The 56203-nt window shown below is 63.8% G+C and carries 52 protein-coding genes and 1 pseudogene (1 of these 53 cut by a window edge); 16 read left to right on the top strand and 37 right to left on the bottom strand.

Annotated features, from left to right (window positions below):
- Positions 1-247, top strand: the end of a protein-coding gene (gene ahpC / locus GV819_RS16750) for an alkyl hydroperoxide reductase subunit C (RefSeq protein ID WP_011061677.1). The gene continues 317 nt to the left of window position 1, outside the view; only the last 247 of its 564 coding nucleotides appear in the window; its start codon lies beyond the left edge, outside the window; it ends in the stop codon at positions 245-247.
- A 124-nt stretch (positions 248-371) separates the two neighbouring features.
- On the top strand, positions 372-1937 hold the full coding sequence (gene ahpF, locus GV819_RS16745) for an alkyl hydroperoxide reductase subunit F (protein ID WP_161757168.1): 1566 nt from the start codon (positions 372-374) through the stop codon (positions 1935-1937).
- Between the two features lie 93 nt (positions 1938-2030).
- Here the strand turns inward: ahpF and gloA are convergent, their stop codons facing one another.
- Complete coding sequence (gene gloA, locus GV819_RS16740) at positions 2031-2552, bottom strand: lactoylglutathione lyase (protein WP_161757167.1); 522 nt, start codon at positions 2550-2552, stop codon at positions 2031-2033.
- Positions 2553-2751: 199 nt separating this feature from the next.
- Here gloA and GV819_RS16735 point away from each other — a divergent pair, with 199 nt between their 5' ends.
- On the top strand, positions 2752-3279 hold the full coding sequence (locus tag GV819_RS16735) for a DUF4946 domain-containing protein (protein WP_161757166.1): 528 nt from the start codon (positions 2752-2754) through the stop codon (positions 3277-3279).
- Positions 3280-3532: 253 nt separating this feature from the next.
- Here GV819_RS16735 and GV819_RS16730 read toward each other — a convergent pair whose 3' ends face one another.
- The 3 genes from GV819_RS16730 to GV819_RS16720 all read right to left on the bottom strand — a co-directional run bounded on the left by GV819_RS16730 (position 3533) and on the right by GV819_RS16720 (position 6655).
- Positions 3533-3898 carry a histone-like nucleoid-structuring protein, MvaT/MvaU family gene (locus tag GV819_RS16730; RefSeq protein ID WP_161757328.1) on the bottom strand — a complete coding sequence of 122 codons (366 nt, stop codon included), beginning with the start codon at positions 3896-3898 and terminating at the stop codon, positions 3533-3535.
- Between the two features lie 243 nt (positions 3899-4141).
- Positions 4142-5680 (bottom strand): EAL domain-containing protein, encoded by a 1539-nt coding sequence (locus GV819_RS16725; protein WP_161757165.1) that lies wholly within the window; start codon positions 5678-5680, stop codon positions 4142-4144.
- A gap of 81 nt (positions 5681-5761) precedes the next feature.
- The gene (locus GV819_RS16720; protein ID WP_161757164.1) at positions 5762-6655 is read right to left on the bottom strand and encodes a LysR family transcriptional regulator; all 894 of its coding nucleotides are present in this window, start codon (positions 6653-6655) and stop codon (positions 5762-5764) included.
- Between the two features lie 79 nt (positions 6656-6734).
- On the opposite strand from GV819_RS16720, the gene GV819_RS16715 reads away from it, so the two are divergent.
- The 3 genes from GV819_RS16715 to hpaR all read left to right on the top strand — a co-directional run bounded on the left by GV819_RS16715 (position 6735) and on the right by hpaR (position 9581).
- Positions 6735-7697, top strand: coding sequence for a DMT family transporter (locus GV819_RS16715; RefSeq protein ID WP_434738435.1), 963 nt, complete (start codon positions 6735-6737; stop codon positions 7695-7697).
- 255 nt (positions 7698-7952) lie between these two features.
- Positions 7953-9029, top strand: coding sequence for a 4-hydroxyphenylpyruvate dioxygenase (hppD, locus tag GV819_RS16710; protein WP_161757162.1), 1077 nt, complete (start codon positions 7953-7955; stop codon positions 9027-9029).
- A 129-nt stretch (positions 9030-9158) separates the two neighbouring features.
- Positions 9159-9581, top strand: a complete 423-nt coding sequence (gene hpaR / locus GV819_RS16705; RefSeq protein WP_161757161.1) for a homoprotocatechuate degradation operon regulator HpaR — start codon at positions 9159-9161, stop codon at positions 9579-9581.
- An 88-nt stretch (positions 9582-9669) separates the two neighbouring features.
- Here hpaR and rarD read toward each other — a convergent pair whose 3' ends face one another.
- From rarD to GV819_RS16690, 3 genes are all read right to left on the bottom strand, one after another.
- Positions 9670-10554, bottom strand: a complete 885-nt coding sequence (rarD, locus tag GV819_RS16700; RefSeq protein ID WP_161757160.1) for an EamA family transporter RarD — start codon at positions 10552-10554, stop codon at positions 9670-9672.
- Between the two features lie 204 nt (positions 10555-10758).
- Positions 10759-11772 carry an aldo/keto reductase gene (locus GV819_RS16695; protein WP_161757159.1) on the bottom strand — a complete coding sequence of 338 codons (1014 nt, stop codon included), beginning with the start codon at positions 11770-11772 and terminating at the stop codon, positions 10759-10761.
- Between the two features lie 201 nt (positions 11773-11973).
- Positions 11974-13284: an MFS transporter gene (locus GV819_RS16690; RefSeq protein WP_161757158.1), complete on the bottom strand. Its 1311-nt coding sequence runs from the start codon at positions 13282-13284 to the stop codon at positions 11974-11976.
- Between the two features lie 155 nt (positions 13285-13439).
- Between GV819_RS16690 and GV819_RS16685 the strand changes: the two genes are divergently transcribed.
- Together GV819_RS16685 and GV819_RS16680 are read left to right on the top strand one after the other, a co-directional pair.
- On the top strand, positions 13440-14576 hold the full coding sequence (locus GV819_RS16685; RefSeq protein ID WP_161757157.1) for a sugar diacid recognition domain-containing protein: 1137 nt from the start codon (positions 13440-13442) through the stop codon (positions 14574-14576).
- 177 nt (positions 14577-14753) lie between these two features.
- Positions 14754-15896, top strand: coding sequence for a glycerate kinase (locus GV819_RS16680; RefSeq protein WP_161757156.1), 1143 nt, complete (start codon positions 14754-14756; stop codon positions 15894-15896).
- Between the two features lie 85 nt (positions 15897-15981).
- On the opposite strand, the gene hpaI is transcribed toward GV819_RS16680, so the two are convergent.
- The 8 genes from hpaI to GV819_RS16640 all read right to left on the bottom strand — a co-directional run bounded on the left by hpaI (position 15982) and on the right by GV819_RS16640 (position 23418).
- Positions 15982-16782, bottom strand: a complete 801-nt coding sequence (gene hpaI, locus GV819_RS16675; RefSeq protein ID WP_161757155.1) for a 4-hydroxy-2-oxoheptanedioate aldolase — start codon at positions 16780-16782, stop codon at positions 15982-15984.
- A 10-nt stretch (positions 16783-16792) separates the two neighbouring features.
- A complete protein-coding gene (gene hpaH / locus GV819_RS16670) occupies positions 16793-17596 on the bottom strand; it encodes a 2-oxo-hept-4-ene-1,7-dioate hydratase (RefSeq protein WP_161757154.1) in 804 nt (267 codons plus the stop codon).
- A gap of 2 nt (positions 17597-17598) precedes the next feature.
- On the bottom strand, positions 17599-18906 hold the full coding sequence (locus GV819_RS16665) for an MFS transporter (RefSeq protein ID WP_161757153.1): 1308 nt from the start codon (positions 18904-18906) through the stop codon (positions 17599-17601).
- A 154-nt stretch (positions 18907-19060) separates the two neighbouring features.
- Positions 19061-19450: a 5-carboxymethyl-2-hydroxymuconate Delta-isomerase gene (locus GV819_RS16660; RefSeq protein ID WP_161757152.1), complete on the bottom strand. Its 390-nt coding sequence runs from the start codon at positions 19448-19450 to the stop codon at positions 19061-19063.
- 134 nt (positions 19451-19584) lie between these two features.
- On the bottom strand, positions 19585-20442 hold the full coding sequence (gene hpaD, locus GV819_RS16655) for a 3,4-dihydroxyphenylacetate 2,3-dioxygenase (protein WP_161757151.1): 858 nt from the start codon (positions 20440-20442) through the stop codon (positions 19585-19587).
- A 54-nt stretch (positions 20443-20496) separates the two neighbouring features.
- Positions 20497-21957 (bottom strand): 5-carboxymethyl-2-hydroxymuconate semialdehyde dehydrogenase, encoded by a 1461-nt coding sequence (gene hpaE, locus GV819_RS16650; protein WP_161757150.1) that lies wholly within the window; start codon positions 21955-21957, stop codon positions 20497-20499.
- A complete protein-coding gene (locus tag GV819_RS16645) occupies positions 21958-22749 on the bottom strand; it encodes a fumarylacetoacetate hydrolase family protein (RefSeq protein WP_161757149.1) in 792 nt (263 codons plus the stop codon). It lies immediately after the preceding gene.
- A gap of 9 nt (positions 22750-22758) precedes the next feature.
- A complete protein-coding gene (locus GV819_RS16640; RefSeq protein WP_161757148.1) occupies positions 22759-23418 on the bottom strand; it encodes a fumarylacetoacetate hydrolase family protein in 660 nt (219 codons plus the stop codon).
- Positions 23419-23615: 197 nt separating this feature from the next.
- Here GV819_RS16640 and hpaA point away from each other — a divergent pair, with 197 nt between their 5' ends.
- Both hpaA and GV819_RS16630 read left to right on the top strand, forming a co-directional pair.
- Positions 23616-24545: a 4-hydroxyphenylacetate catabolism regulatory protein HpaA gene (hpaA, locus tag GV819_RS16635; protein WP_161757147.1), complete on the top strand. Its 930-nt coding sequence runs from the start codon at positions 23616-23618 to the stop codon at positions 24543-24545.
- 114 nt (positions 24546-24659) lie between these two features.
- Positions 24660-25751, top strand: coding sequence for a DUF1176 domain-containing protein (locus tag GV819_RS16630; protein WP_161757146.1), 1092 nt, complete (start codon positions 24660-24662; stop codon positions 25749-25751).
- A 9-nt stretch (positions 25752-25760) separates the two neighbouring features.
- Here the strand turns inward: GV819_RS16630 and GV819_RS16625 are convergent, their stop codons facing one another.
- The 5 genes from GV819_RS16625 to GV819_RS16605 are packed head-to-tail and all read right to left on the bottom strand — an operon-like array spanning position 25761 to position 31725.
- On the bottom strand, positions 25761-27422 hold the full coding sequence (locus GV819_RS16625; RefSeq protein ID WP_161757145.1) for a GMC family oxidoreductase: 1662 nt from the start codon (positions 27420-27422) through the stop codon (positions 25761-25763).
- Positions 27423-27457: 35 nt separating this feature from the next.
- Positions 27458-28759: a carbohydrate porin gene (locus GV819_RS16620; RefSeq protein WP_161757144.1), complete on the bottom strand. Its 1302-nt coding sequence runs from the start codon at positions 28757-28759 to the stop codon at positions 27458-27460.
- Positions 28760-28810: 51 nt separating this feature from the next.
- Entirely contained in the window at positions 28811-29875 is a 1065-nt protein-coding gene (locus GV819_RS16615; RefSeq protein WP_161757143.1) for a 2,3-butanediol dehydrogenase, read from the bottom strand.
- Positions 29872-31158, bottom strand: a complete 1287-nt coding sequence (locus GV819_RS16610) for an MFS transporter (protein ID WP_161757142.1) — start codon at positions 31156-31158, stop codon at positions 29872-29874. Before GV819_RS16610 ends, GV819_RS16615 begins: the two co-directional genes overlap by 4 nt.
- Positions 31159-31191: 33 nt before the next feature.
- Complete coding sequence (locus tag GV819_RS16605) at positions 31192-31725, bottom strand: 2,4'-dihydroxyacetophenone dioxygenase family protein (RefSeq protein ID WP_161757141.1); 534 nt, start codon at positions 31723-31725, stop codon at positions 31192-31194.
- Positions 31726-32032: 307 nt separating this feature from the next.
- On the opposite strand from GV819_RS16605, the gene GV819_RS16600 reads away from it, so the two are divergent.
- Positions 32033-33001 (top strand): helix-turn-helix domain-containing protein, encoded by a 969-nt coding sequence (locus GV819_RS16600; protein ID WP_161757140.1) that lies wholly within the window; start codon positions 32033-32035, stop codon positions 32999-33001.
- A gap of 691 nt (positions 33002-33692) precedes the next feature.
- Here GV819_RS16600 and GV819_RS16595 read toward each other — a convergent pair.
- The 4 genes from GV819_RS16595 to GV819_RS16580 form a co-directional block, all read right to left on the bottom strand.
- On the bottom strand, positions 33693-34814 hold the full coding sequence (locus GV819_RS16595; protein WP_178126020.1) for a class II histone deacetylase: 1122 nt from the start codon (positions 34812-34814) through the stop codon (positions 33693-33695).
- A gap of 100 nt (positions 34815-34914) precedes the next feature.
- Complete coding sequence (locus GV819_RS16590) at positions 34915-36078, bottom strand: MFS transporter (RefSeq protein ID WP_161757138.1); 1164 nt, start codon at positions 36076-36078, stop codon at positions 34915-34917.
- 24 nt (positions 36079-36102) lie between these two features.
- Positions 36103-36975, bottom strand: coding sequence for a transporter (locus GV819_RS16585; RefSeq protein WP_161757137.1), 873 nt, complete (start codon positions 36973-36975; stop codon positions 36103-36105).
- A 136-nt stretch (positions 36976-37111) separates the two neighbouring features.
- Positions 37112-38089 (bottom strand): helix-turn-helix transcriptional regulator, encoded by a 978-nt coding sequence (locus tag GV819_RS16580; RefSeq protein WP_161757136.1) that lies wholly within the window; start codon positions 38087-38089, stop codon positions 37112-37114.
- Between the two features lie 213 nt (positions 38090-38302).
- Here GV819_RS16580 and GV819_RS16575 point away from each other — a divergent pair, with 213 nt between their 5' ends.
- Entirely contained in the window at positions 38303-39187 is an 885-nt protein-coding gene (locus tag GV819_RS16575) for an AraC family transcriptional regulator (RefSeq protein ID WP_161757135.1), read from the top strand.
- 50 nt (positions 39188-39237) lie between these two features.
- Positions 39238-39582 (top strand): VOC family protein, encoded by a 345-nt coding sequence (locus GV819_RS16570; RefSeq protein ID WP_161757134.1) that lies wholly within the window; start codon positions 39238-39240, stop codon positions 39580-39582.
- A gap of 56 nt (positions 39583-39638) precedes the next feature.
- Here GV819_RS16570 and GV819_RS16565 read toward each other — a convergent pair whose 3' ends face one another.
- From GV819_RS16565 to hpaB, 3 genes are all read right to left on the bottom strand, one after another.
- A complete protein-coding gene (locus GV819_RS16565) occupies positions 39639-40016 on the bottom strand; it encodes a methyltransferase (RefSeq protein ID WP_178126019.1) in 378 nt (125 codons plus the stop codon).
- Between the two features lie 386 nt (positions 40017-40402).
- A complete protein-coding gene (hpaC, locus tag GV819_RS16560; RefSeq protein WP_161757133.1) occupies positions 40403-40915 on the bottom strand; it encodes a 4-hydroxyphenylacetate 3-monooxygenase, reductase component in 513 nt (170 codons plus the stop codon).
- 346 nt (positions 40916-41261) lie between these two features.
- On the bottom strand, positions 41262-42824 hold the full coding sequence (gene hpaB, locus GV819_RS16555) for a 4-hydroxyphenylacetate 3-monooxygenase, oxygenase component (RefSeq protein ID WP_161757132.1): 1563 nt from the start codon (positions 42822-42824) through the stop codon (positions 41262-41264).
- A gap of 343 nt (positions 42825-43167) precedes the next feature.
- Here hpaB and GV819_RS33795 point away from each other — a divergent pair.
- The 3 genes and pseudogenes from GV819_RS33795 to GV819_RS16545 all read left to right on the top strand — a co-directional run.
- Positions 43168-43974, top strand: a pseudogene (locus GV819_RS33795) (MCP four helix bundle domain-containing protein); the annotation flags it as partial.
- The gene (locus GV819_RS33790) at positions 43969-44832 is read left to right on the top strand and encodes a methyl-accepting chemotaxis protein (RefSeq protein ID WP_372242140.1); all 864 of its coding nucleotides are present in this window, start codon (positions 43969-43971) and stop codon (positions 44830-44832) included. The pseudogene GV819_RS33795 and the gene GV819_RS33790, both read left to right, overlap by 6 nt.
- An 81-nt stretch (positions 44833-44913) precedes the next feature.
- Positions 44914-46086, top strand: a complete 1173-nt coding sequence (locus GV819_RS16545; protein WP_161757131.1) for a pyridoxal phosphate-dependent aminotransferase — start codon at positions 44914-44916, stop codon at positions 46084-46086.
- A gap of 95 nt (positions 46087-46181) precedes the next feature.
- On the opposite strand, the gene GV819_RS16540 is transcribed toward GV819_RS16545, so the two are convergent.
- From GV819_RS16540 to GV819_RS16495, 10 genes are all read right to left on the bottom strand, one after another.
- The gene (locus GV819_RS16540) at positions 46182-47165 is read right to left on the bottom strand and encodes an NAD(P)-dependent oxidoreductase (protein ID WP_161757130.1); all 984 of its coding nucleotides are present in this window, start codon (positions 47163-47165) and stop codon (positions 46182-46184) included.
- An 18-nt stretch (positions 47166-47183) separates the two neighbouring features.
- Positions 47184-48479 (bottom strand): MFS transporter, encoded by a 1296-nt coding sequence (locus tag GV819_RS16535; RefSeq protein WP_161757129.1) that lies wholly within the window; start codon positions 48477-48479, stop codon positions 47184-47186.
- A 446-nt stretch (positions 48480-48925) separates the two neighbouring features.
- Entirely contained in the window at positions 48926-49888 is a 963-nt protein-coding gene (locus GV819_RS16530; RefSeq protein ID WP_161757325.1) for a sugar kinase, read from the bottom strand.
- A complete protein-coding gene (locus GV819_RS16525; RefSeq protein WP_161757128.1) occupies positions 49888-50670 on the bottom strand; it encodes a sugar phosphate isomerase/epimerase family protein in 783 nt (260 codons plus the stop codon). Before GV819_RS16525 ends, GV819_RS16530 begins: the two co-directional genes overlap by 1 nt.
- 65 nt (positions 50671-50735) lie before the next feature.
- Positions 50736-51752: a LacI family DNA-binding transcriptional regulator gene (locus tag GV819_RS16520; RefSeq protein ID WP_161757127.1), complete on the bottom strand. Its 1017-nt coding sequence runs from the start codon at positions 51750-51752 to the stop codon at positions 50736-50738.
- A gap of 155 nt (positions 51753-51907) precedes the next feature.
- Complete coding sequence (locus GV819_RS16515; RefSeq protein WP_161757126.1) at positions 51908-52837, bottom strand: alpha/beta hydrolase; 930 nt, start codon at positions 52835-52837, stop codon at positions 51908-51910.
- A gap of 10 nt (positions 52838-52847) precedes the next feature.
- Positions 52848-53789, bottom strand: a complete 942-nt coding sequence (locus GV819_RS16510) for a choline ABC transporter substrate-binding protein (RefSeq protein WP_161757125.1) — start codon at positions 53787-53789, stop codon at positions 52848-52850.
- A 131-nt stretch (positions 53790-53920) separates the two neighbouring features.
- A complete protein-coding gene (locus GV819_RS16505; RefSeq protein ID WP_161757124.1) occupies positions 53921-54529 on the bottom strand; it encodes a LysE family translocator in 609 nt (202 codons plus the stop codon).
- Positions 54530-54579: 50 nt separating this feature from the next.
- Positions 54580-55419, bottom strand: a complete 840-nt coding sequence (locus GV819_RS16500; protein ID WP_161757123.1) for an AraC family transcriptional regulator — start codon at positions 55417-55419, stop codon at positions 54580-54582.
- Between the two features lie 78 nt (positions 55420-55497).
- A complete protein-coding gene (locus GV819_RS16495; RefSeq protein WP_161757122.1) occupies positions 55498-56139 on the bottom strand; it encodes a DUF1345 domain-containing protein in 642 nt (213 codons plus the stop codon).
- Positions 56140-56203: the final 64 nt, after the last annotated feature.

The following is a 56203-nucleotide window of genomic DNA, read 5'->3' as shown; positions in this document are numbered from 1 at the left end:
CAACTTCGACGTGCTGATCGAAGAAGCTGGCCTGGCTGACCGTGGCACGTTTGTGATCAACCCTGAAGGCCAGATCAAGATCGTTGAAATCAACGATGGCGGTGTAGGCCGTGACGCTTCCGAGCTGCTGCGCAAGATCAAGGCCGCTCAGTACGTCGCTGCTCACCCAGGCGAAGTCTGCCCAGCCAAGTGGAAAGAAGGCGAGGCCACCCTGGCTCCGTCCCTGGACCTGGTCGGCAAGATCTAAGTCCGTGAGTTATCCAAGGGCGGTCATCCGCACTTAAGTCAGCTGCACCGCCCTCAAATAACGCCCGGGCGAGATTCGCTCGGGCGTTGTTTTTTCTACCGAATCAAAACAGGAGATCGCCCGTATGTTGGACGCCAATCTTAAAGCTCAGTTGAAGTCATACCTGGAACGGGTCACCCAGCCGATCGAGATCGTCGCCTCTCTCGACGACGGTGCGAAATCCCAGGAAATGCTCGCGTTACTCAAAGATATCGTCAGCCTTTCCACACAGATTACCTTGCTCGACAACGGCACCGATGCGCGCAAGCCTTCGTTCTCGTTGAATCGCCCGGGCAGTGATATCAGCCTGCGTTTCGCTGGTATCCCCATGGGCCACGAATTTACCTCCTTGGTGCTGGCCCTGCTGCAAGTCGGCGGTCATCCATCCAAGGCCAGCGCTGAAGTGATCGAGCAGATCCGCTCGCTCAAGGGCGAGTTCAACTTCGAAACCTACTTCTCGTTGTCCTGCCAGAACTGCCCGGACGTGGTCCAGGCGCTGAACCTGATGGCAGTGCTCAACCCGAATATCCGCCACGTGGCCATCGACGGCGCGTTGTTCCAGGCCGAGGTCGACGAGCGCAAGGTCATGGCTGTGCCCAGCGTCTACCTCAACGGCGTGAACTTCGGTCAGGGGCGCATGGGCCTGGAAGAAATCCTGGCCAAGCTCGATACCGGTGCGACAGAGAAGCAGGCGCAGAAGCTCAATGCCAAACAGGCTTTTGACGTGTTGGTGGTCGGCGGTGGCCCTGCCGGCGCTTCGGCGGCCATCTATGCCGCGCGCAAGGGCATTCGCACCGGTGTTGCTGCCGAGCGCTTCGGCGGCCAGGTGCTGGACACCATGGCCATCGAGAACTTCGTTTCGGTACAAGAGACCGAGGGGCCGAAACTGGCTGCGGCGCTGGAAGCCCATGTCAAGCAGTACGACGTCGATATCATGAACCTGCAGCGCGCCAGTGCGCTGATACCGGCGAAGGAAGTCGGCGGGCTGCACGAGATCCGCTTCGAAAGCGGCGCCAGCCTCAAGGCCCGGTCGGTGATTCTGGCCACCGGTGCCCGCTGGCGTGAGATGGGCGTGCCGGGTGAGCAGGAATACAAGGCCAAGGGTGTGTGCTTCTGTCCGCACTGTGATGGTCCGCTGTTCAAGGGCAAGCGGGTGGCAGTGATTGGCGGCGGCAACTCCGGCGTCGAAGCGGCCATCGATCTGGCGGGTATCGTCAGCCATGTGACCTTGCTGGAGTTCGACAACAAGCTGCGCGCCGACGCTGTACTGCAACGCAAGTTGCACAGCCTGCCCAACGTCAAGGTGATTACCAGTGCCTTGACCAGCGAAGTGAAAGGCGATGGGCAGAAGGTCACTGGCCTGGTCTACAAGGACCGTGATTCAGGTGAGTTCCATACGGTCGACCTCGAAGGCATCTTCGTGCAGATCGGGCTGTTGCCCAACACCGACTGGCTCAAAGGTTCGGTCGAGCTGTCGCCTCGCGGCGAGATCATTGTCGATGCCCGTGGTGAGACTTCGTTGCCGGGTGTGTTCGCCGCCGGTGATGTCACCACCGTGCCATACAAGCAGATCGTGATTGCGGTAGGCGAGGGCGCCAAGGCTTCTCTCAGCGCCTTTGATCACTTGATCCGCACCTCCGCCCCGGCGTAATTTGCCTGGCGGAAAAACAAAACCCCATGAGCTTGGCTCATGGGGTTTTTTGTTGCCGCTCTTATAGGGACGGTCCCTACAGCAAGCCGGTTGTTACAGCGCAGTCGGCTGGATGATTTCAACCCAGTAGCCATCCGGGTCCTTGATGAAGGCCAGGCTCTTCATGCGACCATCGTTCAGGCGCTTCTGGAAGTCGCAGCCCAAGGCTTCGAAGCGTTCGCAGGCAGCAACGATATCCGGAACCGAGATGCAGATGTGACCGAAGCCACGCGGGTCGCTGTTGCCGTTGTGGTAGGCGAAGTCCGGGTCGTTCTCGGTGCCATGGTTATGGGTCAGTTCGAGAATGCCGGGGATCGATTTCATCCATTCGGTACGTGCTGCTGCATCTGCCGGGATCTGCGACTTATCCACTAGGGCCAGGAAGTACAGGCTGAACTCGGCTTCGGCGAAGTCGCGTTTTTCCACCAGGGAAAACCCCAGTACCCGGGTATAGAAATCCAGGGAGCGAGTGATGTCCTTGACGCGCAACATGGTGTGGTTGAACACGAAGCGGGCAGTGGCGGCGTCCGGTTGGGCGGTCACGCCAGGGAAAGTGTTGAGTTCGTTAAGGCTCATGGCCCCTCCAGAAAAAAGTGCCGCCAGGGCCGTTCGCAAGCACGAGCGGGCCCTTGGTCGGCAATGGTTCGGACATCCTTGGAATTGGCCAATGATACGCAAGTGGGCCGGATGGCGCCAAACCCAAAGCTCCTGATCTATTGCCCATTCCTGGCGCGGGGCTCAGACTTCAAGACCCGTTCCTTTAGTGTGCAGCAGTATGATCAAGTCGTTTAAAACCAGGGCCGCGGCCCTGATCCTGATGGCCTTGGCCGGTGTTGTGCAGGCCGATCCGCAAGTGACCTGGCCCGAGGGCTGGACAGTGGAGCCGGTGCCGCCCCAGGAGGCAGATCAGGCCGCCAAGGTTTCCCGGCAGCGCGCGGTAAAGAATGACGCTGCGGGTAATCCGCAGATGGTCATGGAATTGACCATGACCCAGGTCGATAGCGGGCATGTGGTCAATCTTCAGGGAGTGTTGCTGGAGATGCGCAAGTCAGTGCAGAAAGACTTTGCCCAAGGTGGCTATCAGAGTGTTTGTAACAAGATTCATGCTGCACAACTGAGTCGTCTCGAAGCTCTGGAGACCACTTGCACCATTACCCAGAATGGGCGACATGTGCTGTCGCAAACATTGGTAGCAGCTCTGGATGGGGATAAGGCTTATGTACTTTCATACGCAGGTCAGGCGGCCGCTTATGCGGACAGCAAGGATCAAGTACTCGCTGTACGAAATAGCCTTAAACTTTGAGGAAAATTCTGACGTGGTGGGTTTGCTTTCCGCGTATTTGCGGTTCGTTATCGAAAAGGCATTAGGTTCGAAGTTAGCCGAGAGAGCTGAGGTTATTGAAGTCGGGGCATGAGGCGTTGTTTCAACAGCGCTACGGTAGAGGAAGCATGCGATTTGCGCCGAATCTTGCCTTAGATTCAAGTCGTAATAAGAATATTCTTATCAATGTAAAAGGCCCTGCATATGCAGGGCCTTTTTCAGGTTGCGGCTTTGTTCAAGCGCGCAGCCAGGAATCCACAGTGGCGGCGCCGTACTGTTCTTTCCAGGCTTTCAGGCCGCGGTGATTGCCGCCTTTGGTTTCAATCAGTTCACCGGTGTGCGGGTTCTGATAGACCTTGACCACGCGCGCGCGGCGCTGTTTAGGTGCGTTGGCCTGTGGCAGGCCGGTTTTACCCAGGTTTGGATCAAGGATTGCAATGATGTCACGCAGGCTTTTGTCATAGGACTTCATCAGGGCCTGAAGTTTTTCTTCGAACTCGATTTCTTTCTTGAGTCCGGCGTCGTTCTTCAGGGATTCAAGCTGTGCGAGCTGTTCTTGAAGTGCTTTCTCTGCAGCACGAAATTCAGCAAGTCTGGACAATATCTTCACTCCAATAGTCTATTTTGGCTGATGCAAACCACAAACAAAGCTATAAGCCATGAGCCGGTTAAGGTTCGATTAAGTGGCCTACCTGTGAATCTTGTACAGGCATGAAAAATTGTAGTAGTTAATGCGCCAAGAGTAAATCAGGTTGTTCTTGTTTGAGCCAGTATTTGCCATTTGATGCACATGGATGCATGTCTCGAGTTGTGTCTCGAGCACTTTTTGTTCTGGTATGGCTATTTAATGGCGCGCTAGCGCCGCAACAAATTCCACGCTGGGCATAGGCCGTCCAAATAAATAACCCTGGAGGAAGTCAACACCTTGGGCCGCCAGGTAATCCCGCTGTTCGGGAGTTTCAATACCTTCGGCGACTATGCCCAGATCGAGTTTGGCCGAGAGTTCGATAATGCTGTCGAGTATATGCAGGGACAGTGCGTCGGCACCGATCATGGCAACGAAGCTCTGATCGATCTTCAAGTAGTCGACATTGAACTTGCGCAGGTAACCCAGGCTGGAGTGCCCGGTGCCAAAGTCATCCAGGGCGACCATCACCCCCATCTCGTGCAGGGCGGCAAACAGCTGCTGGGTGATTGCCGTGGGTTCGATCAGTTCGCGCTCGGTCAGCTCCAGCACCAGGATCACCTTGCCGGGCGGGAAGGCTGCGAGAAACTCTTGGCAATCCTCCAGCAACTGCAGGTCATGGCAGTGGCTGGCGGTGATATTGATGCCGATATGGAAGCCGTCGATGAAGTCCTTGGCGTGAGGGGCCAGCGCTTGCATGGTTTGCTGCATCAGTGACCGGGTCATTGGCACGATCAGCCCCGAGTGTTCGGCGAATGGGATGAACAGGTCCGGACGTACCAGGCCCTCTTTCGGGTGTTGCCAGCGCATCAGCACTTCAATGCCAGCCCATTGCAGGGTATCGCCGCGCACCACCGGCTGAAAATATGGAATGAACTCCCGGGCTTCCAGCGCCCGGCGCAGTTCATGGCTGGGTGAGGCGGAGCGTTTCTGCAGCCAGTGGGCGAGAACGCCAGCGCCGGCGCCTAGAAATACCAGCAGGCTGAACAGTGCCGGGTACTGGCTTTTCATGTATTTCCAGACGTCACCATCGGGAAACCCGGCACTGACGCTGTAGGGATAGCGCGATGAACTCAGGTGCTGGCTGGCCAGCGCTGCCAGGGGGGGCGCGCCATCGCGGACCTTGCCGTCACGGGACAGCCAATGCTCGCCCACCTGCAGTTGCAAATGAGCGAAGCGGCTGATCAGGCGCAAGGCGTTGGTCAAGTGATAGCCGTCGATGGTCGCCAGGGCTGCGCGCTCGCCTTCACTCCAGCGGTAGACCAGCAAGGCAGTGTCTGGGGTGACCGGGTTGCCGTTCATCAGCCAGAGGCGGCCGTCAACATAGTCCTCGGGATTGAGCGGGAACGCGGAGCGACCTAACAATGAACTGCAATAGTTGCTGTCACGCCACACCAGATTGGTCGAGCGCACGAATGGCCGGCGGGTAACCTGATCGCGTAGGGCCAGTTGTCGCACCTCATCGCAGTCCTGGCCCACCTGGGGCAGCAGCGCCCTGGCGGCGATGTCGGTGTTGTCCAGCATCAGGTCGAACTGGCGAATCGCCTCCTCGGCGGTTTCCAGGCTACTGCGCGTCAGCGCCCGTTCTGCCTGGGTGTAGAGGATGACGCTGCCCAGCCCGATGGGGAGCAGTATCGCCAGGAGTGTCCAGAATGTGCGGGTAGAGCGCTTCAGTGGACCTTTGGCGGTCAGGGGCATGGAACGAACCTGTGACGGGGGAGGGGCGTGACAACGTTTGGTCGCCGCCGCGGCTGCGGCCGCCTCCTGACGTTGTCTCGATCAACGCAGGATAGTCGGCTTTGCGAGACGATACAGACGTTGCGCGTGCTGGATAAAGGCCAGGGTCGCCGGCGATGACTGGCGCTGGTCCAGCACGGCAATGCCTATCTGGCGCTGCACCGCCGGCGACAACGCCTTGCTCACATAACGAGGGTCCATGACCTTGGGTAACGACAGCTCGGCAACGATGCTCAGGGCGTCGCCCCGGGCCACGGTTTCCAGGGTGCTGAGCAGTTGTGAGCAGCGGTAGCGAATGTTGGGACTCAAGCCAGCCCCGATGAACAGCTTTGAGACCAGCTCCGACGAGCCGGCCTCGGTGAGCACGAAAGGGTCTTGGCACAGTTGCTCAAGACTCAAGCGTTTCTCTCGGGCCAGGGCATGGTTGGCGGGAATCAACGCCAGCAACTGGTCTTGCAGTAACGCGAAGGTATCGAAGCGCTCTTCGGGCAGCACCACGAAGCCCAGATCGATACGCCGTTCCTCAAGCCATTGCAGGACCTGGCGATCCGGCCCCTCATCAATGTGCACCTCGATCCCGGGGAACTCTCCACGGTACTGCTCAAGGATTCGCGGCAATAGGCGCATGGAGGCGGTGGGCCCGAACGAGCCGATGCGCAAGGTGCCGCGCTTCATGCCCCGGGCATCCGCAGCTTCCTGTTCCAGGGTCGCCGCCAGGCCGAGCATGGCGCGGGCTCGCAACAACAGCTGCCGGCCGATATCCGTGAGTTCGATCGGAGCCTGATGGCGCAAAAACAGCTCGACCCCCAACTCCTGCTCCAAGGACTTGATGGCGTGGGACACGGCTGACTGAGTGATCCCCAGGCGCGTTGCCGCACTGGTGAAACCCTGGAGTTCGGCGACTCGGGAAAAAATCTCCAATTGGGTCAGGGTCATGAGTAAAAGCTCATTTTACGATGAGCTTGCATTAGACAAAGAATAGCGTCACAGCACAAACCCAATGCCTCAGAGCGTGATGACCATGAGTGAAATCAATATCGGTGGCCCCTTGGTGGCCCGGCACAGTGACCTGGCGGTCTACGGCAAACTGGCGGCAGTCAGCATGATCTGGGGCGGCACCTTCGTTGCCGGACGCTACCTTGCCGGCGAACTCTCACCGCTATTGGCCGCCAGCCTGCGCTTTCTCCTCGCCAGCTTGGCCTTGCTCGGCTGCATGGCACTGGCGCGGATTCCCCTGGTTCGTCCGAGCCTCAAGCAGTTCGGCCAACTGGCGCTGCTGGGGTTCTTCGGGATCTTCTTCTACAACCTGTGTTTCTTCCTCGGCCTGCAACAGATCAACGCCTCACGGGCGTCACTGATCGTGGCGTTGAATCCGGTGGTGATCGCCGTGGCGTCCTGGGCGCTGTTCAAGGAACCCCTGAGCCGGCGCCAACTGCTGGGCATCGTGCTGTGCCTGAGCGGTTCTGCGTTGGTGATCTGCAGTCGTGATCCCGCGGCGCTGATCCACCAGGCGGGTGGCTGGCGCGGTGACCTGCTGATTCTCGGCTGTGTCCTGGGCTGGGGCGTGTATTCGCTGTTTTCCAGAAGCCTCAATCAGAGCCTCGGCCCCTTGCAGACCGTGACTTACTCGATCCTCCTGGGCACCCTGATGCTGTGCGCGGCGACCCTGGCGCGGGGGGAGTTCGACCTGCAAGCGCTGGCCCGGTTGAACCTGGGCCAATGCCTGAGCCTGTTGTACCTGGGCCTGATGGGCTCGGCGCTGGCCTATATCTGGTACTACGACGGTCTGCGGCGAATCGGCGCCACCCGTTCCGGAGTGTTCATCGCCCTTAATCCGCTGACGGCGGTGATCCTTGGCGCACTGTTGCTGGGGGAGCCGTTGAGCCTGGTGGTGGGCCTGGGCGGGGTGTTGATCCTGTGGGGCATCTACCAGAGCAACAAACCGCTTGCGGGCGGCGGCAAAAAGGCGATTTTATAGAGAATGCGGACAAAGGCTTTTACGCTGTGTAGAATCCGGTTACGCATACAATAATAAAGTCTTCTGGCAGCAGAAGCCTCGTCCCCCAGCCTGTAAGCAAGACAGGGTCGAAATGAAGATTCTCGGGTTTCAACTGATCTACGGTGATTTCCTCGCCCGCAGCGTGCGGGGCATTTCCTGCGCACCCCCTTCTTTCCTCAGCATTGATAGCAACTAACGATCCGTTAATTCTAAAAATATGATGAGGCGCCAACCATGGCAGATATCTTCGAAAACCCAATGGGCCTGATGGGCTTTGAATTCATCGAATTCGCATCGCCTACCCCCAATACCCTCGAACCGATCTTCGAGATCATGGGTTTCACCAAAGTCGCGACCCATCGTTCAAAAGACGTGCACTTGTATCGTCAGGGCGAGATCAACCTGATCCTCAACAACGAGCCTCACAGCGTTGCGTCGTACTTTGCGGCCGAGCACGGCCCGTCCGTATGCGGCATGGCGTTCCGGGTCAAGAACGCCCAGCAAGCCTACGCCCGCGCACTGGAACTGGGCGCCCAGCCGATTCATATCGCCACCGGGCCGATGGAACTGAACCTGCCGGCGATCAAGGGCATCGGCGGCGCGCCGCTGTACCTGATCGACCGTTACGGCGAAGGCAGCTCGATCTATGACATCGACTTCGTCTACCTCGAAGGCGTGGACCGCAACCCTCCGGGTGCCGGCCTGAAGATCATCGACCACCTGACCCACAACGTGTATCGCGGGCGCATGGCCTACTGGGCCGGCTTCTACGAGAAACTGTTCAACTTCCGCGAGATCCGTTACTTCGACATCAAGGGCGAGTACACCGGCCTGACCTCCAAGGCCATGACCGCTCCGGACGGCATGATCCGCATCCCGCTGAACGAGGAATCGTCCAAGGGCGCCGGGCAGATCGAAGAGTTCCTGATGCAGTTCAACGGCGAGGGCATCCAGCACGTGGCGTTCCTCACCGACGACCTGGTCCAGACCTGGGATCGCTTGAAGAAGATCGGCATGCGCTTCATGACCGCGCCGCCCGAGACCTACTACGAAATGCTCGAAGGCCGCCTGCCGAACCACGGCGAACCGGTCGACGAACTGCGGTCCCGGGGCATCCTGCTGGATGGCTCGTCGGAAGCCGGCGACAAGCGCCTGCTGCTGCAGATCTTCTCGGAAACCCTGATGGGGCCGGTGTTCTTCGAATTCATCCAGCGTAAAGGCGACGATGGTTTCGGTGAAGGCAACTTCAAGGCACTGTTCGAATCGATCGAACGCGACCAGGTGCGTCGTGGTGTACTCGCCACCGAGTAACCCCCGGCACGCTTGAGCGCATGGCCCGATCAGGCGCAACCTGATCGGGCTTTATTTTGCCTGTCGGTTGGCGATAGTGAATGTGTTAATGTTCTCGCCTTTATTTTCCAGCCCTTGACCGACGCCTCGATGAAAACCCCCAGACCTTCCCTGACCTTGACCTTGCTGCAGGCCCGTGAGGCCGCCATGGCCTTTTTTCGTCCATCGCTGAACCAGCACGACCTGACCGAACAGCAATGGCGGGTCATTCGCATCCTGCGCCAGAACGGCGAACTGGAGAGCCATCAACTGGCGAAGATGGCCTGCATCCTGCCGCCGAGCATGACGGGCGTGTTGACCCGGCTTGAGCGAGACGAGTACGTCAGCCGGCGCAAGTCCCCGGAGGACCAGCGCCGCCTGTTCATTACCCTGACCGAAAAGGGCCAGGCCTGTTTCGAGTCCATGAGCGGTGATATGGAAATCAACTACCAGAAGATCCAGCAGCAGTTTGGCGAAGAGAAGATGCAAGCCTTGCTCGCATTGCTCAACGAACTGAAACAGATCAAGCCCTGAGCTCTTGCGGTGGTGCAGTCGGTGGCCGGTGATCTAGGCCACAGGTTGGTAAAACGTGCTTCACCGCTGGAAGCACGCCCAGGTATTTTCAGCGCCGGCGCTGCTGGCGCAGCAGATGGCGCACGCCTTCAAGCACCAGCACCAGCACCGCCAGCCAGATCGGTACATAGGTCAGCCATTCCCCGGGCTTGATGCTTTCCCCCAGCAACAGCGCCACCAGCAACAGCAGTACCGGCTCGACATAACTGAGCAGGCCGAACAGGCTGAAGGCCAGCGAGCGGCTGGCAATGATGTAGCACACCAGCGCCGAGGCACTGATCACCCCCAGCAGGGGAATCAGCAGGTACAACCCGGGATGGGCCGCCACCACGCCAAACCCTTGTTCACCGCCTTGCACAAACCACAGCGCCACGGGTATCAGCAGGGCCATGTCCAGCCACAGGCCACCCAGGTGGTCGGCCTTCAGGCGCCGGCGCAGGATGAAATACAACGGGTAACCCACGGCCACCACCAGGGTCGCCCAGGAAAAGCTGCCGACTTGATACAACTCGTTGAGCACCCCGAGGCAGGCCAGCACCGCAGCGACTTTCTGCAAGCGTGACAGGCGCTCGCCATACACCACGCGCCCGGTCAGGACCATGGTCAGCGGCAGCAGGAAGTAACCCAGGGACACATCCAGGCTGTGGCCGTTCAGCGGTGCCCACATGAACAGCCAGAGCTGCACCCCCACCAGGGCCGAGGACAGCAGCAGCGCCAGGCACAGTACCGGTTTGACGCGCACCCGCCGCAGCACTTCGCCGACCCGATACCACTCTCCGCTGAACAGCATGAACAGGGTCATGCAGGGCAGGGTCAGCAACATCCTCCAACCGAAGATCTCCACCCCGGTCAGGGGCGCCAGCAGCGAAGTGTAGAAATACATGACGGCAAACAGCACCGACGCCAGAACCGATAACGCAATACCTTTAGACACACTGTCCTCGTAAAACCCGAACGCTCGGGATGCATAGAAATAGGGGGGGAGAGAAGCGAGGGGCAATATAGAGGGTTTGCCGCGAGCTTTTTGCTCTGATTGCGACCCCCCGGCGGGATATTTTCTCGTTTAAGCCGGCCGTAGGGGCAGTCCTGCCGGCGCAGAGGCCGGTGGTGAGCGCCTTTGCGCCACCACCGGCGGCCTTCAACCGATGCGCGGAAAACGCCCCGAGACGAAGTGGCTGACATCATTGAAACCCGGGGTCGAGGCGTGCCCCGGGGTTACCAGGGAGTCGATGAAGGCCTCGTCCTCGGGGCTGATTTGCACCTCCAGGGCCCGGGTATAGGCGTCCCACTGGGCTTCGGTACGGGGCCCGACGATGGCCGAGCTCACCGCCTGGTTGTTCAGCACCCAGGCGATGGCGAACTCGACGATGCCGACCCCGCGACTCTGGGTGTAGGCCTGGATCTGCTGGGCGATGCGCAAGGATTCGACCCGCCATTCGGTCTCCAGGATGCGCTTGTCCTGGCGCCCGGCGCGGCTGTTGCTGTCCGGGACCACATCCGCGGCGTACTTGCCACTGAGCACACCACGGGCCAGGGGGCTATAGGGCACCACGCCCAGGCCATAGGCATTGGCGGCGGTGATCTGCTCGCCCTCGGCCTGGCGGTTGACGATGTTGTACAGCGGCTGGCTGATTACCGGGCGGTCGACCCCCAGTTGATCGGCAATGCGCACCGCCTCGGCAATCCGCCAGCCGCGATAGTTGGACAACCCCCAATAACGGATCTTGCCCTGGCGCAACAGGTCGCCGATGGCCGAGATGCTCACCTGCAGTGGGGTGTCCTGGTCTTCGCGGTGCAGGTAGTAGATGTCCAGGTAATCGGTGCCAAGCCGGGTCAGACTGGCGTCGATGCCGTTGAAAATGTGTTTGCGGCTCAAGCCGCTGCGATTGGGCAAGCCATCCAGGGGACCAAAGCCGACCTTGGAGGCCAGTACCCACTCCTGCCGGTGGCGGGCGATGGCCTCGCCGACGATCTCCTCGGAGCGGCCCTGGGTGTAGACATCGGCGGTGTCGATGAAGTTGATCCCCTGGTCCCAGGCCTTGTCGATGATGCGCAGCGAGTCTTCGGTGCTGGTCTGCTCGCCGAACATCATGGTGCCCAGGGTCAGGCTGGAAACCTTGAGGCCGGAGTGGCCGAGGATGCGATAGCTCATGGCGAAATCCTTGTGCTAGAGAGGTGCGGGGCCGTTTCCGGCGCTCGGAGTCGACCATCAAATACCAGAACGCCCCGGTTGAGCAATGCCTGTCACGGGCCTGGGTTCGACAGCCTTGCGCTGGCAAACCCGGTCACTGGCACGCGGCCATGAAAAAGCCCGTTCGCGCAGCAACTCGAACGGGCTTGGTTATTGCCGGACTCAGCGATTCAGGGTGCGGGTCATGCGCAGGGCCAGCAAGCTGCCCGCGACAATCACCGCGGCCAGCAGGTACAGCGCGGCGTCGGTGGAGCCGGTGTTGTCCTTGACCCAGCCGACGATGTAGGGGCTGAGGAACCCGGCCATCTGGCCCATGGAGTTGATCAGTGCCAGGCCGCCGGCCGCCGCGCCAGCGCTGAGCAGGGCAGTAGGCACCGGCCAGAACATCGGCAGGCCGGTGAGGGCGCCCATGGTGGCGATGGTCAGGCCGAGGATGGCAATGGCCGGGTGGGCAGCGAAGTTCACTGCGATCAGCAGGCCCACGGCGCCCATCAGCATGGGGACCACCAGGTGCCAGCGCCGCTCTTTGCGCAGGTCCGCCGAGCGCCCCACCAGCAGCATGAACACCGCGGCCAGCAAGTAGGGAATCGCGCTCAGCCAGCCGATGACCAGGTTGTCGCTGAAGCCCAGGTTCTTGATGATCGACGGCAGCCAGAAGTTGATCGCGTAGACCCCGCTCTGGATGCAAAAGTACACCAGGCCGAACGCCCAGATCGCTGGGTTCTTGAACACCGCCGCCAGGGAATCGCTGGCAGTTTTCGGCTGGTTGGCCGCGTCCGTGGCCTGGTCGGCCTCCAGCACTGCACGCTCACCGGGAGTCAGCCACTTGGCATGGGCAAAGCTGTCGCTGAGCAAGAAGAACGCCAATGCGCCGAGGATCACGGTAGGAATGCCTTGCAGCAGGAACATCCACTGCCAGCCGGCCAGACCGCCTTGCCCCGCGGCGAAATGGTTGAGGATCCAGCCAGAGAACGGGCTGCCCAATAGGCCCGACACCGGGATCGCCGACATGAACAAGGCCATGATCCGGCCACGGCGGAAGGTCGGGAACCACTGCGAGAGGTACAGCACCACACCGGGAAAAAAGCCGGCTTCGGCGGCGCCGGTGAACAGGCGCAGGGTGTAGAACTGAGTCGGCGTGGTGACGAACAGCAGGCAGGTGGACAACGTGCCCCAGGTGATCATCATCAGCGCGATCCAGCGTCGTGGGCCGAACTTGTTCAGTGCCAGGTTGCTTGGCACGCCGCACAGCACGTAGCCGATAAAGAAGATCCCGGCACCCAGGCCGTAGATCGTTTCACTGAACTTCAGGGCATCGAGCATCTGCAACTTGGCAAAGCCGACGTTGACCCGGTCGAGGTAGTTGAACAGGTAGCAGACAAAGATGAAGGGGATCAGGCGCAGGGTGATGCGCTTGTAGACGGCGTTCTTGTCGTCAGCCTGGGCCAGTGGGGCAGCGGCGCTCTGTGACATGGTGTGTCTCTCTTTATTATGATTTTTCGCGGTGCAAGGGTAACGTTGACCGCCCTGAGAGTCTCGGTCACCGAGGCGCCGCTGTCTTTGTGCCTGCGCACAGCGATTGGCGGCGGGCCCTGTGCCACTGAACAACGCCAAAGGATCATCCCCCTATGTTTGAGCTGGAGCATGACCTGGCGCAGGACATCGTCGACCGTACGATGGCGATCCTGCCCTACAACGTTAACGTCATGGACAGCCAGGGCCTGATCCTTGGCAGCGGTGAGCCGGAGCGGATCAACACCCGGCACGAAGGCGCACAACTGGTCCTGGCCAACGGCCGGGTGGTGGAGATCGATGAACCCACTGCGCGCCAGCTCAAGGGCGTGCAGCCGGGGATCAACCTGCCACTGCTGCATGACCAGCGCTTGATCGGCGTGCTGGGCATCACCGGTGATCCGGCCTTGCTGCGCACCTATGCCGAACTGGTGCGCATGACCGCGGAAATGCTCGTTGGCCAGCGTCATCAACAGGCTGAGCAGCAATGGCGGCGCCAGCGCTGCGATGACCTGCTGGCGCTGTTGCTGAGCGACAGCGGCGACTCGCCGCGGCTGGTGGATGAAGCCCAGCAGATGGGCCTCAAGCCGCACCTGTCGCGCACCCCCTATCTGTTCGAACTGGCCGTGGAACCGACCTCGGGGCAGGGCGTCGATGCCCTCAGCGCCTGGCTGCTGTCGCGGTATCCAGACAGCTGGTGTGTCAGTTCGTCCAAGACTTCGCTGCTCTGGTGTCGCCCGGCAAGCCTGAGCCTGGACAACCCGCGCTTGTTGGAAAAACTCGACGGCCAGGGCTGGAACATCCTGCGCGTGGCCGTGGGCGGGCAGGCCGATGGTTTGCCCGGGCTGCGCCGTTGCTACCGTCGAGTCGGCGACCTGCTGGCTTACGGTCGCGACATCCTGCCGGACTCGCGCCTGCTGACCCTCAATCGCTATCGCCTGCCGGTGATGCTCTGGCGTCACCGCAACGACGATGCCCTGGACGAGTTGCTGAGCCCCCTGCGCAAAGTCCTGGCCAAGGACAGCAACGGCCAACTGCTGGCGACCTTGCGCAGCTGGTGCGAGCACGACGGCCAGAGCCAGGCCTGCGCCGACGCCTTGGGCATCCATCGCAACAGCCTGCGCTACCGCATGGAGCGCATCGCCGAACTCAGCGGCGTCGACCCCCTGCGCCTGGACGGCATGCTGGCGCTCTATCTGGGCGTACAGCTGCTGCCTCCCGGCGCCGAACGCCACAGCGCCCCCGCGTCTTGATCGGGCTTGCCGCCGGCACTGGCCGCACCCTCCGGCAGCGACTGCTGGGCTCGTGTCTTCAACCGGCAGGCGCCGTTGTAACAATGAACAATAAAGCGCCTTCACTCTTGTGCAGCGGACAGGCGTCAGCGCGCTCGGCAGATGGCAGCATGGCGACATAAGAACCGGAGATAGCCCATGAAGATCATCATCGCCCCCGACTCCTTCAAGGACAGCCTGAGTGCCGCAGACGTTGCCCAGGCGATTGCCCTGGGGCTGGCCGATGTCTGGCCCGATGCCCAGGTGCAGCAATGCCCGATGGCCGACGGCGGGGAAGGGACGGTGGCGTCGATTCTCGCCGCCTGTGAAGGGCAACTGCGCAGCACTCGGGTCCAGGGGCCGCTGGGGGCCGCGGTCGAGGCCCACTGGGGCTGGTTGCCCCAGAGCCATACGGCGATCATCGAGATGGCCGAGGCCAGCGGCCTGCAGTTGCTGCCGCTGGGCCAGCGCGATGCTTGCAACAGCAGTACCTTTGGCACCGGGGAGCTGATTCAGGCGGCGCTGGACGCCGGTGCCCAGCGGATCATCCTGGCTATTGGCGGCAGTGCTACCAACGATGGCGGCGCTGGTGCCCTGCAAGCCCTGGGCCTGAAGTTGCTGGACCCCAAGGGCCAAGCATTGCCACGCGGCGGCCTGGCCCTGGCCAATCTGGCCGGCATTGAGCTGGATAGCCTTGACCCGCGCCTGGCCCAGGTGCGTTTTGAGATCGCCGCCGACGTCAACAATCCCCTGTGTGGCGATCACGGCGCCTCAGCCATATTCGGCCCGCAAAAGGGCGCCTCGCCCCAGCACGTGCAACAACTGGATCAGGCCCTGGGGCACTTTGCCGACCTGTGCGCCCAGGTGCTGCCCAGGGATGTACGCAATGAGCCCGGCAGCGGTGCTGCCGGAGGGCTGGGGTTTGCAGCCAAGGCATTTCTCGGCGCGCAATTTCGTCCCGGCGTGGAAGTGGTGGCGGAACTGGTGGGCCTGGAACAGGCAGTGCGTGGCGCCGACCTGCTGATAACCGGCGAGGGGCGTTTCGATGCCCAGACCCTGCGCGGCAAGACCCCTTTCGGCGTGGCGCGGATTGCCCGTGAACAGGGGGTGCCGGTGATTGTCATTGCTGGCACCCTCGGCGAGGGTTACCAGCAGATGTACCAGCATGGCGTGGATGCGGCGTTCGCCCTGACCTCCGGGCCCATGACCCTGGAGCAGGCTTGCCGCGAAGCGCCGCGCCTGCTGCGTGAACGAGCGGCGGACATCGCCCGGGTCTGGCGCCTGGCCAGCTGCCCCGCATAAGCGCCCTGTAGGAGCTGGCTTGCCAGCGAAGAGGCCCTCAAGCCTTGCGATGCCCATAAGACCGCCTTCGCCGGCAACCCGCCGGTCAGTAAACCCCGCCCTCGCTGGTGGGGGTATCCAGGCCCTTGTACTGCCCGGCCAGGCTCTGCAGGCCCTTCATCAGCACCGTGGTGTCCACACCCACTGCGACGAAATTCGCCCCCAGTTCGATGCAGCGCCGCGCCAGGCGCTGATCGGCGCTGAGAATGCCCGCCGCCTTGCCGGCCTGGCGAATCCGTACGATGGCGTCCTCGATGGCGGCGATCACCTGCGGATGCCCGGGGTTGCCGCGGTGGCCCATGGCCGCCGACAGGTCCGCGGGGCCGATGAACACACCGTCGACACCGTCCACCGTGAGAGTCTCGTCGAGGTTGCACAGCCCCTCCAGGTTCTCGATCTGCACCAGCAGGCACATCTGCTGATCCGCCTGATCCAGGTAGTCGCCAATGCTGTTCCAGCGTGATGCCCGGGCCAGAGCGCTGCCCACCCCGCGAATACCCAGCGGCGGATAGCGCATGGCCCGCACCAGCTGGCGTGCCTGTTCGGCGCTTTCGACCATGGGAATCAGCAGCGTCTGGGCGCCGATATCCAGCAGTTGCTTGATCAATGCGGTGTCGCCAATCGGCGGCCGGATAATGCCCTGGGCGGCATACGGGGCGATGGCCTGCAACTGGGCCAGCAGGCTGCGCAGGTCATTGGGGGCGTGTTCGCCGTCCAGCAGCAGCCAGTCGAAACCGGCGTTGGCCGCCAGCTCGGCGCAGTAGGCGTCCGCCAGGCCGAGCCACAGGCCGATCTGTGGGTCGCCCTGTTGCAGGCGTTGCTTGAACAGGTTTAACGGCATGTCCATGACGGTTTCCTCAGACAAAACGGCAGGCGATGCTGCCCAATTGGTCGTAATCCACGTGGAAGACATCTCCCGGACGGGCCGCCACCGGGCGGGTAAAGGAGCCTGCGAGAATGATCTGTCCGGCCTCCAGGCCGACGTCGTAGGCCGCCAGCTTGTTGGCCAGCCAGGCGACACCCTTGGCCGGGTGGTTGAGCACCGCGGCGGAAACCCCCGACTCTTCGATCACCCCGTTACGGTAGAGCACTGCCGGTACTTTGCGCAGGTCCACGTCGCCCGGGCGCACGGCGCGGCCGCCCATGACCACGCCGGCGTTGGCGGCGTTGTCGGAAATAGTGTCGAAGACCTTGCGCGTGACCTGGCTCTGCGGGTCCACCTGCTGGATCCGCGCGTCAATGATCTCCAGCGCCGGGATCACCCAGTCGGTGGCGTCCAGCACATCGAACAGGGTGCAGTTGGGGCCTTTCAAGGGTTTACCGAGGATGAACGCCAGCTCCACCTCGACCCGCGGCACGATGAAGCGCTGGAACGGAATATCACTGCCTTCATCGAACAGCATGTCGTCCAGCAGGGCGCCGAAGTCCGGTTCGGTGATGTTCGACGACACCTGCATCGCCCGGGACGTCAGGCCGATCTTGTGGCCCACCAGCTTGCGGCCGTCGCGGATCTTCTGTTCCACCCAACTGCGCTGGATGGCATAGGCGTCTTCGATCGTGATGTTCGGGTATTGCAGGGACAGTTGGCCGATCTGTTCGCGGCTCTGTTCGGCGGCGTTGAGCCGTGCGGCGGCCTGTTGGATATCCGAGGGGCTGAGCATGTTTATTTCTCCCGAGGGTTGACGATATGGGCCGGCACTCGCAGCACCAGCCAGGCACCGCCGGCGATCAGCAGGGCGAGGGCGTAGAGGGCGAGGCTGGCGCTTTGGGTGGCGTCGCGCACCACGCCGATCAAATACGGTGCAAGGAACGCCGCGACGCTGCCGAAGGAACTGATCATGGCAATGCCGGCGGCCTGGGTGCTACTGGCGAGAAACGCTGGTGGCAGTTGCCAGAACATCGGCAGCGCGGCGCTGGCGCCCATGCCCGCCACCAGCAGGCCGAACATCACCAGCCAGGGGTTTTCCGGGGCCAACCCGGTGAGGATCAGGCCGAGGCTGGACATCAGCAGCGGCACCCCCAGGTGCCAGCGGCGTTCACGCCTGCGGTCCGAGGAGCGGCCGACGCCGAGCATGAACAGGCAGCCGGCCAGGTAGGGCAGGGCGCTGAGCATCCCGACATTGCTGTCCCGGGCGATACCGGCGTGATGGATCAGGGTCGGCATCCAGAAGGCGATGGTGTTGACCGCCAGCATCACCGCGAAATAGATGCACACCAGCAACCAGACGTGACGGTCCTTGAGGATGCCGCTGAGACGGGTGATGGACTTGTGCTGTTCTTCCTGGCGCAACGCCTGCAACAGCTGGGTTTTCTGCGCCGGGGTCAGCCAGTCCACCTGCTCGATGCTTTCCGGCAGGGCCTTGAGCACCACCAGCCCCAGCAGGACCACCGGCAGGCCTTCGATCAGGAACATCCACTGCCAGCCGCGCAGGCCGCCGAAATCGTGGAAACCTTCCAGAATCCATCCCGACAAGGGCCCGCCGACAACCCCGGCCATGGGCACGGCAATGGCGAACAATGCGGTCACCTGGCCGCGGCGGCTGGCCGGGAACCAGCGGTTGAGCAACACCAGGATGCCGGGGAAGAAGCCGGCCTCGGCGACCCCCAGCAGAAAGCGCAGGACATAGAAGCTCCAGGCGCTGTCCACCAGCATCAGGGCGCTGGACAACAGGCCCCAGACCAGCATCAGGAAGGCGATCCAGCGCCGTGGTCCGACCCGATCCAGGGCCAGGTTGCTGGGCACCCCGAACAGCGCGTAGGCGACGAAGAACAGGCCGGCACCGAGGCCGTAGACACTTTCGCTGAAGCCCAGGTCCTGGGTCATCTGCAGCTTGGCGAAGCCGATATTGATCCGGTCCAGGTGGGCGAAGATGTAGCAGACGAACAGCAACGGCATCAGCCGCCAGGTGATCTTGCGATAACAGTCATTGACCTCGGCGCGCGAGGTCTCGGCGGTGGTGGCATGGGGCATGACAAGGGTCTCGTTATTGTTCTTGTAGGAGCCGGCTTGCCGGCGAAGGCGGATCCAGGACTGGCACAAGGCTTGAGGGCCTCTTCGCTGGCCAGCCAGCTCCTACGGGGGCGCTGTAGGAGCCGGCTTGCCGGCGAAAGGGGCGGCGCAGGCTTCAGGCTTGCCCGCGCAGGAACTCGTGCACGTTGTTGTGCTTGAAGTTCAGCTCGGCATCCAGCTCGCTCATCTCGAACGACAGGGCCAGCAGCCGCTGGGCCTGCAGCTCGGCAAAATGCGCCTGGATGATCTCGAACAAGCCTTCGGCCACTTGTCGCCTGGTCGCCAGGTCGCGTCCGGCGCCTACTTGCAGGCGCATATGGACAAAGGCGTAGTCGTGCTTGCCGTCGGCCATGCGCCAGGTATCCAGGCGCACCCCGCGGCTGCGAATGCCTCCCAGGGGGAAAACCCCGCTGGCACCCAGGTAGTCATGAACCTTTTCGAACAGCCCCGGCAGATTGGCGGCCTGTTCGATGTTGTCGGTGTATTCAGCAATGAAATGGGGCACGGTGCCTCCTTCACAGGCAACAGCATGCGGCAAGCTACACGCGGCAAGAAGGTTCTCTTACGGCTGCAGGCTTGCGGCTTGCCGCTGCTGTCGATGTGGTCTTGCAGCCTCTAGCTCAACGCTGGCCGCGGTTTTTAAACTTCAAAGATCGCGTTGATCTGGCCGGTGCCGGAGCTGCCGAACAGTGGCGTGACGATCTCGGCCGGGCGGTTGTACTCGGGGCCACCGAGCAGGCCCAGGAGCATGGCCGTGTCGTGCATCTTGCCCTCGCCGTAGCAGTGCTCGGCGTAGTCCGGGAGCATCGCGCAGAACTCGCGGAAGCGACCCTGCTGCCACAGCTCCACCACCCGCTGATCCACTTGCTTGTCGAACTCGCGGGTCCACTTGTGGATGTTGGCCTCGGCTTCGCGGTCATCGGAGAAGCGGTGGGACAGGGAGCCGGAAGCCAGCACCAGGACCTTGCGATCACTCTGCTCGATGGCCCGGCGCACCGCGGCGCCGAAGGTGAAGCTGTCTTCGAGCTTGTGCCAGGCGCACCAGGCGGCAATGGACACCACCTTGAAGTGCTCGGCGGCGGGTACATCCATGTGCATGTAGCGCATGGGCACCAGGGTGCCGTACTCCAGCTCCAGGCTGGGGATGTTGTGGGCCAGGGTGCGCACGTCGGCGGCGTTGGCCTCGGCGGCGATCAGTTGGCCCAACTCCGGGCAGCCCTGGTAGTCGTAGGTCATGTTCTTGATGAAGTGCGGCAGCTCGTTGCTGGTGTAGGTGCCGTTGAACACTTCACCGCAATTGATGTGGTAACCGCTGTTGACCAGCCAGTGCACATCGAACACCACCGCGGTGTCGGCGCCCAGCTCGCGGGCGCGGCGGGCGATCTCCTTGTGCCCGGCAATGGCCGCCTCACGGCAGCCGTGGTGTTTGCCCGGCAGTTCGGACAGGTACATTGATGGAACGTGACAGACCTTGGCGGTCATGACGACTTCGCCCATGGTGCTTCTCCTGAAACATCTTATTGTTCGCGCGATGCGTGACGCTTCTGAACCTTATACGCCCCAGCGCGGGATGTGGTGGCTGCCCATTGAGAGGCAGACGTTCTTGATCTCGGCAAACACCTCGAAGCTGTATTCGCCGCCCTCACGGCCGGTGCCGGAGCCCTTGACCCCACCGAACGGCTGACGCAGGTCGCGCACGTTCTGGCTGTTGATGAACACCATGCCGGCTTCGATGCCCCGGGCCAGGCGATGGGCCTTGCCGATGTCCTGGGTCCAGATGTAGGACGCCAGGCCGTATTCGGTGTCGTTGGCCAGTTGCAGGGCTTGGGCCTCGTCCTTGAACGGGATCAGGCACACCACTGGGCCGAAGATCTCTTCCTGGGCAATGCGCATCTTGTTGTCGACATCGGCAAATACCGTGGGCTGGATGAACTGCCCCCGAGCCAGGTGCGCCGGCAGGTTGGCCGGGCGCTCCAGGCCACCGGCGAGCAAGGTCGCGCCTTCCTCGATGCCAATGCGGATATAACCCGTGACCTTGTCGTAGTGGGCCTGGGTGATCATCGAGCCAACCTGGGTCTTGGGGTCCTGCGGGTCACCGACGATCAGCCGCTTGGCCCGGGCGGCGAATTCCTTGACGAATTGCGGGTAGACGCTTTCCTGGATGAAGATCCGGCTGCCGGCGGTGCAGCGTTCGCCGTTCAGCGAGAAGATGGTGAACAGCGCGGCGTCCAGGGCGCGTTCGAGGTCGGCGTCCTCGAAGATCAGCACCGGCGACTTGCCGCCCAGTTCCATGGAGTACTTCTTCAGGCCGGCGGTCTGCATGATCTTCTTGCCGGTGGCGGTGCCGCCGGTGAAGGAGATTGCCCGCACGTCCGGGTGGCGCACCAGGGCGTCGCCGGCAGTGGCGCCGTAGCCCTGGACGATGTTCAGCACCCCGGCGGGAATCCCGGCTTCCACCGCCAGCCTGCCCAGCTCATTGGCGGTCAGTGGCGACAGCTCGCTCATCTTCAGCACCGCGGTATTGCCCAGGGCCAGGCAGGGCGCGGTCTTCCAGGTGGCGGTCATGAACGGCACGTTCCATGGCGACACCAGGGCGCAGACCCCCACCGGCTGGTACAGGGTGTAGTTGAGCATCTGGTCGTCCACCGGATAGCTGTGGCCATCCATGCGGGTGCAGACTTCGGCGAAAAAGTCGAAGTTATGCGAGGCGCGGGGGATCAACACGTTCTTGGTCTGGTGGATCGGCAGGCCGGTGTCCAGGGTTTCCAGCTCCGCCAGGTGCGGTACGTTCTCTTCGATCAATGCCCCCAGGCGACGCATCAGCCGCGCGCGTTCCTTGGCCGGGGTGTTGGCCCATTTCGGAAAGGCTTCTTTGGCCGCCGCTACCGCCTGGGCGATTTCCTCGGCGCCGCCGCTGGCCACTTCACCGATGGCTTCGCCCGTGGCGGGGTTGTAGTTGGTGAACACTTCGCGGCTTTCGACTTCGCGACCGTTGATCCAGTGCTTGATCATTTATGCGTGCTCCTTGGCCACCGCGGTGGGGGCGTGATGGGTGAAGAATTCGCTTTCGCTGACGATGCGGTTGACCAGCCGGCCGATGCCTTCGATTTCCACCACCACCTCATCGCCGGGCACCACGTCGGACAGGCCTTCGGGGGTGCCGGTGGCGATCATGTCGCCCGGTTGCAGGGTCATGAAACCGGACAAGTATTCGATCAGGTAGGGGATGTCGAAGATCATGTCGGCGGTGCTGCCTTGCTGGCGCAGCTCGCCGTTGACCCAGGTGCGCAGGGTCAGGTTGTTGGGTTCGGGTACCAGGGCCGCGTCGATGATCCACGGGCCCACCGGGGTGGTGGCGTCGCGGTTCTTCACCCGCAGGTTGGGCCGGTAGTAGTTCTCCAGGTAGTCGCGGATCGCGTAGTCGTTGCACAGGGTGTAGCCGGCCAGGTAGTCCAGGGCGTCCTCGCGCTTGACGTTGCGCGCGGTTTTGCCGATCACCGCCACCAGCTCGCACTCGTAGTGCATGTAGGCGATGTTGTCCGGACGCCAGGTCACCTGGTTGTGGCCGGTGTAGGTGCCCGGCGACTTGATGAACACCAGGGGCTCGGTGGGCGGCGTGAAGGCCAGTTCGGCGGCGTGGTCGGCGTAGTTCAGGCCCAGGGCGAACATGGTCCCGGTGGCCGGCGGCAGCCACTGCACCTGGTCTTCGGCAAGAACCCGGCCGTCTTCCAGTTGCAGGGTGTTGGGGCCGGTGACCAGGGCCTGGTGGACCTGACCCTGATAACGGATGCGTGCATGTTTCATGTCGGCTCCTTATTCGGCCACGATGGTGTTGGCGAGGCGGCCCAGGCCGCTGATCTGCACTTCGACCCGATCGCCCGGGCGGACATCGACCCGACCTTCCGGGGTGCCGGTGATCAGCACGTCACCGGGGTGCAGGGTCATGAACTCGCTGATCTCGGCAATCAGCTGGGGAATGCTGCGCACCAGGTTGGCGGTGCTGTTGTGCTGCACCCGCTCGCCGTTGACGAACAGTTCCAGGCTGAGGTTGTGGGGGTCGCTGACCTCGGCGGCCGGCACCAGTTCCGGGCCCAGGGCGCAGAAGCCGTCGCGGCACTTGGCCTTGACCGCCGGGCGGTAGTAGCTGTCTTCCGGCAGGCTGAATTCGTTGACGATGGTGTAGCCGGCGACATGCTCCAGGGCATCCTCCAGGCGCACCCGGCTGGCACGCTTGCCGATCACCACGCCCAGGGCCGGGCCCGGCTGCAGGCGTTCCACACCCTGGGGAAACACCACCGGCGCCTCATGGCTGTTGCGGGTGTTGGGGGTCTTGATGAACAGCACCGGCTTCACCGGCGGCTTCTGGTAGGGCGGCTGGGTGAAGCTCTGCAGATGGCTCTGCAGCAACCCCTGGTAGTTCAGCGCAACGCCGAACAAGGTGCCGCCGGCGTGATCGTTCAGTGCACGGCTCATCGGGCTCTCCTGGTGTCCGTTCCCGTAGCGGCTTGCCGCTGGTGGGTCGGTTTCGTTAATGTGTTAACGTTATATTTAATATGTTAACGATCGTCAAGCGACGCGCTTGCAGCTCCCATCCCGGACTGGCGGGCAAGCCGCGAATCACGCAGGATGCGCAGGGTCCGCGTGGATCAAAATAAAAACAGAAGGGCGCCATGAACCCACGCCAACCTATCCCCAACATCAACATCGGCCAGGTCTACGACCAGCGTTACGCCGATGCCCAGGTGCACTACGACAAGCTCAGCAACCTGGCCGACTTCTTCGGCCGCAACATGCCGGTGCATCGCCACGACCGTTTCTTCCAGGTGCACTACGTGCAGAGCGGCGCGGTGCGGGTCTACCTCGACGACCAGCAGTACCTGGAGTCGGGGCCGATGTTCTTCCTCACCCCGCCGACCATTCCCCACGCCTTCGTCACCGAGGCCGACAGCGAAGGCCATGTGCTTACCGTGCGCCAGCAACTGGTGTGGGAGCTGATCGGTGCCGACCCGGCACTGGCCCCGATGCCCCAGGTGCCGCCGGTGTGCGTGGCCCTGGCGCGCCTGGGAGCGGAGTTCGCCAGCGAAGTGCGGCGCCTGGAGTACCTGTTCGATGAACTGCAGCAGGAGATCGCGGGGCAGGGGGCCGGCCGCGAATCGGCGCTCGAAGCCCTGACCCGGCTGCTGATGATCAGCCTGCTGCGGCTCTCGGCCAACTCCCTGAAGGCGCGTCCGGCGCGCCATGAAGACCTGCAGATCTTCCATCGCTTCAACGAGCTGATCGAGGCCCGCTACCTGGAGCATTGGCCCCTGACTCGCTACGCCAGCACGCTCGGGGTTACCGAGGCGCGGCTCAACGATGTCTGCCGGCGCATTGCCGACTTGCCATCCAAACGCCTGGTGTACGAACGGCTGATGCAGGAATCCAAGCGCCTGCTGCTGTTCACCGGCAGTTCGATCAACGAGATCTGTTACCAGCTGGGCTTCAAGGACCCGGCCTATTTCAGCCGGTTTTTCCAGCGTTACGCCAAGACCGCGCCGGGTGAGTACCGCTTGCGCCAGGGGCAGGTGATTGCACCTTCTGCAGCTGCGCCGGGCGCCTGAGAGCCCGGGCAGGGCTGATGCCACGGGGCCTTGCACAGGCAGTTGGCGCTGGCTGTATTCGCCGCCTGACGGGCGTGGCAGAATCCGCGCCTTTGCCCGACAAGGAGCGTCTTCATGCTGCGTACTGTTGTGTTGTCCCTGCTGGTGCTGGGTGCCTTGCCGTGCCAGGCCCGGGAGCTGCCGGAACAGACGCCGCTGTGGTTGCAGCAGGAGGGCTGGATCAGCGCGTGCGACAACCGCCGCGACTGCCAACTGCTCTACGCGCCGAACATCGCCTTTGCCGCGCAGGTCAACCACCTGACCTTGAAAATCCGCAGCCAGGTCGGTCCCGAGGGCCGGGTGCAACTGCAACTGGAGCACCAGGGCGCGCCATTCGAACTCGGCGCGTTGCGCCTGGATGGCCAGCCGCTGGAGCCGGGCTTGCTGGCGGCCCTGGTCCAGGAAGTGGAAGCCCCCGACAGCACCCGTGAACAACAGTACTACCGGGTTGATGATCAGCCCCTGGTCCGACAATGGCTGGCGCGCCTGCGGGCCGGGCAGGTGCTGGAGCTGCCAGGCGAGGAACCAGCCCAGGTGCTGCTCAAGGGGTTGCCGGAGTTGCTGCAAGGGGTGGACCAGGCGCAGCAGCGCCAGGGCACGGTCAGCGCCTTGGCGGCGCCCGGCGAGCAACCGAACAGCGCGGTGCCCAGGGTCCAGCCGGCCCAGGCGTTGCGTCCCTATCCCGGGGTGAAGCCCCTCAGCGCCCGGGAGCGCGCCGGGCTACTGGCGGCGGTGCAAAAAACCTTGCCGCCGCCAAAGTCCGAAGAAGACGACGACTACGTCATGCCGCCGAGGATCGAGGTCTATCCCCTGACTGCGCAGCAGGCGCTGGTGTTCGAGTTCTCCGACTGCGGTGCCTACATCTGCCTGTTCGATATCAGCAGCCGCTCGCGCACTGCGCCCTATGGGGTGCAAAGCCTGCAGCTGCAGGCATTGCCGGCCGGCAGCGTCGATAATGCCGGCGGCATCAACTATTACCCCGAGACCGGCGTACTCAGCAGTTTCCTGCTGGGCCGCGGGGTTGGCGACTGTGGTGAAATGGCCAGCTGGCACTTCGACGGCCAGGCGTTCCAGCTCACCGACTACCGGCGCATGCCCAGTTGCAGCGGCTTGGGCTACGAAGACTGGCCAGTGCTCTGGAGCGCCGAGGCGCCGAAGCGCCCCTGAGCCCAGGCATCAGACGCAAGCCTCGTTGCGGGGCGCAGTGCAGGGTTGCGCCTGGGCTGCTCCCAGTAGCAGGTCCGCAGCCTTTTCCCCGATCATGATCGCCGCCGCATTGGTGTTGCCGGTGATCAGGCTCGGCATGATCGAGGCATCCGCCACCCGCAGGCCCTGGAGGCCGTGGACCCGCAGTTGGTCGTCTACCACCGCCAGTTCGTCGTGGCCCATCTTGCAACTGCCCACCGGGTGAAACACCGTGCCCAGGTGCTGGCGGATCCATTGCTCGATCTGTTCCTGGCTCTGCACCTGCGGCCCGGGCACCAGTTCGCCGCGCAAGCGCTGGGAGAAGGCTCGGGTCGCCGCCAGCTGGCGCACCAGACGCAATCCGGCCACCAGCTTGCGCAGGTCTTCCGGGTGGCTGAGGAAGTTGGCGTCGATCAGCGGCTTGTCGTGCGGGTCGGCGGAGTTCAGGCGCACCCGACCACGGCTCTGCGGGTGCATCACCGCCACATGCAGGCTGATGCCGTGGCCCACGGGGATCAGGCGCTGGGGCTGGTTCTTCAGGGCCGGGGCGACGATCAGCCCCAGTTCCGGCACCGGGTCCTCGGGTGTCAGGCGCAGGAAGGCCCCGGACTCGACGGTGTTGGAGGTCAGCGGGCCCTGGCGCCGGGTCAGGTACTGCCAGGGCGAGCGGGCCAGGGGCAGCAGGCCCTTGGCGGAAATGCCGTAGCCCAGCTCGGGGTCGCTGCGGTACATCAGCACGATGTCCTGGTGATCCTGCAGGTTGAGCCCGACCCCCGGCAGCGGATGGCGGGAAACGATCCCGTGGCGCTCCAGCTCCTCGGCCGGGCCGATGCCGGACAGCAACAGCAGTTGCGGAGAGTTGATCGCCCCGGCGCTGAGGATCACCTCCCGGCGCGCCTGCAATTGCCACACCCGGCCGTCCTGGCTGATTTCCACGCCGCAGGCGCGGGAGCCTTGCAGCAATACCCGGTGGGTCAGGGTGCTGCTCAGTACCGTCAGGTTCTGCCGATGCAGGATCGGGTGCAGGAAGGCCCGGGCGGCGCTGCAGCGTTCGCCGTTGATCTGGGTGACATGGAACGGCCCGAAGCCTTCCTGTTCCGCGCTGTTGAAGTCCGGGTTGTAGTTCCAGCCCAGCTCGGTGGCGGCCTGGTAGAACACCGAATTGACCGGGCTCGGGCTGCGCTGTTCGGCGACGTTGAGCTCGCCGTGCTGGCCGTGCCAGGGCGAGGCGCCCGGTTCGAAATGCTCCGAGCGCTTGAAGTAGGGCAGCAGTTCGTCATGGCTCCAGCCCTGGTTGCCGGCGGCGGCCCAGCGGTCGAAATCCAGGCGATGGCCGCGGATATAGATCATCCCGTTGATCGCGCTGGAGCCACCCCAGACCCGGCCCCGTGGGCAGGGGATCGGCACGTCGCCGCTGCTGGCCTGGGGGCTGAACTGGTGCATCCAGTTCCAGCGCGGGTTGGCGATCAGGCGGATGATCCCCGCCGGGGTGCGCACATAGGCCGCGGGCAGCAGGGTGCGGTCGCTGGGCCCGGCCTCGATCAGGCACACCTGGACCTTGGGGTCGGCGGACAGGCGGTTGGCCAGCACGCAACCGGCGGAGCCGGCGCCGACCACGATGTAGTCGAAGGTGTGCGTGGTGCTTTCACTCATGGGGGATACCTCTTGGGCAGTCACAGAAGTCCATCTCAGAGCCCCAGCAGCGAGCCTACGTCGAGGGTCACTTGCAGGCCGACGACAAAGCCGTTGCCGCTCAGCTCGCGGGCTTCGGGGTTGTAGAAGTTGTCCGGGTTGATCAGGTACTGGACGCTGGGCTCCAGGGCCAGTTGCCGGGTCAGGGCGATATGGGCGTTGGCTTCCAGTGCGTAGACATTGGGTTCGCCCAGGCGCGAGTCGCCGCGGTTGGCGATCCGCGCCTGTTGCTGGAAGCGCAACTGATGGTCGTTGAGGCGCAGGTAGCTGGCCTTGAGGTTGAGCTTGTCCTGGGGCCGGTCGAAGGGCGCCAGGTAGGTCAGGCCGGCTTCGACGAAACGGCTGAAGGGTTGCTTGTCATCGGCCGCCGCCGACAGTGAACCGAACAGCAGCAGGGCCTGGGGTGCGGTGCCCTGGCCGGCGTCGGCGCGCCACAGCGATTGCTGGAACTTGAAGAACGCACCAGCGCTGCCGAAATCCATGGCCCCGGTCAGCGGATCAACCTGCTTGGAGGTGTTGTAGTAGCCGTTGAGCTCGTAGTGGGAGCTGTAGGCATTGCGGTTCTGGCTGCCGATACCCAGCAGCAGGCTGGTGCCGCTGGCGTCGTCGGTGCTGAAATCCAGGCCCTTGCGCTGTTTCAGGTAGTCCACGGGGTTGGACTCGAAGGCGCCGCCATGCACATACCACTCGGGCGTCATCTGGTATTTCAGGTAGCCGCCCCAACTGCCGTAGGGCGGCGGCAGGACCCCAGTTGAAGAGTCGATGATCGGGTCGTTGCAGGTGACCGTGCTTTCGCAGTTGTAGATGTAGAAATAGCGCCGGGCGTTGGTGCGGCCCAGGCTCAGGTCCATACGGCCGTCGAGCCAGGTCTGCTGGTAGGTCAAGAGGCTCAACTGGTTGCTGGTGAGGTCATTGTGGATCGGTGCCCCGGCAAAGTAGCTGCCGGCGGCACCTTGCCAGTTGCGCGAGGTGGGCACGCCGGTCTCGTGGTCGAGGATGAACAGCGTCTGCTCGAAGTGAAAGGCTGCTCCTTCGAGACCGGCAAAGGTCTCAAGGTTGACGTCGGCACCGACGAACAGGTCGCCGCTGTTGCCGAAACTGTGGGGCCTAGGGCCGGTGTCGAGGTTCTTCATTGCCAGGCTGAGAAACTGCACATGGGGTGTGATGCCCTGGTCGGCCAGGTAGTCGCCCAGGCCGGACAGCGGGCCGCTACGCGGCGCAGCCGGAGCATCGGCGAGGCATTCAAGGGGCAGCAGCAGGGCTGCCAGCAGCGGGCACAGCGCATAGGAAGCATTCATGTCGGGTACTCGTTTATTGTTGTTTTTGTCTTGAGTGTTGGAATTGCGGGTTCAGGCCTCGGCCAGGGTCGGTGTCGGGTTGACCAGAACCTTGATCTGGCTTTTGTCTTGCAGCAGCGATTCAAAGCCCAGTTGCACCGCCTGCTCCAGGGCCAGGCAGCGGGTGACTGCCCGGGACAGGTCCAGGCGCCCGCTGGCCAGCAGTTCGATCAGTTCGGGATAGACATGGCGATAACCGACGCTGCTGAGCAGGCGCAGTTCGTTGTTCACCAAGTGGAAGGCGTCGAATTGCACCTCGCCCATCAGGCCGACCATGACCGCTTCGCCACCCTTGCGCAGGCAGTGCAGGGCATGAGTCAGGGTCTGCTGGGTACCGGCGGCTTCAAAGGCACTGTCGATACCGCCGTCGCTCAATTGCCGTAGCTGCTCCTGCAGCCTTGGGTCACGGCCGTCAAGGGCCGCCGAAGCACCGAACTCCAGGGCCAGGCGCCGGCGCTCGGGGTCCAGGTCCACGGCATAGATCCGCTCCACACCGCGCAGCCGCGCCAGCAGGATCAGCAGCAGGCCAATCGGTCCCAGGCCAAACACCGCACAGCTGTCACCGGCCATCAGGCTGCTCTGGTTCAAGGCGTGAAAGGCCACGGCCGCAGGTTCGAGCACGGCCGCCTGCTTGAAGCTCACGTTTTCCGGCAGCAGGTGCAGCATGTAGGCGGGCACCAGGGCCTGTTCGGCGAAACCGCCATCGCCCATCAGGCCGATGAAACCCATGGACTGGCACAGGTTGTACTGGCCTATGCGGCAGTACTGGCAATCACCGCAGCGGTACTCCGGCTCCACTGCTACCCGCTGGCCCAGCAAGCGAGGGTCGACGCCCGGGCCCAGGCCCGCCACTTCACCGCAGAACTCATGGCCAAGGGTCAAGGGGGCCCGGCAGCCGGACAGTGGATGGGCCACTTCCTGGGGAATCGAATGGGGACCATCGGCGTATTCATGCAGGTCGCTGCCGCAGATGCCGCAGTAGGCGACTTGCAGCAGGACTTCCCCAGCACCGGGCTGGCGCAGTTGCACCTGGCTCAGGCGCAGGTCCCGGGCGGCGTGCCAACGCAGTGCTTTCATGGCTGGTTTCCTTGCAGGGTTGGAGTAGCAGCGGCAGTGGTGGCGTCGGCTTGCCGGCGCTGTTGACGGGCCAGCACCGCCGGTGCGGTTTCCTTGAGGAACAGCGCCAGCACTGCGGCCAGCAGGGCGCCGCCGCAGGACATCCACATGACGATGGACAGGCCGAAGCGGTCGGCGGCGAAGCCGGCAATGGTCGGGGCGACGAAACCGCCCACCAGCTCACCGATGCCCATGATCATCCCGAGGGCCGTGGCCATGACTTCCCGGGGTACGGTCTCCGCCGGAATGGTTGCCATGAACAGGGTGAAACAGCCCAGGCCGGTATAGGTCAGCAGCATCAGCACGCCAAGGATCATTGGCGATGGCGCGAAGAGCAGGGCCATGGGGCAGCAGGCGGCGATCAGCGAGAACAGCACCAGGGTCGGGCGGCGGCCAATGCGATCGGAAATCGCCGGAACGCCAAAGCCCCACAACACCCAGGCGCCGCCCAGGCAGCTCATGACCATGCCCATGCTGGCCGGGCTGTAGTCGCGGACCTTGATCAGGAAGGTCGGGGTAAAGGAGATCAGCACGATGAACCAGGTCAGGAAGAAACAGCTGATCAGGGTGCAGAGCACGATATTGCGGCTCTTGAGCAGGGCCAGCCGATGCCCGCCGCCGTGGTTCGTTGCGGCATCCGCTCGTGGCTCGCCCCGTGGACGGTCCGGGAGCACGTAGCGCCAGATCAGCAGGGCAATCAGCAATCCGGGGACCAGCGAGATGATGAACGCATGGCGCCAGCCATAAGCCTCGGCCAGGGCGACCAGCACCGGCGGGCCGATCACTGCCCCCAGCAAGCCGGCTGCCGAACCTTGCAGCAGGCCCATGTTCAAGCCTCGGCGATGGGGCGACGAGGCCTCCACCATCAAGGATTGCGACAATGGCAGGATCGGCCCTTCGGCCAGCCCCATGATCCCGCGAAACAGCAGCAGGCTGAGGAACCCGGTGACCAGCCCGGACAGCGCCGAGCACAGGGAAAACAGGATCACCGCGATGATCAGCAGCGGCTTGCGTATGCCACGGCGGTCCGACCAGGCGCCCACCAGAGCCCCGGACACCGCCCAGGCCAGGGCCAGTACCGAGGACAGCATGCCCAGGTGGCTGTTGCTCAGTTGCAGTTCGTCCGCCATGAAGGGGAACAGGAAGGACAGCGCCAGACGATCGAAAAAGACGAAGCCGAAGGTCAGGAACAGCACCCCCAGCAAGGTGTTCTCGTAACCGGCCTTGTTGTTTTTATAAGCCATGGTGGTTCTCCGAGGAGGCGTCAGAAATCGCGATCAGCGAAACAGGGTGTCGATGTGGGCCGCGCCCAGGCCAATCTTTTCGTAGTGCTCGCGGCACATCGCGATGTAGGAGTGCACATCGAAGTAGCCGTCGGGCTCGCCCTGTTCGTCGAGCCAGATCAGCGGGCCCTTGACGATGAAGAACACACGCATCGGCTGTTCATGCTCGTAGGCCACCAGGGTGTGGCCCTCGCCCGGGGTCTCGTAGACGAAGTCGCCTGCGCTGGCGGTCCATTCGTGTTCCAGGTAGCCCCACTTGCCGGACAGGGTGTAGGCAAAGACTTCGTGGGGGTGATAGTGGCGGTTGACCAGCCCGGCACTGCTGGCCATCAGAATGTCGCACCAGCGGTTTTCACTGGGAGAGATCCACAGCGGTCGCGAGGACACGGTTTCGGTGAAGGGCACGTACAGACTCAGGTCGTCGCTGGCGGCGTTGGGCAGGTAGACCTCCGGCTTGGCGTCGGGCTTGAAACAATTGGCGATAGGCTGCAGGTCTTTCCAGAATTCACGGGTGGCTGCTTCAGGCATGGTCGACCTCAATGGTTCTTATTAGGGGGAGCTACGGCGATAACTGAGACGACTCTAGGCGCGCAGGCCGGCGCCGGTTTGATCGAATCGGACCGGTTTGTTGTCCGTTTCGGACGGCGTTTTTCCTACTTTAAATAGCGATGCCGTGAGGACCTTCAGGCGACCGGGTCCCACTGCGTTTCAAGTTGACAGGCTATATACTTCAGATGTTAATGAATGGCCGCAGGCCGCAGAGCATGCGGCCCCAGGTGCCCGGACACTGCCTTGCCGTCCGGGGAACATCCAGCCGCCCATGAGAAGAACAACAATGTCTCCATGCGCCTTGCTCGAAACCCGGCACGCCAGCACCCAGGCCATCGACCTGGATCAACGGCTGACGTTTTGGGAGGACTACAACGCCAGCACCCTGGTGGGGCTTAAATGCAACTCCTACGCCGAGGATGGGTTCGCCGCCAGCCAGGACAACCTGCAATTGAGCGCTATGCGCCTGGCCCGCATCGTCGGCAATGAGCATGTGGTGGAGCGCGACAGTTCGATGATCCGCGGTGTGCCCAAGGAGTCGATCTTCGTGTCCCTGGTTACCGGCAGCGGTTCGTTCTTCTATCAGGACGGCGCCTGCCAGGTGCTGGAGCCGGGGGAGCTGGTGGTCTATCGCACCGACAAGCCCTACCTGTTCGGCTTTTCCGGGGCGATGCGCCAGTTCATCTTCGATATTCCCCAGGAGCAGTTCGCCGAACGTTGCCTGAAGCGTTTTGACCGGCCATTGCGGGTCAGCGCCGAAAGCGGGGTCCAGCGTCTGTTGTTGCGCACCTTGGGGGAGCGTACCCGGGCGTTTTTCCTGCACCCCTTCTGTGAAGAGGCCGATGCCTACCAGGAACAGGCTTTCGAGCTTCTCGCCAGCATCATTGCCGGGCATGTCGGTGAACGGCCGATCAATGCCCTGAGTGCGTCCTACCTGCTGGCGGCCAAGCAATGCATCCATGACCAGTTGGCCGACCCCGCCCTGAGTTGCGAGCGGGTGGCGGCCCAGACTGGCATTTCCACCCGGCACCTGGCCCGGCTGTTTGCCCTGGAGGGCCTGGTGCCGAGCCGCTTCATTCTGGAACGGCGCCTGCAACAGGCCCGCCAGCTGCTGTGCAGCAGCCAGGGGGCGGGGTTGGATATCAGCGAGGTCGCCTATCGCCATGGTTTTGTCAGTCAGGCGCATTTTGCCCGGGCGTTCAAGGCGCGTTATCAGCAGACTCCCACCGAGGCCAGAGCCCATGGAGCGGCCTAGCCAGGGGGCTCCATGGAATCATTCAGTCCTTGGGGCGCAGGGGTGGGTGTGGCAAATCCCCAGTGGACTGGGGCCTGGTTAGTCGAGGATCGCCGGGGCAATGACACAGCCCCTCCAGACCACATCTGCGCAACAGCTCATCCAGTGGTTCCCTGGAAAACCCGGGTGCGTGTAGGGCCTGCTTCCGAAGCAGGGCCGTATGCTGCAAAAGACGGCTGTGGGCGCATTGCCAGAAGCAGATTTCGTCGAGGTAATCATCGTTATTGCGGTGCATTGACATCTCCTTTGTCTCAGCAGATATACGGGCCCGGATTAGGGCAAAACCCGGCAATCGGAGTAGTGGTCTAGCAGACGGACAGGTCGCGCCGCACGCCTCTCCGACCAGGCAGGGACGTGTTGCAGCGGCACGCAGGGGGTACGGGTCAGTCGAGATGAACTGGAATTCAGGGTCAGGTAGCTGTGAAGAGGATAGGAAACCTTTCGTGGCTATTGGGGCGAATGTGTTGAGCCTGTGCAGGGGGGGACGAAAGGGCAGGCAGGCGGGGGCGGAACGGGGCGCCGCGAGCGGCGGGGAGCAATAGCCCCAGAAGCTCTGGAACCGAGCTTCCGGGGTGGTTGAGTGTTACACGGCGAGCAGCTGATGCTCAGCAGCACACCGGTGAACGTTGGTCATGGGCCAAATCCGGGCAAGTCAGCGATCAGTGGCCGCAATGGCCTCGGCCTGGCGGTCGAGTAACTGGCGTTGAAAGCTCAGCAGGGGCTCCCTGGGTTGCTGCAGGCGCACGAACTCCAGCATCGGGTCGTTGACCGCAGTACGGATACCCGAGAGTGCCTCCAGCGTGGCCAGCCCGCAAAACGGCACGTAGGCCTCGGAGTAGCCACCCTCATGCACCAACACCAGACGTCCCTCGCACAGGCGTTCGGCGGTGTCCCGCAGGCACTGGGTCATCTCGCGGAAGGAGTCGCTGTGCAGCAGCATCCGCGCCAGCGGGTCCACGGCGTTGGCGTCATAGCCGCAGGCGACGATGATCAGTTGCGGCTCAAAGCGCTCCAGGGCCGGCAGGACAATGCGCTGCATCGCGTGCAGGTAGGCGTCATGGCCGCCGCCGGGAAGCAGCGGGACGTTGATGTTGTAGCCCAGGCCAGCGCCGCGTCCGCGCTCCTGTTCACCGCCGTAACCCGGCGGGAAGCAGCCGTCCTGGTGCAGGGACAGGGTCAGCACGTCGGTTCGCTCCTCGAAGATCGACTGGGTGCCGTTGCCGTGGTGCACGTCCCAGTCGATCACCGCGACCTTGCCCAGTCCATGGCGGGCCTTGGCGGCCTCGATGGCGATGGCGATGTTGGCCAGGAAGCAGAACCCCATGGCCTGGTCGGCGCTGCAGTGGTGTCCTGGTGGACGGGACAGGGAATAGGCATTGTCGGCCTCGCCGCTGAGCACCGCGTCCACCGCGGCCATGGCCAGCCCGGCGGACAGCTTGGCGATTTCGTAGCTGCCGGGGCCCACTGGCGCCTCGTCCCCGAGGTGACCGCCGCCGGCGTCGCTCAAGGCCTTGAAACGGTGCAGGTAGTCGGCACTGTGGACCCGCAACAGGTCCTCCTCGGTGGCCGCTGCGGCACTGCGCAGTTGCAGTTGCCGGGTCAGCCCCGAGACGTCCATCAGGCTTTTCAAGCGGCGCTTGGTTTCCGGCGATTCGGCGTGTCCTGCGGCGGCTGGTGGCTGCACCCAGCCGCCCACCGGCAAGGTCAGGACGTGGGGGCCGCCGCTGTGCCAGAGACAGAGTTCATCGAAGAAAAAAGCGGTTTTGCAGGTCATGGTGATATCCATCTTTCAAGGAAACGGGGGGTACTTGCGCCGCCCTGTGACGTATCGGTGGTCGTACCACCGAAGTTGCCCCAGGGCGCGCGCTAAGGGCTTAGCGAGAGGGTCGGCAACTGAGCACCAGGGCCAGTGACAGCAAGGTGATCACCGCGCCACCCAGCAGCAGGCCCTGGAAACCACCGCTGCTTTCGATCAGGCGCCCGGCCAGTGTCGGGCCGATTGCCAGGCCGGCGCTGATCACCAGGTTGGAGGCGTTCATCAGCCGGCCGCTGCGATCCATCTCGGCCATGCGTGCCAGGATCAGCGGCAGGATGAAGGTCCAGGTGAACTTGAACACCACTGCCGCCAGGGCGAAGCGCGCCAGTTGCGGTTGCCCCAGGAGCAGCAGTACCGAGGCCGCCATCAGCCCGTAGCCCAGCAGCAGGAGGGCGCCGCGAGGCAGACGGTCGCCGAACAGGGTGGCGCACAGCGCGCCGACGATGCCCATCAGGGTGGCGATGGCCAGGATGTCGCCGTTGGTCTGCGCCGAGAGGCCGGACTGGCTGCCAATGGCGCCGATGAAGGTCCAGACGCCGCTGAGGCTGATGTAGAACGTGAGGATGCCGAGAATCCCCAGCGCCGCCTTGATCCAGGAGATCGCCGGCGCCTTCGGGGCGTCGGCCGCCTCGTGCGCAGCGCCTGCAGGAAAGCAGCGGGCCAGGGGCAGGCACAAGGTCATCAGCAAGGCCAGGATCAGGTAGCAGGCACCCAGGCCAAAGCGCTCGAAGAGCATCGGCAACAGGCTCAGGCCGATGGCCCCCAGCGCCAGCTGGCCCATCACCCAGAAGCCATAGGCGCGACTGGGGCTGGGGCTGGCGGCGGCGCTGGCCAGGCAGATGATCATCAGCGAGCCGCCGGCCAGGGCGCTGCAGAAGCGCGCGACCAGCAACAGTGAGTAATCATCGGCAAGCATCGACAACAGGTTGGCGGTGATGAACAGCAGGGCGCTGCACAGCGCGGCACGGCGCCAGTCGATGTGTTTCAGCCACCAGATGGCGGGCAGCGTGGCCAGGCTCATGGCCCCCAGTTCGGCGGAGAACAGGTCGCCGATCTGTGTCGGGCTCAATTGCCACTGGCTGGCCAGTTGTGCGGCGATGGCCGGGGCCATCAACAGCACGGCGGGCGTGATGGCAGCGAACAGCACAATGGCCGCCAGCATTCCCAGGGGTTGCTGAGTGGTGCGTGCGGTGGTGCTCAAGGCAGGGTTCTGGGTGTTCATGGACAGACTCCGGGAGAGGTGGGTTCAGAACACATGGACCAGGCGCAGCAGGGCATCCGTGCCGGCATAGCCGTTGTCGGTGGCGACGTTGCGCGACAGGCCGAACATCAGTTGGTTTTGCTTGTCGAGCCAGTGCCCGACCTCGAATCCGACCTGGGTGTAGCGCTTGTGGGTGTCGTCGATACGACGGTCGTTGATCCGCAGTTCACCGCCATCGGCGTGGATCAGGCGCAGGGCACCGTAGGTGCTGGAGGTGAAGTCGTAGGAGGCGAAGGCCTGCAGGCGATAGAGCGGATCCTGTTTCAGCTCGCTGCCGAAATAGTCGTTGTTGCTGCCGTAGAGCTGGGCTTCAAGGTTGGCTTCCAGTACCCACTTCTCACCCAGGCCCTGGGTGTAGTTGTAGACAAAGGTCGTGCCCCAGCGGTTGGCCCCCGGCGACACGTCCGGGTTGCGGCTGTGGTATTCGCCCAGAGGCAGTGTGACCAGGGTCAGTAGGCCGCTGTAGGTGCGGGTCTCGGGCTGGTTGATGAAAAACAGGGTGCCGCCGACCTGAGGGTCGCCGAAACCGCTTTCGCCGGTGCGGCGTTCGGCGCCGGGCAAACGTGCGTTGATATCGGCAAAGGGCACGATGAACTGCGGGGTACACAGGGTGCCGCACAGGTCGCTGAAGAACACCTGGCGGTAGGCCATGGCATTGACTCGCAGGTCGGCCTTGCCGGTGCTGTCGGCGGGGCCGTGGAAGTCATCGGCGCGGGTAGCCGGCAGGTACAGCACGCCGAGGCTGGTGCCTGGCGGTGCGGCGAAGAAGTCCCGGGCGTTGAGGTCCGCGGCGTTCAGCGACAGGCTGGCCAGGGTGCCTGCCACGGCGACGGTGGTGCGGCTGAGGATCCTTGTCATGGGCGGTGCGTCTCTTGTTGGAGTTGTTGTTCGGCGAACGGCTCGCCGGCACACGGCAGTGGGCGGAAAAAAGGGCAAAGGCTGCCCGTGGCGGTCAAAAACGACAGCCAAAGTCAGGAGCGATCAGGGTGCTGGGTCAGTCGGGCGGGGCGTGCAGTAACTGGGCAATGCGGGTTTTGTCCTTGACCCCGAGCTTGCTGTAGATGACACGGATGTGATGGCGCACGGTGTTGGGTGAAATGCCCAGGTCCCGGGCCACTTCCTTGTAGGTCTTGCCATCACCGAAACATTGGGCGACGGCGTTTTCCCGGGGGCTGAGCTTGGGCAGCAGGATGCGGCTGCGGGCTGCCAGCAGGTACAGGTCGCCCACCGCCGAGGATTCAACCTGCAGGCACTTGCCCTCGAAGCCACTGGCACCAAGCTCCATGGGCAGTTGCGGGCCACTCCACTGTGGCCATTCGTTGAGCAGCAGCTCGACGAAGCCGCGCTCGGCGCACTGCAGCACACCGCGCGGGTCGCACACCGCCAGGGCCAGGTTGCGCGGGCGGGTGAGCTTCTCGCGCATGGCCACCAGGGTACGGATCTGATTGGCCGATACAGCCGCCACCAGATGCAGCATCAAGTTGTTCAACAGCTGGCAGTCATCCTGGTTGAAGCGTGGCGCACCCGGGGCGCGGTACAGGGCCAGGTGGTTGCTCAAGTGGGTATGGGGGTCGATGTGCACCACGCACAGCAATTCGCCGATGTTGTACAGGTGGCCCAGCCAGTTGAGGCCGGGACCGTTGTCCGGGTCGGCCATGTCGACGATCACCGCACGCCCCGGAACTTCGTGGACCCGGCTCACGGTGATATCGGTGTGGCGGATCGACTGCCAATCCGGCAGGTAGCTGGGTGGCAGGCGGTACAGGTAGCAGCTGTGTTCATCCGGCAGGCCATCTACCAGTGCGGCGCGGCCCCACCAGGCGCTGTCGAAGGGCAACAGCTTGTTGATGCGTGCGAGGGCATGCTGGTGAAGGTGCTCGATGTCCTTGTTCTGCGCCAGTTGCTGCAGTTCCAGGGTCAGTTCGCTGAAGGCTTGCAACAGACTGGCCGCGGCATGATCGGGTCGGTTCATGGGTCTGTACCTCTGTGCGACGTTGTTATTATTTTCGTCACTGAAGGGGTGAAGGACCGTTACGCCTGGGAGACGTGGGCAGGGCCTGGGACGAGTATCGGTGGCTGGCCGCAAGATAACCATCCTACAGATGCAGGAGGTGGCCCATGGCCCGGCTGCTGCGATCGCTTATGCTCAAGCGCCGAAACCGCACCACAGCCGGGAGTGAATACCATGCCAATGCAGCCTTCCTCAGTTGCGCACTACATGACAGGCTTTGATGCCATCAGCCTGCGTCCCTGGGGCTGCCGGTTGTACGGCTTCAGCGAGATACTGCCAGGCACCGTTCGGCGCCTGGAAGTGGCTCAGCCACGGGTCAAGCTGATTATCGGACTGTCTTCCCCTTATGGGCTGGCCGCAGGTGCCCGGAACGACCGTTGTCAGGCATTCGTGGTGAGCCGCCCGGCCGGGCCGGTGATTGTCGAGCAGAGCGGTGCTCATTCATGCATTGAGGTGGAACTACCGCCCTGGGCCGCGTATCGCCTGTTTCAGGGCGACGAACAGGTGCTTGCCAGCCCCTGGCTGGATCTGCGGGAGCTGTGGGGGCCGTCGATTGCCTTGTTGGTCGAGGCGTTGGATGAAATCCCCTGTTGGACAAGTCGCTTGCTCCGGGTCGAGGCTTTCCTTGCCGAGCGCATGCAGCGCTCTCGGCGTGAGGTGCCGGAAATGCTGCGCCGGGCCTGGGAGGCGCTGCAGCACAGTGCTGGAGGCATCCCGATACGCCATCTGAGCGAGCAGGCCGGTTACAGCGGGCGGCATTTCGCCAGTCGCTTCAAGGCCTATCTGGGACAAGGGCCTAAGGCCTGTGCCCGGCATATTCGCTTTGCCCGCGCACAGCAGTTGCTGGAATCGGCGCCGGCGCTGGAACTGGTGCAGGTGGCTTTGCTGTGCGGGTACAGCGATCAGAGCCACTTGAATCGGGATTTTCAGGTGTTTATTGGCTGTTCTCCGGCGGCCTACGCCCGGGCCGGGTGGGCGGACATTCCCGGCAAGCCGGCATCCTTGCTGGACACGCAGGATGTTTCGGCTCCCAGGTCAGTTTTATTCAAGACTCGCTGAGGGTTCCCGACGGACAGTGGCGCCTCTGTCTCGGTGAGTGTGGAGGATGTATGTTCGGTAGCCTTTCTCATGTGGAAATTGGTGCGCCTGATGGTAGTCAGGCGTTGGTTTTCTTCCAGCAATTGTTCGGTTGGTCGCCGCAGCCAATGGGCGCTCTCCAGAACGCCTGGTTACAGACGCCCTCGGTCCGGGTCGGCGTTCACGGTGACGACCCCCAGTCGTGCATGGTCCTGTATTTTCGGGTCGAGGACCTGGCGAGCAGCGTCTTGCAGGTCCAGGCCCTGGGCGGCCATACCGGCGAGGTCAGCGACCCTGAGCCCGGCTTCGGCCGGTTCTGCCTGTGCCGCGATCCCCAGGGGGTGTGTTTCGGCCTGCATCAGCCGGAGACTCCATGAGCCCCCATGGCCGGGGCCTGAGCCGCTGCAGGAGCGGGGCAGCCCTGGGGAGCGAATCAGGCCAGTACCAGGATCTTGCCGATGGCTTGCAGATCGATAAGCTCGTCGAGTCGCCGGGCGGATTGGGCGAACAGGTCCTGCCATTGCGCCGGGGTTCGTTCCTTGCCGGGTGTCCCCAGGAAAATCTGCATGTCGAATGCCGCGCTTGCCAGGTCGTCCTTGTGGGCAGGCACTACGATTTCCAGCAATGCGACCCGCGCACCGCTGTCCCCGGCGGCGCGGGCTAGATTGTCCAGGACCCGGATGCAGTCCTCATCATCCAGGCTATGCAGGATCGCGCTGAGCAGGTAGAGGTCATCTCGGTCCCAGGCGGGTGGCACTGCCTGCAGCAGGTCTCCAGCCTGAAAGGACAGGCGCTCGGTGTGTGCCGACAACGGGTTGTCAATCCAGTACGCGGTAGGCCCGCGCTGAACAGATGCCCGTTGAAAGACGCTAGCCGGGCGAAGAAGTCCGCGTCCATGGGCTGTTCCATCTGCAGCTCGAACACTTCCTTAAGTAGCATCGGCATCATGGCGAGGCTGACAAAGGCCAGGCGCAGGATGTCCGAGTCCAGGCTGCAGTCCAGGTGGCCAGCGGACTGCAACTGCTCGACCTTGCGTGCTCCGAGCAGCCGACCGCGCTCCAGCAGCTTCCAGGGCAGGTTTCGTCAATCAAGCTGGCGCTTCTGATTGAGGTGCATGGGCGCCTTCAAAGGACGGGCGGGACCCGGCTTGCCGGCTCCAAGTCGATTGCCGACAAGCCTGTTGCGCTGGTAGCCGCCTCAGGCAGCCGGGCAAGGGTGCTGCAGGCGATGAAAGCAGCGGCTGAAATACACCAGCGAATCGCCTTGCTCCAGCACGCTGATCTCGTCCAGTTCCACCAGCATCAGCGAGTGGGTGCCGATTTCCTGGACCTCGGTGATGCGTCCCTGGAGGCTGGCCAGGGCGCCTTCCAGCACCGGCAGGGCTTGCAGCCCGTCGCGCCAGGGATGCAGGCCGAAGCGCTGGTCCATGGCCACCCCGGTCATGCCGGCAAAGTGCCGGGCGACTTCTTCGTGTTCGCCGCTGAGGACATTCACGCACAGGCGGCCGTTGCCCTTGAACACCGGGTTCAGGGCGCTGTTGCGATTGACGCAGACCATCAGGGTCGGCGGGCTGTCGGTGATCGAGCAGACCGCAGTGGCGGTGATGCCGCAGCGGCCGGCGGGGCCGTTGCTGCTGATGACGTTGACCGCGGCGGTCATGTGCGCCATGGCGTTGCGAAAGGCGAGTTGCTTGGGATCGAGTTCGGGCATGACGAATTCCTCATGGACGCAGGGCATTGTGCTGCAGGAGCCGGCTTGCCGGCGAAGAGGGCTTTGGGCCTTGTGCCGCTCTGGCGGGCGCCTTCGCTGGCAAGCCAGCTCCTACGACGACAGGTGGATATCGACCTTTTCCTGTAGGAGCCGGCTTGCCGGCGAAGAGGGCCTTGGGCCTTGTGCCGCTCTGGCGGGCGCCTTCGCTGGCAAGCCAGCTCCTACGACGACAGGTGGACATTGACCTTTTCCTGTAGGAGCCGGCTTGCCGGCGAAGAGGGCCTTGGGCCTTGGGCCGCTCTGGCGGGCGCCTTCGCTGGCAAGCCAGCTCCTACAACGCCAGCGGTTACTGGCGGATACGGTCGAGCATGTTGATGTCGTCGGGGTTGGTCAGGTGCGGCACGGTCCAGCCATCGAGGTCATAGTCGCCGAGGCACTTGTCCACCAGGTCGGTCATGGCCTTCATCGAGCCGCTGGCCTGGGCGTGGCGCAGGCACTGCATGCGGATTTCGTCCTGGCTGCCGGCGTAGTTGATCTCGTACAGCTCGTGGCGCCCGCCGAACTCGGTGCCGATCGCGTCCCACAGCAGCTTGAGGATCTTGATCCGCTCCTCGTGGCCCATGCCGCCCGAGCCTCGGCAGTAGGTGCCCAGGTACTGGTTGAGGACCGGGTCCTTGAGGTCGCGGGAGCCGGACGGCAGGTAGATCAGGCCGCTGGCCACCACTTGCTCGATGATCTTCTTGATGTCGGTGTAGGCCTGCGGCGCCAGTACCCGATAGGCCTGCAACGCCTGGGTGCTGGGCAGGTAGACGCCGTTCATCCACTCACTGGCGTTGCCGTGCATGGCGTCGGTCAGGGACCAGAACAGGTTGCGCCAGGCCACCACTTCGCCGACCTGGGCCTGGACCCCGCGAAACTCCAGGGACCCGGTGCATTGCAGGGCCTTGACCAGCAACCCGGTGATGAAATCCAGCTTCACCGCCAGGCGGGTGCAGCCCTGCATCGGGAACAGTCGGCCAAAGCCACCCTGGGGGAACCACTGGCGGCAGCGCTCGAAGTCGCGGTAGATCAGCACGTTTTCCCAGGGGATGAACACCTTGTCCATGATCAGGATCGCGTCGTTCTCGTCGAAGCGGCTGGACAGCGGGTAGTCGAAGGGCGAACCGGTCATGCCAGCCTGCAGCTCGTAGGAGGGGCGACAAATCAGCTTCATGCCCCGGGTGTTCATCGGCGCGATGAACATCAGGGCGAAATCGGTGTTGTCCCCGAGCAATTGCGCCGAGCCCTGGCCGACGAAGTTGTAGTGGGTCAGCGCCGAGTTGGTGGCCACCACCTTGGCGCCACTGACAATGATCCCGCCCTCGACTTCTTCATCCACCGAGATGAACACGTCCTTGACCTGATCCACCGGCTTGTCGCGGTCGATGGGCGGGTTGACGATGGCGTGGTTGAGGTAGAGGCAGGCTTCCTGAATGCGCTTGTACCAGGTGCGGGCGTTGTCCGAGAACTTGCCGTAGAACTCCGGATTGGCCCCCAGCACGCTGCCGAAGGCGGCCTTGTAGTCGGGGCTGCGGCCCATCCAGCCATAGGTCAGGCGCGACCAGTCGGCAATCGCGTCGCGCTGCTGGCGCAATTCATCGGGGCTTCGGGCCGAGCGGAAGAACTTGTGGGTGTAGCCACCGTTGCCGGTATCGGTGTCCCAGCACAGTTGTTCCTTGGTGGCCGGGTCGTGCAGGGCGTCGTACAGGCGGGCCATGGAGGCCGCCGAGTTACGGAAGGCCGGGTGTGTGGTGACGTCTTTGACGCGGTCACCGTAAATGTAGATTTCACGATCATCGCGCAGGCTGGCCAGGTATTCGGCACCGGTCAGCGGGCGGTTGGTTGCGGCACGAAAGTCTTCGGGTTTCATATCCAGTCTCGGCGTTGTTTTTATTGACTGGGCCCATGATGGGCAGGCGCGAGTGTGGAAAAAATGGCTTTTCCGGCGAATGACTTGCACTTTCCACAGGCCTTGGCGCGGTCCTTGGCGGTGGGCCGGTCCAGGATTTCGGTGTTGGCGATTTGTAGCTTTATCGATTCACTTCGCACGCTGTTGTATCAGTCCTGAAACACCGGTCACATTCGGAAATATTTTTGCGAATCAGCCATATAAAAGCGCAAGTTCGGCCGATATCTCTAACAGGCCCGCGGACTTTGATTGCCGCGGAGCCTCACGTCGACGCAGTTGCTGATGCGCCTGACGGATCAACGGCATGGATGCTCGTTCCCCGTTCTCCTTCGAGAGTCGCCCTATGTCCCTGCGTAACCTGAATATCGCCCCTCGCGCTTTCCTCGGTTTTGCCTTTATCGCCTTGCTGGTCATCGTGCTGGGTATGTTTGCGGTCAACCGCATGTCGATCATCCGTGAGGCCTCCGTGGAGATGGAAAGCAACCAGCTGCCCAGCGTCGGCTTTCTCGGCAACCTCACCGAAAACGTACTGCGCCTGCGGATTCTGTCGTTTCGGGTGCTGGTGAACCGCGACCCGGTCGGCCTTGCGGAGGCCCAGACGCGCATCGGCGCACTGGTGGACAAGGCCAAGCAGGCCCAGGCCAGTTATGCGGCGTTACCGGCAGGGCCGGAAGAAGCGGCGCTGTACCAGCGTTTCGCCGCGACCCTGGACAGCTACCTGCAAGCGCAGAAGGAGATGCTTGACCTGTCACGCCAGGACAAGCTGGACGAATTGCGCAACCTGATCAACACCCGGATCAAGGACGGCACCGACCAGATGGGCGAGCAGTTGAACCAGCTGATCGCGATCAATGCCGCCGATGCCAGGAGCGCCTCCAAGGCCGCTGGCGAACACTACAACAGTGCTATTAGCGGAATCGTCGGCGTAGCGGTGGTGGCGTCGTTGCTGACCATCGTCCTCGCGCTATTGCTGACCCGCAGCATCGTGACCCCCTTGAACAAGGCGCTGAACGTTGCACAGGTGATTGCCGGGGGCGACCTGCGCCAGGCCATCGAGGTCGACGGCAAGGACGAACCGGCGCGCCTGCTGCAGGCCCTGGCCGAGATGCAGGCCAGCCTGCGCCGGACCATCGAGCAGATCGCCGGCTCGGCGACCCAGCTGGCCTCGGCCTCGGAAGAACTCAGCGCAGTGACCGAAGAAGCTTCCCGGGGTGTCCAGCAGCAGAACAACGAGATCGAACAGGCCGCCACTGCGGTCAATCAAATGACCGCCGCCGTCGAAGAAGTTGCGCGCAATGCGGTGTCCACCTCCGAAGCGTCCCAGCAGTCGACCCTGGCTGCCCGCGAGGGCCGCGACCGCGTGGTGCAGACCGTCGACGCGATCCAGACCATGACCCACGACGTGCAAAGCACGTCGGTGCTGATCGAAGGCCTGGCGACCCAGGGCCGGGACATCGGCAAGGTACTGGACGTGATCCGCGCCATCGCCGAACAGACCAACCTGCTGGCCCTTAACGCCGCCATCGAAGCGGCCCGTGCCGGCGAGGCCGGGCGCGGTTTCGCGGTGGTGGCCGATGAAGTGCGGGCCCTGGCCCATCGCACGGCCCAGTCGACCCAGGAGATCGAGAAGATGGTGGCCGGTATTCAGAACGGTACCGGCGAGGCGGTCGAGTCGATGCAGCAGAGCAACCAGCGCACCCAGAGCACCCTGGAACTGGCCCGCGCCGCCGGCGTGGCCCTGGAGCAGATCGACGAATCGATCAACCAGATCAACGAACGCAACCTGGTGATCGCCAGCGCCTCGGAAGAGCAGGCCCAGGTCTCCCGCGAGGTGGACCGCAACCTGGTGAACATCCGCGATCTGGCCACCCAGTCGGCTGCCGGGGCCAATCAGACCAGTGCGGCCAGCCATGAGCTGTCACGCCTGGCGGTGGACCTGAATGCGATGGTGGCGCGTTTTGTAATTTAACCGCGCAAACCACCGGGGCGCTCGACGAGTTCCGGTGCAGCACCTAGGGTTTTGGCTGAGGCATCTTTCAAGGAGCATGCGATGCGCTACTCAGCCCTGACCCAACGGATTGTCGGAGAAGGCTCCGCAGCCTGGAACATTCACTACCGGGCCCTGGCCTTGCGCGAGCAAGGGCGGGATGTGCTGCTGCTGACCATCGGCGACCCGGACTTCGACACCCCGAAGCCCGTGGTCCGGGCGGCCATCGACAGTCTGCTGGCCGGCGATACCCATTATTCGGAAGTGCGCGGCAACCTGACGCTGCGCAGCTGCATCGCCCAGTGCCACCACCAGCGCACGGGCCAGGTGGTGGACGCCGAGCATGTGGTGGTCTTGCCAGGGGCGCAATGCGCGGTGTTTTCGGTAGCCCAGTGCCTGCTCGATCCGGGGGACGAGGTGCTGGTGCCGGAGCCGATGTACGTCACCTACGAAGGCGTGTTCGGTGCCTGCGGGGCCAAGGTGGTGCCGGTACCGGTGCGGGCCGAGCGGGGTTTCAGGGTCGACCCCGATGACGTTGCGGCGCGGATTACCGGACGCACCCGGGCGATGTTGCTCAACAGCCCCAATAACCCTTCAGGTGCCAGCCTGTCGCTCGATGACTGGCAGGCCCTGGCGCGGCAGTGCCTTGAGCATGACCTGTGGCTGATTTCCGATGAGGTCTACTGCGACCTGCTGTATGAGGGCGAGCACCTGAGCCCCGCCAGCCTGCCGCGGATGGGCGGACGCACCGCAACCATCAACAGCCTGTCCAAGTCCCATGCCATGAGCGGCTGGCGGGTCGGCTGGGTGATTGCCCCGCCGGTGCTGGCCGAGCACCTGAGCAACCTGGCCCTGTGCATGCTGTATGGCTTGCCGGACTTCGTGCAGAACGCCGCGGTGGTGGCGTTGTCCAGCGATTTGCCGGAACTGGTGCAGATGCGTGAAGAATATCGTCGGCGCCGGGACCTGGTGTGTTCGATGCTGGGGCAATGTCCCGGGCTGCTGCCGGTGGTCCCCGATGGCGGCATGTTTGTCATGGTCGACGTGCGTCAGACCGGCCTGGGAGCCCAGGCCTACGCCGAACGACTGTTGGAGGGCTACGGCGTCTCTGTGCTGGCCGGTGAGGCTTTTGGTCCCAGCGTCGCGGGGCATATCCGCATTGCCCTGGTGCTGGACTGCAACCATCTGGCCGACGCCTGTCGGCGTATTGCCCGCTGCACCGCTGAACTTCTGTAGCCGCTGGCGCAGGCTCGGCAATGGCTGCAGCGCCAGTGCCGAGCCGGGAGCGATGGCGGCTGCGATCGACCCGCAGGGGGGCGGCGGCAACCGGGTTATTGGCGCTGCGCCCAGGCTGCCGGGTTCACCAGGTTCGGCGGGCGTTGTCCCGCCAGGGCCGCCAGCAGGTTATCGACGGCGCAGCGGGCCATGGCTTCGCGGGTTTCGTGGGTGGCCGAGCCGATGTGCGGAGTGGCCACCACATTCGGCAATTGCAGCAACGGTGAATGCTGGTCCAGCGGCTCGCGCTCGAACACGTCCAGCCCGGCCGCGCGAATTTGCTGCGCCTGCAAGGCTTCGATCAGCGCTGCTTCATCCACAACCTTGCCCCGGGAAATGTTGATGAAGATGCTTTGCGCGCGCATCAGGGCAAACTCTCGGCGCCCGATCAGCCCCTCGGTCTGCGCGGTCAGCGGCAGTGTCAGGCAGATGAAGTCCGCCTCCTGCAGCAACTGTTCCAGGCTGCAATAGCGGGCATTGAAACGTTGTTCCACCGCCGGCTTCGGCCGGTTGCTGTGATAGATCAGCGGCATGCCGAAGCCGAAATGCCCGCGCTGGGCCAGGGCCTCGCCAATGCGCCCCATGCCGATGATGCCCAGGGTCTTGCCGTGCACGTCGCTGCCGAAATGCGCCGGGCCGATGTTGCGGTGCCATTGCCCGGCGCGCACCAGATTGGCCAGCTCCACCACCCGCCGGGCTGTGGCCAGGATCAGCGCGAAACCGGTGTCGGCGGTGGTTTCAGTGAGCACGTCCGGGGTGTTGCTGAGCAGGATCCGGCGTTGGCTCAGGTAGTCGATGTCGTAGTTGTCGACCCCCACCGAGACACTGGCCACAGCTTCGAGCCGGGGCGCCAGGTTGAGCAGTTCGGCGTCCAGGCGCAGGCTCGCCCCGAGCAGGCCGTGGGCGCCGGGCAAGGCCTGGCGCAAGGCGTTCAGGCCGGCGGGGCCGAGGTCTTCGATCAAGGTGACCTCCAGCTGTTCCTGCAAGCGGGCCATCAGCGACGGCGAGAGTTTCTTGTACAGCACCAAGTGTTTTTTCATGACGGTCTCTGTGGCAATTCAGCAATGAACCAGGCGGCGACGCACCGGCAAGGATTTGGCCCGTGGCTCGCTGGCGCCGGGTTTGAGTAACAGGGTCAGCAGTACCGAGAGCAGCAGGGCACCGCTCATCAGCAGGTAGGAGGCTCCCGGCGAGCCGGTGCTGCTGTTCAGGTAACCCACCAGGTAGGAGCCGCCGAACGAGCCCAGGGCCCCCATGCTGTTGATCAGGGCCATGGCGCCACCGGCGACGTTGGCCGGGAGGATCTCCGGGACGATGGCGAAGAACGGCCCATAGGGCGCATACATGCAGGCCCCGGCAACCACCAGCAGGCTGTAGGACCACCAGAAGTGCTCGGCCCCCAGCAGGTAGGAGCCGTAGAAGGCGATGGCCGCCACCAGCAGCGGCGGCCAGACGAAGCGCTTGCGCTGCTGGATCCGGTCCGAGCCCCAGGACACCCCGAGCATGGCGAACACCGCCGCCAGGTAGGGCAGGGCCGAGAGCCAGCCGGCTTCGACCATGTCCATTTGCGCGCCGTGCTTGAGGATCGACGGCAGCCACAGGACAAACCCGTAGACCCCGATGCTCCAGCAGAAGAACTGCAGGGCCAGGAGGATCACCTTGGGTGAGCGGAAGGCCTCGGCGTAGTTCTTCACCGCCTTGATGCCCACCTGTTCGGCGGCCAGGGCGTGTTCCAGGTCGCGCTTTTCCTGGTCACTGAGCCAGTTTGCGGCGCTCGGCCGGTCATCGGCCAGGCGCCACCAGATAAAGGCCCAGAGCACCGCCGGCAGGCCTTCGATGATGAACATCCAGCGCCAGCTGAAGTGCTCCACCAGATAGCCCGAGACCACTGACATCCAGAGCATGGTCACCGGGTTGCCAAGGATCAGGAAGGTGTTGGCCCGGGAGCGTTCGGCGCGGGTGAACCAGTGGCACAGGTACACCAGCATGGCCGGCATCACCGCCGCTTCCACCACCCCGAGCATGAAGCGGATGGCGATCAGCATGTAGGCGTTGGAGACAATGCCGGTCAGGGTGGCCAGCCCGCCCCAGAGAATCAGGCTGACGAAGATCAGCTTCTTCACGCTGCGTTTTTGCGCGTAGATCGCCCCCGGCACTTGAAAGAAGAAGTAGCCGAGGAAGAACAGCGCGCCCAGCAGCGACGAGAGCCCGGGGGTGATCTGCAGGTCGTTGGCCATCCCCGAGGCGGCGGCAAATCCATAGTTGGCGCGGTCCAGGTAGGCCAGGCTGTAGGTGATGAAGACAATCGGCATGATGTACCACCAGCGGCGGGCGGCGAGTTTGAGCGTGTTCATGAAAGTTCTCCTGAGCTTGTTGTTTTTGTCGCAACAGGTGGTTCTTGGTTTTCGTTTTCCGTAGGAGCCGGCTTGCCGGCGAGGAGGGCCTTTAGTCTTGCATCGCCCTGGCGGATGCCTTCGCTGGCAAGCCAGCTCCTACGGTTGTGCGCAATGCTGTTGTGTAGGAGCCGGCTTGCCGGCGAACAGGCCTTTAGCCTTGCATCGCCCTGGCGGACGCCTTCGCTGGCAAGCCAGCTCCTACGGTTGTGCGCAATGCTGTTGTGTAGGAGCCGGCTTGCCGGCGAAGAGGGCCTTTAGCCTTGCATCGCCCTGGCGGGCGCCTTCGCTGGCAAGCCAGCTCCTACGGTTGTGCGCAATGCTGTTGTGTAGGAGCCGGCTTGCCGGCGAAGAGGGCCTTTAGCCTTGCATCGCCCTGGCGGACGCCTTCGCTGGCAAGCCAGCTCCTACAGGGCGCTGGCGGTTTTCAGGGTGGGCGTGTGCTCCGGTAGTTCGTGGCGCAAGGGCAGGCCTTCCATGTCGCCGCGGCTCTGCACCGCGCGGGCGCCGACCCAGTTGGCGCGCTGTACGGCCTCGACCACGCTGCAGCTTTCCAGCAGGGCACTGATCAGGCCCACGGCGAAGGCGTCGCCGGCCCCCACGGTGTCCACCACCTGGGCCACCGGCACGCCGTCGACGAAACCTTCATCCAGTTGGGTTCGGTAGTAGGCACCGTGGGCGCCGAGCTTGATCACCACGGCCTCGGCTCCCTGGTCGAGGTAGAACGCGGCAATGTCCGCCGGATCGTCTTGACCGGTCAGCAGGCGACCTTCGCCAAGCCCCGGCAGCACCCAGTGGGCCAGGGCGGCCAGGCGGTTGATCTCGCGGATCATCAGCGCCTCGCTGGCCCACAGGCCGGGGCGCAGGTTGGGGTCGAACGACACGCTACGCCCGGCGGCACGCTGGCTCTGCATCAGGTAGCCGGACAGCTCCCGGGCCGAATCCGACAGCGCCGGGGGAATACCAGTGGCATGCAGATGGCGAGCCTGGAGCAGGGCGGGGGCCACATCGCTGACGGCCAGATGGCTGGCCGCCGAGCCGCGGCGGAAGTACTCGACCCGAGGATCGTCGCCGGTGTCTTCCCGGGACTTGAGCTGGAAACCGGTGGGATGGATCGGGTCGCAGCGTACGAAGCGGCAGTCCAGGCCCTCGGCTCGCAAGGTGTCGAGGACAAAGCGCCCCAGGGAGTCGTTGCCGACCCGGCTCAGCCAGGCCACTTTGAAACCCAGGCGCGACAGGCCGATGGCGACATTGCTGTCGGCCCCGGCGATGCGCTTGTGAAAGAGCTCGACCTGGGCCAGGTCGCCGCTGTGCTCGGCGACGAACATCGCCATGGTTTCGCCGAAGCAGAGGATATCGGTCTCGGGCATCAGCATGCTTGAGTCTCCCGGCGAGATTGGCCAAGGCGGGCCAGCAGGGCGACCTGCTCGGCCGTCACCTGCACCAGGTCAGCGCCTTGCAGCGGGTATTCCACGGCCCGGGTCAGGCCTGGAGTCATGTGCTGCAGCAGTTGTTCCCACTGATGCAGCTCCGGGGCGCCGGGCGGTATGGCCACCAGCTTGCCGTCGGCCCGCTGGCGTACGGCCTTGCAATGCACGTAGTCGACATGCCGGCCCAGCAGGCGCGCGGCATTCACCGCGGACTGCTCCTGCCACTGCCAGTTGCCGATATCGAAGGTCATGCGCAGCGGCAGGTTGAGGGCTTCCACAGCGCTGAAGAACCGCTGGAACGGCTCGATGCGCCCGCCGTGGGCGGTCTGGTCGTTTTCCACCAGCAGGCTCACCGGCTGGCGCACCAGCAGGCTGGCCAGGCTGCGCAAGTCGTGATGCGCGGTGAAGTGGCCGAGGGACACCTTGAGGCGTTTGGCGCCGAATTCCCGGGCCCGTTGCAAGGTAGCGGACAGCGCGGGATGGGGTTCGCGGTGCTGTGCCTGCCACAACTCCAAGGGCGAGGAAAATACGCTTTCCAGGCCATGCTGCTGCGCGCTGCGGGCCAGTTCGGCGGGGTTTTCGTCGCTCAGCAACTCCTCGCGCCATTCGATCCAGGAGGCTCCGGCCGCCGCTACCAAGGGAATGAAATGCGCCTGGCCGTGCTGGCGTACCAGGTCCGCGCCGTAGCTGGACAGGCTGATGGAAACGGGTGATTGATGCATGCTTCAGACCTCTGAAACCGGTTTCATTTTTATTCGGAAAAAACTGGGGTGTTGGCTGTCGCGGCTTAGCGCCGAGTGGAGCCCCGCACGATCAACTGCGCGGGGAAATCCACCACCCGCGCTGGCCCGGTATCGCCCCGCAGGCGCTTGAGCAGGCACTCGAAGGCGCTGCTGCCGATGGCGTCGGTGGGTTGGGCCAGGGCCGTGATGCCGCTGCCCACCAAGGGGTACCAGTCGAGGTCGTCGAGGGCGATCAGGCCGATGCCGTCGAACAGCGGGCAATGGAGTTCACGTAGCGCCCGGGTGGCTGCCAGGGTCGCCACGCCGTTGGCGCAGAACAGGGCCTTGGGGCCAGGCCCGGGGGCTTCGAGAAAGGTGTGCAGGGTCCTGGCCAGGGTGTCGCCGGTTTCCAGCGACTGGCCACGCAAGGCCGGACGCCGGGCGATCTCGGCGTCAAAGGCGGCACTGCGTTCGAGTCGCGAGCTGGTGCCGTCATGGGGTTCGCTGACCAGCAGCAGGTCGCGGTAACCCTGTTGCTCCAGGTGCTCGACAGCGCTGCGTACCGCCGCCGGGTTGTCCAGCCCCACCAGGTCGGCGTGCAGTTGGGCAAGCTTGCGGTCCACCAGCACCATGGGCATTTCCTGCTGCAACGCCAGCAACTGCTCCAGGTGATGGCCCAGGGTGTTCACGATCAGGCCTTCGATGTTGTAGGCCCGCAGATTGGCCAGGTGCTGGGCCTCCTGCTGGTCGTCGCGGTCGGTGTTGCACACCACCAGGCTATAGCCGTGCTGGCGGCAAGCGGTTTCCACGCCGTGCATCACGGCAATCGAGTAGGGGTTGCGGATATCGGCCACCAGCATGCCGATCAGGCGCGTGCGCCCGCGTTTCAGGCCGCGGGCCATCTGGTTCGGGCGGTAGCCCAGTGCGCTGATCGCCTGCTCGATGCGCAGGGCAATCGCATCGGAAAGCAGGGCCCGATCTTCGCCGATAAAACGCGACACGCTGGCTTTGGAAACCCCGGCGTGACGGGCGACATCGAGCATGGTGACGCGGCTGCGCTGGGCGGCAGAGAAATGATTCACGGGCGACGACCTTATTCTTGGAATTATCGGTTTCAGTCATTCTGAGGGCAGCGCTGAAACCGGTTTCAGGAAACCGCAAAAACCATTCTGCCGTCAAGGGTGCAATCGCGATAAATCGTCTTCGGGCACTCAGTTGGCTGACCAACGGTAAGCGCTCAGGGAAGGGCCAGAGACTGCCGAAGGCCGTGCAGCAGGAGGTCATAAAGCGCATCGACTTCCGCTGCCAGGCCTCTGGCCCGCAGGCAGCCGTGCACCAGGCCGAGGCCCGGGTACAGCTGGCTGGGAACCCCCGCGGCCAGCAGCCGCTGGTGATAGCTGGCGCCGTCGTCGCGCAGGGGGTCGAACTGCGCCACGGCGATCAAGGCTGCCGGCAGGCCGCTGAAATCCTCCGACAGCAGTGGCCGCGCGTAGGCCGAGCGCTGCTCGGGGCCCGGCAGGTACAGGGCCTGGAAAGCGTCCAGGTCGCGGCTGCTGAGCAGCGGTGCATCGGCGCACTGGCTGCGGGACGGCAGGTTGGCGCCGCCCAGACTGGGATAGATCAGCACCTGGGCGGCGGGCAAGGGCTCACCGGCATCCCGCAGGGCCAGGCACAAGGCGGCCGCCAGATTGCCGCCGGCACTGTCGCCCATCAGTGCCCGGCGCCGGGTGTCCAGCGGCACCGGCGCCAACCCCTGCTCCAGGGCACGCCAGACCTTGAGGCAGTCGTCGAACGCGGCTGGGAATGGCTGCTCCGGCGCTAGCCGATAGTCCACCGCGATCACCAGCAACTGCAGCTCACTGGCCAAATGGGCACAGATGAAATCGTGGGAGTCCAGGTTGCCCAGCACCCAGCCGCCGCCGTGCAGGTACAACAGCCAGGGCCAGCCGGATTCAGGGGCGGGCCGATCGGGGCGATAGAAGCGCAGCGGCACCTGGGTCAATCGCAGGTCGTCCACGGCGAGGCCGGCCGGGCGCGCCGGGGTGAAGTCCCGGCACATGCGGTCATAGCTGGCGCGCAGGCCCTGGAAGCTGCTGTCGGTGCTGGTGTAGCTCAGGGTCCGTTCGACGAAGGCGGCCAGTTCCGGGGAGAGCGGATAGTCGCTCATGCGCTTGCTCCTAGAGTCCGGCCTTGACCGCGGCCAGGCCATCCTTGCCGTCGAAGGTGCTGACCCCGGCCAGCCAGCGCTGCAGGTCTTCGGGGTGTTCGCGCAGCCATTGCCGGGCCACATCCTGCGGTGCCTTGCGCAGCATGATCGGCACCATCAACTGGCTTTCCTGGGCTGCGCTGAAGGTCAGGTTCTGCAACAGGCGCTGCACATTCGGGCAACGCTCGGCGTAGTCCGGCGCCGTGACCGTGGACACCGTGGCCGCACCCTCGTTGGGCCCGTACACGTCTTCACTGCCGGTCAGGTAAGTGATGTGCAGGTTGATGTTCATCGGGTGCGGGGTCCAGCCGACGAACACTACGAACTCCTTGCGATTGATCGCTCGCTGCACTGCCGCGAGCATCCCGGCTTCGCCGGACTCGATCAGCTTGAAGCCCTTGAGGCCGAAATGGTCGGTGTCGATCATGCCCTTGATGGTGCTGTTGGCTCCGCTGCCGGGTTCGATGCCGTAGATCTTGGCGCCCAGTTGCTCCTTGAAGCGTGCGATATCGGCGAAGGTTTTCAGGCCGGCCTGGGCCACGTAGTCGGGCACCGCCAGGGTCGCCTGGGCGTCCGCCAGGCTGGGTTGGGCCAGAACCTTGAGCTGTCCGGCCTCGAGGAAGGGCGCGATGTTGTTGTCCATCGCCGGCTTCCAGTAGCCGAGGAAAATGTCCAGGCGCTTATCGCGGATCCCGGCAAAGATGATCTGCTGCACGGCGCTGGTCTGCTTGCTGGTGTAGCCCAGGTCGCTGAGCAGTACATCGGCCATGGCGCTGGTGGCGATCACATCGGTCCAGTTGACCACGCCCATACGCACGTTCTTGCAGGAAGCGGGCTCAGCGGCCCAGGTGGCGGAACTCAGGAGTGCCGCAGCGCAGAGGAGCAGCAAACAACGCTTGAACGGTGCTTTCATCAGAGGATCTCGTCCGGCAGGTGGTTTTTATTCAGCGCGGCGTCTTGTTGCGCCGTGTCCGCCACCTTACGTGGCCCCTGAGGTGCGGGAAACGCTCTGTGGCGACCTGCTTTTGCACGGTGACGACGGCCTCAGGCCCATAGGCTTGACCAGGTGGACACCAGCAACAACAAGGCCATGCCGCGGTTGAAGCGCTGCATGGCCTGAGGCGAGCGCAACCAGCGGGCCGAACCTGCGCCCAGTAGCGCCCAAGTGCCGAGACAGGGCAGGGCGACCAGGAAAAACACCAGGGACAGGTACAGCACCTGGGCCTGGCGGTCTGCCTCGGTCCCGGTGAACACGCTGACCACCGCCAGGGCCATCATCCAGGTTTTCGGGTTCACCAGTTGCAGGGCCGCCGCGCCCAGCAGCCCCAGGCGGCGCTCATCGGCATTGGCATCGAGTGGAGTGGCTGGCGCCCGCCAGATCTGCCAGGCCAGGTAACTCAGCCACAGCAGGCCGGCCCACTGCATGGCTCGCTGGACCCGCGGCAGTTGTCCCAGCCAATCGCCGAAGCCGCTGCCCACCAGTAAGACGATGCCCGCTGCCGCGACGCAGGCGCCGAAGATGATCGGCCACGCTGCACGCAGGCCATAGCGAGCGCTATTGCTCAGTACCAGGATATTGGTTGGCCCCGGGGTGATGGCGGCGATAAAGGCGAACAGCACGAAGGGCAACAGGCTCGAGAGGGAAGGGGGCATGGCGGGCAACTCCAGTGAAGATCCAGGAGGTGATCTTCACGCCCTGGACTTCAGGCGTCTGGAAGCTTTGTGCAGCGCTTGCGATACCCCTCCGGGCTCAAGCCGTAGGCGCGCATGAACCAGCGCCCCAGATGGCTCTGATCGGCAAAGCCCAGGGCGCTGGCCACCTCCGCCGGGGCCGCGCCACCGGCCAGCAAACGCCGCGCCCGGCTCAGGCGCAGTTGCACCAGGTAGGCATGGGGCGGCAAGCCGAAAGCGGCCTTGAAGGCTCGGCTCAAGCGAAAGCGGTCGACCCCGCAGGCGACGCTCAGGGCTTCCAGGCTCAGGTCCTGATACAGGTGGGCATGCAGGTAATCCCGGGCCCGCTGCGCAACCAATGGCAGGCGCGGGTCCTGGCCGTAGCGCTGGCGCCAGTGCAGATGCCCGGTCAACTGCTCGAGCAATTGATCGAGGGCGCTCTGGCGGACAATGCGCAGTTCGCGGTGATGCAGGCTGTGAAAGGCCGCGCTGGTGGCCTGGGCCAAACGTGGGTCGCTGGCCAGGGTGCTGCCGAAACCCAGCTGGGTATTGGCCGGCGCCTCGGCGAACAGCGCCCCCAGTTCGCGTTCCAGCCACTGCGGATCGAGGTACAGCATGCGGTAGGTGAAACCGCCTTCAGTGGGGGCTTCACCGTCGTGGATTTCCCCCGGCTCCAGCAGGAACACCTTGCCCGGGGTGCTCTGGTGGCGTGCCCGGCGGCAGTTGAACTGTTGCACCCCTTGCTCGGTGACACCGACCAGGTAGCTGTCATGCCAGTGTGGATCGTAGGCGTGGCCGGTGAAATGGGCGCGCAGGGTCTCGATGCCGGTGTCGGCATCCTGGGCCAGATCGATCCAGTTGTGCGCGGTCATGGGGTACCTGAGGGTCGAGGTTCAACCCTGGCAGTTAGCGTCGGTGCCAGGGCCCAGGTCTAGAAGTTTCGTGCAGTTTCAGCTGAACAGCCCGGCGGCGATATTGATCGAGAAACCGAGGATCGCGGTGTTGAACAGAAAGCCGATCAGCGACTGCGCGAGCACGATCCTGCGCATTTCACGGGTGGCCACGCCGACGTCGGAAGTCTGCACCGCGACGCCGATGGTGAAGGAGAAATACAGGAAGTCCCAATAGTCCGGAGTGGACAGTTGCTCGGCAAAGCGCAGCGCCGGTTCCTTGCCGTCCCAGGTGTAGTAGAGGCGGGCGTAATGCACGCTGAAGATCACCCCCACCAGCAGCCATGAGCCGATCACCGTAAGCCCGGTGAAGGCGTAGTGCAGCAGGCGTTGAGTGCTGCCCAGGTCCTTGCTGCCTACCAGCTCCAGGGTGATGGCCACCAGGCTGGCGATGGCCGCCACACAGACGATCAACAGCACCAGGCCGGCGTTTTCGTCCTCGGCTTCGGCGATGCGCTTCACCTCGTCGGCGCGGGCCCGCACGGTCAGCCAGAACATCAGCGCCAGGTAGCTCCAGACCGCGGCGTTCCAGCCGATGAGGACCTTGCCGGTGAGGGTCTGGGCGGGGGCGAGGAGGGCGACGGCGCAGCCGATCAGTACGCCGATGGTCAAGCGGGGGTGGGTACGGATCACTACGGACATGGTGGTTTGCAACTCCAGGGCGTGGGGGATGGAACCTTAGCATGGGAGGGTGTGGGGATTTTAC

This window comes from Pseudomonas sp. Fl5BN2 (assembly GCF_009908205.1).
Taxonomy (GTDB): Bacteria; Pseudomonadota; Gammaproteobacteria; order Pseudomonadales; family Pseudomonadaceae; genus Aquipseudomonas.
Note: the sequence above shows the minus strand (reverse complement) of the source record. Positions and strands in the feature narration are given on the sequence as shown.

Excerpts from the sequence above, each read along its gene's own strand:
- ahpF (WP_161757168.1), top strand. The coding sequence starts at position 372 with ATGTTGGACGCCAATCTTAAAGCTCAGTTGAAGTCATACCTGGAACGG.
- gloA (WP_161757167.1), bottom strand. The coding sequence starts at position 2,552 with ATGAGCCTTAACGAACTCAACACTTTCCCTGGCGTGACCGCCCAACCG.
- GV819_RS16735 (WP_161757166.1), top strand. The coding sequence starts at position 2,752 with ATGATCAAGTCGTTTAAAACCAGGGCCGCGGCCCTGATCCTGATGGCC.
- GV819_RS16725 (WP_161757165.1), bottom strand. The coding sequence starts at position 5,680 with ATGCCCCTGACCGCCAAAGGTCCACTGAAGCGCTCTACCCGCACATTC.
- GV819_RS16720 (WP_161757164.1), bottom strand. The coding sequence starts at position 6,655 with ATGACCCTGACCCAATTGGAGATTTTTTCCCGAGTCGCCGAACTCCAG.
- GV819_RS16715 (WP_434738435.1), top strand. The coding sequence starts at position 6,735 with ATGACCATGAGTGAAATCAATATCGGTGGCCCCTTGGTGGCCCGGCAC.
- hppD (WP_161757162.1), top strand. The coding sequence starts at position 7,953 with ATGGCAGATATCTTCGAAAACCCAATGGGCCTGATGGGCTTTGAATTC.
- hpaR (WP_161757161.1), top strand. The coding sequence starts at position 9,159 with ATGAAAACCCCCAGACCTTCCCTGACCTTGACCTTGCTGCAGGCCCGT.
- GV819_RS16695 (WP_161757159.1), bottom strand. The coding sequence starts at position 11,772 with ATGAGCTATCGCATCCTCGGCCACTCCGGCCTCAAGGTTTCCAGCCTG.
- GV819_RS16690 (WP_161757158.1), bottom strand. The coding sequence starts at position 13,284 with ATGTCACAGAGCGCCGCTGCCCCACTGGCCCAGGCTGACGACAAGAAC.
- GV819_RS16685 (WP_161757157.1), top strand. The coding sequence starts at position 13,440 with ATGTTTGAGCTGGAGCATGACCTGGCGCAGGACATCGTCGACCGTACG.
- GV819_RS16680 (WP_161757156.1), top strand. The coding sequence starts at position 14,754 with ATGAAGATCATCATCGCCCCCGACTCCTTCAAGGACAGCCTGAGTGCC.
- hpaI (WP_161757155.1), bottom strand. The coding sequence starts at position 16,782 with ATGGACATGCCGTTAAACCTGTTCAAGCAACGCCTGCAACAGGGCGAC.
- hpaH (WP_161757154.1), bottom strand. The coding sequence starts at position 17,596 with ATGCTCAGCCCCTCGGATATCCAACAGGCCGCCGCACGGCTCAACGCC.
- GV819_RS16665 (WP_161757153.1), bottom strand. The coding sequence starts at position 18,906 with ATGCCCCATGCCACCACCGCCGAGACCTCGCGCGCCGAGGTCAATGAC.
- hpaD (WP_161757151.1), bottom strand. The coding sequence starts at position 20,442 with ATGGGCGAAGTCGTCATGACCGCCAAGGTCTGTCACGTTCCATCAATG.
- hpaE (WP_161757150.1), bottom strand. The coding sequence starts at position 21,957 with ATGATCAAGCACTGGATCAACGGTCGCGAAGTCGAAAGCCGCGAAGTG.
- GV819_RS16645 (WP_161757149.1), bottom strand. The coding sequence starts at position 22,749 with ATGAAACATGCACGCATCCGTTATCAGGGTCAGGTCCACCAGGCCCTG.
- GV819_RS16640 (WP_161757148.1), bottom strand. The coding sequence starts at position 23,418 with ATGAGCCGTGCACTGAACGATCACGCCGGCGGCACCTTGTTCGGCGTT.
- hpaA (WP_161757147.1), top strand. The coding sequence starts at position 23,616 with ATGAACCCACGCCAACCTATCCCCAACATCAACATCGGCCAGGTCTAC.
- GV819_RS16630 (WP_161757146.1), top strand. The coding sequence starts at position 24,660 with ATGCTGCGTACTGTTGTGTTGTCCCTGCTGGTGCTGGGTGCCTTGCCG.
- GV819_RS16625 (WP_161757145.1), bottom strand. The coding sequence starts at position 27,422 with ATGAGTGAAAGCACCACGCACACCTTCGACTACATCGTGGTCGGCGCC.
- GV819_RS16620 (WP_161757144.1), bottom strand. The coding sequence starts at position 28,759 with ATGAATGCTTCCTATGCGCTGTGCCCGCTGCTGGCAGCCCTGCTGCTG.
- GV819_RS16615 (WP_161757143.1), bottom strand. The coding sequence starts at position 29,875 with ATGAAAGCACTGCGTTGGCACGCCGCCCGGGACCTGCGCCTGAGCCAG.
- GV819_RS16610 (WP_161757142.1), bottom strand. The coding sequence starts at position 31,158 with ATGGCTTATAAAAACAACAAGGCCGGTTACGAGAACACCTTGCTGGGG.
- GV819_RS16605 (WP_161757141.1), bottom strand. The coding sequence starts at position 31,725 with ATGCCTGAAGCAGCCACCCGTGAATTCTGGAAAGACCTGCAGCCTATC.
- GV819_RS16600 (WP_161757140.1), top strand. The coding sequence starts at position 32,033 with ATGTCTCCATGCGCCTTGCTCGAAACCCGGCACGCCAGCACCCAGGCC.
- GV819_RS16595 (WP_178126020.1), bottom strand. The coding sequence starts at position 34,814 with ATGACCTGCAAAACCGCTTTTTTCTTCGATGAACTCTGTCTCTGGCAC.
- GV819_RS16590 (WP_161757138.1), bottom strand. The coding sequence starts at position 36,078 with ATGAACACCCAGAACCCTGCCTTGAGCACCACCGCACGCACCACTCAG.
- GV819_RS16585 (WP_161757137.1), bottom strand. The coding sequence starts at position 36,975 with ATGACAAGGATCCTCAGCCGCACCACCGTCGCCGTGGCAGGCACCCTG.
- GV819_RS16580 (WP_161757136.1), bottom strand. The coding sequence starts at position 38,089 with ATGAACCGACCCGATCATGCCGCGGCCAGTCTGTTGCAAGCCTTCAGC.
- GV819_RS16575 (WP_161757135.1), top strand. The coding sequence starts at position 38,303 with ATGCCAATGCAGCCTTCCTCAGTTGCGCACTACATGACAGGCTTTGAT.
- GV819_RS16570 (WP_161757134.1), top strand. The coding sequence starts at position 39,238 with ATGTTCGGTAGCCTTTCTCATGTGGAAATTGGTGCGCCTGATGGTAGT.
- hpaC (WP_161757133.1), bottom strand. The coding sequence starts at position 40,915 with ATGCCCGAACTCGATCCCAAGCAACTCGCCTTTCGCAACGCCATGGCG.
- hpaB (WP_161757132.1), bottom strand. The coding sequence starts at position 42,824 with ATGAAACCCGAAGACTTTCGTGCCGCAACCAACCGCCCGCTGACCGGT.
- GV819_RS33790 (WP_372242140.1), top strand. The coding sequence starts at position 43,969 with ATGCAGGCCAGCCTGCGCCGGACCATCGAGCAGATCGCCGGCTCGGCG.
- GV819_RS16545 (WP_161757131.1), top strand. The coding sequence starts at position 44,914 with ATGCGCTACTCAGCCCTGACCCAACGGATTGTCGGAGAAGGCTCCGCA.
- GV819_RS16540 (WP_161757130.1), bottom strand. The coding sequence starts at position 47,165 with ATGAAAAAACACTTGGTGCTGTACAAGAAACTCTCGCCGTCGCTGATG.
- GV819_RS16535 (WP_161757129.1), bottom strand. The coding sequence starts at position 48,479 with ATGAACACGCTCAAACTCGCCGCCCGCCGCTGGTGGTACATCATGCCG.
- GV819_RS16530 (WP_161757325.1), bottom strand. The coding sequence starts at position 49,888 with ATGCCCGAGACCGATATCCTCTGCTTCGGCGAAACCATGGCGATGTTC.
- GV819_RS16525 (WP_161757128.1), bottom strand. The coding sequence starts at position 50,670 with ATGCATCAATCACCCGTTTCCATCAGCCTGTCCAGCTACGGCGCGGAC.
- GV819_RS16515 (WP_161757126.1), bottom strand. The coding sequence starts at position 52,837 with ATGAGCGACTATCCGCTCTCCCCGGAACTGGCCGCCTTCGTCGAACGG.
- GV819_RS16510 (WP_161757125.1), bottom strand. The coding sequence starts at position 53,789 with ATGAAAGCACCGTTCAAGCGTTGTTTGCTGCTCCTCTGCGCTGCGGCA.
- GV819_RS16505 (WP_161757124.1), bottom strand. The coding sequence starts at position 54,529 with ATGCCCCCTTCCCTCTCGAGCCTGTTGCCCTTCGTGCTGTTCGCCTTT.
- GV819_RS16500 (WP_161757123.1), bottom strand. The coding sequence starts at position 55,419 with ATGACCGCGCACAACTGGATCGATCTGGCCCAGGATGCCGACACCGGC.
- GV819_RS16495 (WP_161757122.1), bottom strand. The coding sequence starts at position 56,139 with ATGTCCGTAGTGATCCGTACCCACCCCCGCTTGACCATCGGCGTACTG.